Consider the following 54,927-nt stretch of genomic DNA (forward strand, 5'->3'; position numbering starts at 1 on the left):
GCCCTCGCCCGCCCGGACCAAAGGACGGCCCGGATCGTCGCGGTCCCCCGCCGCCGTCCCCGGGCTTCGGTCCGCCGCCCCCGCCGCCGCGCGGCTGATCCACTCTTCACATCAACAGCAAGAGCTACATCATGCATTGGATCGATCCCGATAGCCTGCCGGAGACCGCAGGCACCTTTGAGCGCTTCGTGCTCAATCCCCACGGCGAAGTCGACGGCTTCGTTTTGAGAGACAAGAAAACGGTCGTCCTCGTTCATACGCCGCCGCATATGGACAAGGAGCTGACCCGCCATCTCAAGCAAGGCGAGACGGTTCGCGTCCGCGGCGTGCGGCCACGCGGCGCGGCCCTGCTGGCCGCCGTCGCGGTGATCACCGCCGGCGGACGCGAGATCGTGGACAACGGCCCGGACCACGACCACGAGCATCCCAAGGTGAAGCACGCCCCGATGGCGGCGGAGGGCACGGTCGAGCTGTCGCTGTTCGGCCCCAAGGGCGAGCTGCGCGGCGCCCTCTTGTCTGATGGTACCGTCCTGCGGATCGGGCCAAAGGAAGCCGAGCACGTTGCCGCCCTGCTCGCTCCCGATGCGATGGTCGCGGCGCGCGGCGACGGCCTTCAGACCAAGCATGGGCGCGTGATCCATGTCGACGAGATCGGCCCGGATGAGGATCGGCTGAAGCGGATCAAGAAGCCGAAGCCGAAGGACAAGATGCCCAAGCACGGCCACCCGCACGCCCACGCTGCCTGACGAGACGCTCACAGGACGCTTGGCGAGGAAGGAGACATTGATGTCGGACACGCACGAGACGGCACGGGCAGGCCGCGCGCTCGATGCCGCCAACTTCTTCCTCGCCGACGTCCGCGACGGTCTCGGCCCCTACCTCGCCGTGTATCTGCTCACCGAGCAGCACTGGGACGAGGCGCGTATCGGCCTCGTGATGTCGGTCGCGACCATCGCCGGCATCCTCGCCCAGACGCCGGCCGGCGCGCTGGTCGATGCGACCCGCGCGAAGCGGACGGTGATGGCGGTGGCAGCGATCCTGGTGACACTCGCGTCGTTGTCGCTGCCCTTGTTTCCGAGCTTCCTGCCGGTCGCGATCTCGCAAGGGATCGCGCAGGCGGCCGGCGTCATTTTTCCGCCGGCGATCGCCGCCGTGTCGCTCGGCATCTTCGGACATCGCGCCTTCACCAGACGGATCGGCCGCAACGAGATGTTCAACCATGCCGGTAACGCCGTCGCGGCGGGCCTGGCCGGATTGTCGGCCTACTGGTTCGGACCGACGGTCGTGTTCTATTTGCTCGGCGGCATGGCCATCGCGAGTCTCGTCAGCATCCTCGCCATTCCCGAAAGGGCGATCGACCACGATCTCGCGCGCGGGCTGGACGGGGCGAACGATGCCGAGCACCACGAACAGCCTTCGGGGCTGAAGGTGCTGCTGACCTGCCGCCCGCTGCTCGTCTTCGCCATCTGCGCGCTCCTGTTTCACCTCTCCAACGCTGCGATGCTGCCGCTGGTCGGGCAGAAGTTGGCATTGCAGGACAAGAACCTGGGCACCAGCCTGATGTCCGCCTGCATCGTCGCCGCGCAGCTCGTGATGGTCCCGTTTGCAATGCTGGTTGGCGCCAAGGCCGACACATGGGGACACAAGCGCTTCTTCCTCGCCGCCCTGCTGATCCTGCCGATCCGCGGTGCGCTCTACACGCTCTCCGACAATCCGTTCTGGCTGGTCGGCGTGCAGCTTCTGGACGGCGTCGGCGCCGGCATTTTCGGGGCAATCTTTCCCGTCATCGTCGCCGACATCATGCGCAACACCGGCCGCTTCAACGTCGCACAGGGCGCCGTCATCACCGCCCAGAGCATCGGCGCCGCACTGTCGACGACCCTGGCGGGCCTCGTCGTCGTCGGCGCCGGCTACAATGCCGCGTTCATCTCGCTCGGCGCCGTAGCGGCGATCGGTGCGGTCATCTGCCTCCTTGCTCTGCCAGAGTCGCGGCAAAGCGGCGATGGCGATCCGCGCCCGCAGGGGAAGACAGCGGCGTCGGCTTCGGCTATCGCTGCCGAATGATCCCCTTGCATTCGAGGATTGACCGTGCCGTCTGATGCCGTTTGGGCCTGGAGCATCATCGCCGTCGCGACCGCAGGCGTCATCATCCGTCCGTTTCGCCTGCCCGAGGCGATCTGGGCCGTGATCGGCGCCGGCGCGCTGGTGCTGTTTGGCTTGCTGCCATGGCCGGACGCGCTGACGGGTATCGAGAAAGGCGTCGACGTCTATCTTTTCCTGGTCGGCATGATGCTGATCGCAGAGCTGGCGCGGCTCGAGGGCTTGTTCGATTATCTGGCCGCGCTCGCGGTGGAATATGCACGTGGCTCGCCGCAGCGGCTGTTCCTGCTGATCTACGTCGTCGGCACGCTCGTGACCGTGCTGCTCTCCAACGATGCCACCGCCATCGTGCTGACGCCGGCCGTCTATGCCGCGACGCGCGCGGCCGGCGCGAAGCCGCTGCCCTATCTGTTCGTCTGCGCCTTCATTGCGAACGCCGCGAGCTTCGTCCTGCCGATCTCCAATCCGGCCAATCTCGTCGTGTTCGGCGCGCGCATGCCCGAGCTCACCGAATGGCTGCGCCTGTTCGCCCTGCCGTCGGCGGCCTCGATCCTGCTTACTTACGTGGTGCTGCGCCTGACCCAGCACCGCGCACTGAAGGAAGAGACGATCGCGCGGAGCGTGCCGCACCCGAAGCTCGGCCGCGGCGGCAAGCTCACGGCAATTGGCATCGTGGCGATCGGCGTCGTGCTGGTCTCGGCGTCCGCATTGGACAAGCAACTGGGCCTGCCGACCTTCGTCTGCGGCGTGGTGACGGCTGCTCTCGTCCTGCTGATCGGCCGGCAATCGCCTTTGCCCGTGCTGCGGGGTGTGTCCTGGAGCGTGCTGCCGCTGGTCGGCGGTCTCTTCGTCATGGTGGAAGCGCTGGTGAAGACCGGCGTGATCGCGCAGCTCAGCGCGCTGCTGCAGGAGGCAATCGGACAATCGGTGACGAAGGCCGCCTGGAGTGTCGGTATCGCCACCGCGCTCGCCGACAACATCGCCAACAACCTTCCGGTCGGCCTCGTCGCCGGCTCGGTCGCCGCCAGCGATCATCTGCCCGCTCCGGTCGTCAGCGCCATCCTGATCGGCGTCGATCTCGGCCCCAATCTGTCGGTGACCGGTTCGCTCGCCACCATCCTCTGGCTGGTCGCGCTTCGGCGCGAGAAGATCGAGGTCGGCGCCTGGCCGTTCCTCAAGCTCGGTCTGCTGGTGACGCCGCCTGCCTTGATCGGTGCGCTGGCGGCTGCCATCAGGTAGCGGCAAAAGCGCCCCGGCCAAATAAGTGCAGCCGATTGCGGTGCATCAATGCCGGCGGCGCGGCGACGGATAGAGTTCACTTGCCGCGTGCTTCGGACCGGCCGCGGCAAGGAAGGTTGATCATGCAGATTCGATCAAAGTCGCCGGCGCAGGGCTTCTCGCTGCGTCGCGGAATTCAGAGCTTCATTGCGCCTGGCAAAGGCCGCGCGGAGGCCCATCCCCTGCTCGTCTTTTCCGTCGTGGTGCTGCTGGCCTTGCTCGCCATCCTGGAGATCGACCTGCACACGGCCCAGCTTCAGGCCATCGGCCTGCTCGGCCATGGCACCGGGATCGATCCCGTCTTCCTGAGCCCGTAGCGGGAGGAGCCCGATCGCGGCCACAAGGCCGCGACCGGGAGCGCGCATAGTCAGTCGTTCTCGTAGCCGTAGACTTCCGGCAGGATGAAGATCGCGGCAAGCAACCCGATCACCGGGAAGATCGCGACGAACAGCGTGGCGTTGGCCTGCCCGATCGCGGCGAACAGCGACGGGAACAGGAAGATCGCCAGGAACGACGGCAGCTTCACGAACATGTAGGCGAAGCCGCTGGCGGTGCCGCGATATTGCGGACGGGCGACCATCGTCGGGATCGTCATGCAGTTCGAGGCATCCCAATAATGGCCCCAGAGCATGCCGGCCGCTGCGAACGGCAACAGCATCTTGTTGTCGGTGTAGAGCGCGAACGCCGCGATCAGGAGCGACACCAGCACGATCGAGAAGCCCGCGATCGAGATGCCGCGATGGCCGATCTTCGGCGTCAGCAGGGGTCCGACCCAGCCCGACAGGGCCGCGAAGGAGAACAGCGCCATCGTCACCAAATTGTTGCCGAGGATCGACGAGACGCCGACCATGGCAAACATCACCGGCAGGTAGAATGCGAATGTGGAGAACTCGCTCGCCTGCGCGAAACAGGCGATCCAGCCGTAGACCGTCGCACGCCAGCGGATCGGATCCTTCTTGAGGTCGGCGAGGAAAGCACGCGTGCTGGTCTTCGGCACCTCGACGTCCCGGTCCGGCAGCATGTCGAGATTGTCGTTGAACATCTCGCGCGCGACCTGCTTGGCCTCGCGGTAACGCCCCTTCTGCACCAGCCACACCGCCGTCTCCGGCACGTCGTGGCGCATGATCAGGATGATCAGCGCCGGCAGCGCGCCGAGACCGAGCGTCACGCGCCACAGCATCTCGTGGTTCATGTCGATCAGGAGGAAGATCACGATGACGCCGATGGTCAGGACCTCGCCGACGGCGAACATGAACTGCCAGCGGTTGCCCATGACCTCGCGCTCGCCCTTGGCCATGGATTCCATGATGTAGGTGTAGCCGGTCGAGATGTCGGAACCGAGCGGAATGCCGAGCAGGAAGCGGATCACGACCAGCCACGCAACGTTCGGCACGAAGGCCTGCGCCAGTGCCAGCACGATGAACATCACCATCGTCACGAGGAACATGACGCGGCGGCCGATCTTGTCGGACAGCCAGCCGCCGAGCAGCGCGCCGATCAGGGCGCCGCCCTGCGTTCCGGCCGCGGCAAGGCCGAGCATCAGCGGATCGGGATTGTACTGCTCCTTGATGAAGATCAGCACGAAGGCGATCGAATAGAGGTCCCAGGCCTCGACCAGGATCGAGGCCATCATCAGCCAGCCGACCTTGTTGCCCTTGGGGCTGTAGTTCGTGATGAGGTAGCGGACCGCTGCCTCGCTCGCAGTCGGTTGTGGCATCGCCATCGTTGACATTTTCTTGGGTCCTCTCTTCGAAACTCTCTACGTGTCGAGCAGCGGCTCGATGCTGCAATCGAGCAGCCGCGGATCGATCCCCGCCTCCATGCCGGTGAACATCTGGTCCATGTAGTCGATCAGGGCATCGCTCGCCTTCACGGCGTCCTCGACATGGCGGCCGGCAACGGCACTGAGAATGGCGAGGTGACGATCGATCGTGCCTGACAGATCCGCCTGCCCCGGCATGAAGCGGTGGTGGATGTAGCCGATGCGACGGTACAACGTGTGCAGCGGCCGCAGCGTGTGCACCAGGAACGGCTCGCCGGCCGCCTCCAGCACCAGCGCGTCGATGCGGCGGTCGATACTGTTGAACTCGTCGAGGGTCAGGCTGGCGCGGCGTTCACGCAAGACACGCTCGATGTGCAGCGCCTGATTGCGATGCGAGAGGCTGGCGCGATCGGCCGCAAGGCGGACGACGAAGCGTTCCATGTCGCGGCGCAGGGCCAGCAGCATGCGTTCACGCGCGAGATCGATCGGCGCGATGTGCAGGCCGTGACGGGGCCGGATGATGATGAGGGTATCGGCGGACAGACGATTGACGGCGTGATGCACCGGTGTGCGCCCGAAGCCGGTGATGTGCTGCAATTCCAGCATCGTCATGAATTGTCCGGGCTTGAGCTCGCAGTGAACAAGGAGCTCTTCGATCTTCTGATAGGCCAGCTCGAAGAAATTGAGCCGGTTGTGCCGCGAGGGCTTGCCCTCGCCGTCGTCGTCGTTTCTCACCACCTCGAGCGCGCGCTTGCGCTTTGCCATGTCGTTCTCTCCCGTTGGCTCGCGCTCTCGTTGCTGGATGGCGCCCTGTTTGTTCGAGCCTTAAAACATGTTGTGATATATTACAAGCCAGCGTAAGACTCCCGCGCGACCTGCAACATGCTGCAGTGCAAAATGAGACGACGGACGCGCGACGTCTGTGATGGGAGGACAATTGCCGTGAAGATCACGTCGATCGAGACGCTGCGCACCGAGGAATTCTCCAACGTGATCTGGGTGCGCGTTCACACCGATGCGGGCACGATCGGTCTCGGCGAGACGTTCTACGGCGCGGGCGCGGTCGAGGCGCAAATCCACGACACGTTTGCCGGCCGCCTGCTCGGCCGCAATCCCCTGCACATCGAGGCCATCCATCGCGACATGCTGAACCTGCCGATGGCGCAGTCCTCAACCGGTGTCGAATATCGCGCCGCCTCGGCGATCGACATCGCGCTGTGGGACCTGTTCGGCAAGGTCTGCGGCCAGCCGGTGCACCAGATGCTCGGCGGCCTCTGCCGCGACAAGCAGCGCATCTACAACACCTGCGCCGGCACGCAATATGTCCGCTCCACCAATATCAGCCCGGTCGCGAACTGGAATCTCGGCGCCTCCAAGGGGCCTTACGAGGATCTCGACGGCTTCATGCATCGCGCCGATGCGCTCGCCGAGAGTCTTTTGGAAAGCGGCATCTCCGCCATGAAGATCTGGCCGTTCGATCCGGCCGCGCAGGAAAACAAGGGGCTCTACATCACCGCCGCGCAGATGAAGCAGGCGATCGAGCCGTTCGAGAAGATTCGCAAGGCGGTCGGCGACAGGATGGAGATCATGGTCGAGCTCCACTCGCTGTGGAACCTGCCGACGGCCAAGCAGATCGCACGCGCACTCGAGCCCTACAAGCCGACCTGGTACGAAGACCCGATCCGCATGAACTCGCCGCAGGCGCTGGCCGAGTATGCGCGCTCGACCGACGTCTGGGTCTGCGCCAGCGAGACGCTAGGCTCGCGCTTCCCCTACAAGGACATGCTCGACCGGGACGCCATGCACGTGGTGATGGCGGACCTGTGCTGGACCGGCGGCCTCACCGAGGGCCGCAAGATCGCGGCGATGGCCGAGACCTATCACCGTCCTTTCGCACCGCACGACTGCATCGGCCCCATCGGCTTCATCGCCGCCATCCACATGTCGTTCAGCCAGCCCAACACGCTGATCCAGGAATCGGTGCGCGCCTTCTACAAAGGCTGGTACAATGAGCTCGTCACCACGATGCCCGTGATCAAGGATGGTTTCGTCTATCCGATGGAAGGGCCCGGCCTCGGCGTCGACCTCCTGCCCGCCGTCTTCGAGCGCACCGATCTCATCGTGCGCCGCTCCAACGTTTGAGGATTTCTTGAGATGAGCACCGCCTTGTTCGACCTTTCCGGCCGCACCGCGCTCGTGACCGGCTCCTCCCGCGGCCTCGGCCGCGCCATTGCCGAGGGCATGGCGAAGGCCGGCGCGAAGATCATCATCAACGGCGTCGATCCCAAGCGAGTCGAGCAGGCCGTCACCGAGTTCCGTGCCGCCGGTCATCAGGCCGAGGGCGCAGCCTTCAACGTTACCGACGAGCCCGCCATCGTCGCCGCCTTCGAGCGCTTCGACCGCGAAGGGCTCGCCGTCGACATCCTCGTCAACAATGCCGGTATCCAGCACCGCAAGCCGCTGGTGGAATTCACGACCGACGAATGGCGCAAGGTGATCGAGACCAACCTCACCAGCGCCTTCGTGATCGGCCGCGAGGCGGCCAGGCGCATGATCCCGCGCAAGCACGGCAAGATCATCAATATCGGCTCGCTCGGCAGCGAGCTCGCCCGCCCGACCATCGCGCCCTACACCGCAGCCAAGGGCGGCATCAAGAACCTGACCCGCTCCATGGCGGTGGAATGGGCCCAGCACGGCATCCAGGCCAACGCGATCGGCCCCGGCTACATGCTGACCGACATGAACGAGGCGCTGGTCAACAACGCCGACTTCAACAATTGGCTGATGGGCCGCATCCCCTCGAAACGCTGGGGCAAGCCGGACGAGCTGGTGGGCGCGGCGATCTTCCTCGCCTCGGACGCCTCGACCTATGTTAACGGCCAGATCATCTATGTCGATGGCGGCATGATCGCCGCGATGTGACCGCGAAACCAGGAGCAGCCCATGCGCGCCGTCGTCATCCACGCACCGAAGGACCTGCGGATCGACCTCTATCCCGATCCGGCGCCGGGCCCTGGTGAGGTCCGCGTCAAGATCGCCCATGGCGGCATTTGCGGCTCGGACCTGCACTATTACCATCACGGCGGCTTCGGCGTCGTGCGCATCCAGCAGCCGATGGCGCTGGGACACGAGATCGCCGGCGTGGTCGCCTCCGTCGGCGACGGCGTCAGCAGCGTGAAGCCAGGCACGCGCGTTGCCGTCAATCCGAGCAAGCCGTGCGGGGTGTGCCTGCATTGCCAGGAAGGCATGCGCAACCAGTGCCTCGACATGCGCTTCCTCGGCAGCGCGATGCGCTTTCCCCACGTTCAGGGCGGCTTTCGCGAATTCATCACCGTCGATGCGACGCAGGCCGTGCCGATCGCGGACGAGCTCTCGCTCGCCGAAGCCGCAGTCGCCGAGCCGCTGGCGGTTTGCCTGCATGCCGGCAAGCAGGCCGGCCCCCTCCTCGGCAAGCGCGTCCTGATCACCGGCTGCGGCCCGATCGGCGCGCTGATGATCCTGGTCTCGCGCTTCGGCGGCGCGGCCGAGATCGTGGTGACCGATGTCGCGGACGCACCGCTCGCGGTCGCCAGAAAGCTCGGCGCTACCCACGCCATCAACGTCGCCACCGACGCCGCCGCACTCGATCCCTGGCGCGCCGGCAAGGGAGTGTTCGACACGTTGTTCGAAGCCTCGGGCAATCAGGCGGCGCTGCGCACCGCGCTCGACGTGCTCAGGCCGGGCGCGACGCTGGTGCAGCTCGGCCTCGGCGGCGAGATGACGCTGCCGATCAACTCCATCGTCGCCAAGGAATTGCAGCTCCGCGGCACCTTCCGCTTCGATCCCGAGTTCGAGCTTGCGGTGCGCCTGATGGGCGAAGGCCTGATCGACGTGAAGCCGCTGATCACGGCCGCAATGCCGTTCGAGAACGCGGTCGCCGCCTTCGAGCTTGCCAGCGACCGCTCGCAATCGATGAAGGTGCAGTTGACGTTCTGAACCGCGCTATCGGCTGTCGATCAGCCGGTCGCTGACCAGCCGCACGGCGCCGCGCTTCCAGGAATAGTCCGCGCCCATGCGCAGGCCGCTGTCACCACGCGTCAGCACTGCGCCGGTCCTGGCATCGCGCACCTGGAAGCCAAGCGTATATTCGGTGCGGCTCACCCGCCGCACCACGCCGATCAGCGACTGATCCGCGCCGAGCTCTTTCGCGATCGCCGCCTCGCAGCCGCCGCAGTCGCGCAAGGCGCGCCCCTTCCCCGCGTCACCGCCGACATCGACGATACGGTAGCGGCCGGATTGGCCCAGCGCCTCGCGCACGCTGCCGGTGACCTCGGCCATGTATGATTTGTCTGACGCCGCCGATGCGCCGGCCGAGGCGGCAGTCGTATCCTCCAGCTCGAAATCGAACACGGCGAGCGCGACCGGAGGGGGCGTTGCGAGCGCCGCGATGATCTCGCGGGAGACGAAGATCTCGGCGCGCTCCCATGATTCATCATTGTCGCCGCGGAAGCTGTAGAGCTTGTCCATCACGAGCTTCTTGGCGCCGACGTCGATCACGGCGACCTTGGCCCATTGCACCAGCGTGCTCGTCTTCTGGATGCCGCCGATGACCTTGAACGCCGCGCCGTCCTGGGCGGACGAAACCAGCCGATAGCGGTGGTCCGCGCCGATGTCCCTTCGAAGCGCGGCCATGAACGCCGCCAGCCGCCGCTCGTGGGCCACGGTCTGGTCGGCCGGCTCAGCCGAGGTGTCGGTATAGCTGAAATCGTCCATGGCAACGCCAATGGCAGCCTCGGCATCGGCCAACGAAAAAGAGAGGACGAAGAGGAGAAGGATAGCGAGAGGCAACCGGCAGCGGCGCATGAACGGACCTCGTGGATGGAACGGCTCCTCAATCTGGATGGGTCAACTCAGGCCGTGCAGCCGTATTCATCCCGACGAATACCGGGAAAATTTCACGGTTGCACTGCGGTAAGGCGGGAACGCTTCCCGCCGCTGGCGTTCTGCCGTTTAATGCGCATGCGACAAGCCCGCTCGCACCAGGTGCCCGCCGATGTGGAATCGCCCGAGGTTCGATCTCAAGGTCCGTCTGACGCTGCGAGTCGCCGCCATATCGGCCGTCTGCTTCGCCGCGATCTCCGCCTATTTCCTCATCGCGGCGGATCGCGCGGTGCATGCGCGTATCGACGGTATCGCCGCCATCGTGGCGAAGTCGCTGGAGCTGCAGCAGGGCAAGATCCAATGGGTGGCCGGCCCGCGCACCGACTTTCCAAACCTCGACCCCGTCGCGGCGTATGTGATGACGCCGGGCCTGTGTCTGGCATTTCGCGGCGCGAGCGGCGAGATGCAGCAACGCTTCTGTAGCGGCGCGCCGAACCCGGCGAGCCCTCCGCCGCAGGCGTTCGCGGCGTTCTATCGCAGCCTGTTCGATCCCGGCCGCGAGGCGGCACGGCCGGTGATCGCGCGCGGAGCGAAGCTTGGCGAAGCCGTGGTCTGGGTCGATCCCGCCGTCCAGACCGCCGAGGCCTGGCACGAGGCGGGCCGCCTGATGATCGCACTTGCGATCGCGTTGCCGCTGTTGTGTGCCCTGGTCTACGCCGCATTGGCGCGCGCACTGCGTCCCACCCGCATGATCGGAAACGGCCTGGAGCGGATTGCCGCCGGCGACCTCACCACGCGGCTGCCGCCCTTCGACCTCGCCGAGCTCTCCGCCATCCGCGACGTCTTCAACCACCTCGCCGAAAGCCTCGACACCGCGCTCGCCGAGCGCAGCGAACTGACGCGGAAGCTGATCGCGCTCCAGGACGAGGAGCGCCGCCATCTCGCGCGCGAGCTGCATGACGAGTTCGGCCAGTCGCTCGCCGCCATCCGGGCGCTCGCGGCATCCGCTCGTCAGACGGCGGCGCAGGACTGTCCCGGATTGCTGGGAGAGTGCGACGGCATTGCCCGGACCGCGACCGGCATGATGGAGACGCTGCGCGGCGCGCTGTTCCGGTTGCGGCCGCCCGATGTCGAGGAGCTTGGCCTCGTCGCGAGTCTCGAAGGACTGGTGTCTGGGTGGAACGGCCGCAGCCGCGGCCAGACCCGGTTCGAGATCCGGTTCGATGGCGCCTTCGAGCGCGTGCCCGCCTCCGTCAGCGCCAACCTCTATCGCATCGTGCAGGAGGCGCTCACCAACGCGACCAAGCATGCCGACGCAACGAAGGTCGGCGTGCATTTGACGATGGCCGAAAGCGAGATCGCGCTCGCGGTCGAGGACGACGGCCGGCCGAACGATGCCGCCGTCAAATCCGGCATGGGCCTGCTCGGCATGCGCGAACGCGTCGCCGCACTGCGCGGCCGGCTGAGCTTCGAGACCGGCCCTCACGGTTCCGCGCTGCGCGTGTTCATTCCGCTCGCGGCCGCCGACCGGCAGGCGCTGGAGCACGCCGCATGAGCGCGGCCGACGCCACCATCCTGCTGGTCGACGACCATTCCGTCGTCCGCGAGGGCTATCGCTCCGTGCTCCAGAAGCAGCCCGGCCTGCGCGTCGTCGCCGAAGCGGCCGACGGCGCGGAAGCCTACCGGCTGTACAAATCCGAGGCGCCCGACCTCGTCATCATGGACCTCAGCATGCCCGGCATCGGCGGCATCGAGGCCGTCAGGCGGATCAGGCAGTGGGACAAGGCGGCCCGAATCCTCGTCTTCACCATGCATGAGAATGCCGGCTTTGCCGTGCAGGCGATCCGCGCCGGCGCGCGGGGTTACGTCACCAAGACCAGTCCGCCCGAGACGCTGGTGCAGGCGGTGAAGGACGTGCTCGCCGGCAAGATCGCCATCAGCCCCGACATCGACCACGAGCTTGCGCTGAGCCGCATCAGCGGCGAAAACTCGGCCGCCGACGTGCTGACGCCGCGCGAATTCGAGGTGCTGCGGCTGCTGCTCGCCGAGAACACGACGGAAGAGATCGCCGAGACGCTGCATGTCAGCCCGAAGACGGTGGCGAACCTGCATTCCCTGATCAAGGACAAGCTCGGCGTCGGCTCCGACATCGAGCTGGTCCGGCTGGCGCTGCGTCAGGGGCTCCTGACCGAGGTCGATCTCGGCGAGGCCTGAGCTGCGTGGCCGCGGATCATTCGCGCGCGACCACCTGGTCCAGCCACGCGCAGTTGAGCGGCGGCACGCGCGGATCGGCGACGCGGACGCCGCGGGCGGCTGCATCGAGCCGCATATCGCGCAGGCGCTTGCGCTGCTCTTCCGGCATATGCAGCCGCTCGTGACCCCATAGCGAGGGTCCGTCGAAGGTCTCGTGTGGCTGCCAGGTCTCGGGATCGATGACGCGCCCGCCCCAGCCGTATTCGATGAAGAAGCCGGAGGGGGTATTCACATAGAACGAGGTCATGTGGTCGTTGGTGTGCCGGCCCAGCGTATAGGCGATGCGCCCCTCCTCCATCTGCGCGAGGTCATAGCCCTGTCCGACATCGTCGAGACTGCCGAGCTCGACCATGAAGTGATGCATCGCCTTCCGCCCAGAGCCGACCATCGCAAAGGAGTGGTGGCGGCCATTGACGTGGAAGAAATAGAGCCCGTACGGCTTCAGCCCGAAATCGGAGACGTGAAAGCCGAGCACGTCGCGATAGAACGGCAACAGAGGCTCGACATCTTCCACATTGAGCACGACGTGCCCCATGCCGAGCGCTCCGGTGCGGAAGCCCGAGATCGGCCGTCCCGGCTTGAAGGGCTCGCTCGCAAGCTCCGGCTTGCAAAAAGCCTCCAACCGGTTGCCGGCGGGATCCGCAAACGCGATCAGCTCGGCGACATGCCGCTCGTCAGCGAGCGCGCGCGAGCCTCGAACCACCTTGATGCCATGGCTTTCCAACCGTCCTGCCAACTGGTCCAGTTCGGCGGTCGAAGGAACCTCCCAGCCCATCACCGCAAGGCCGGCATCGCTGCCGCCATCGACGATCAGGCGCTGCTTGCGGTCGTCCATACGATAGGCGCGTATCTTGCCGCCGCGATCGACCTGCTGCATGCCGAGCAGCCCGGTCGCCATCCGGCCCCATTGGTCGAGCTGGGATGAATTGATCCCGATATAGCCGAGCGCTGTGATTTCCATCGACATCCTCCCGAGGGCATCGCGCCCGCCGCAGTGCGGCGAACTTGATACCGGCCGCGCACGATCCTACGGTGCCGTCCCGCAATCGCTTCGCGGTCGCAAGGACGATAATCGCGAGGCCGTCGGCTACAAGGGAGGAAATGCGAAGTGTCCAAGGAGCGGACGCGGAACGGCCAGCCGCGGCAGTCGGAGGGCGTCCGCGCCTTCAAGCGAGGGCTGGACGTGCTGCAGGAGGTCAACCGCTCCGGCGGCATCCGCGCCGGCGACGTTGCCCGTGCGCTCGACCTGCCCCGGCCGACGGTCTACCGCCTGCTCGAAACGCTGGAGGAACTCGGCTACATCGCGCGGAGCGCCAGCGACGACCGCTTTCGCGTGACCAGACGGGCGCTCAGCCTCGGAGACGGCTACGATCCTGGCGTGGTGATCTGCCAGGCGGCGGCGCCTTTTCTCGCCGAGCTCGGCAAGAGCCTGATCTGGCCGGTCGATCTCTCGACGTACGAGAATGCCGCCATGGTGGTGCAGGAAACCACGCATTCGCGCAGCCCCCTCTCGATCGATCGCGGCATGATCGGCAAGCGCCTGCCGATGCTGCGAACGTCCGCGGGCCGGGCCTATCTCGCCGCCTGCGCCGCGCGCGAGCGCGATCTCATCGTCGGCCATCTCCGCCGTATCGACGAGGCCGACGACCGCCCCTTCCTGGATCAAGACCGTCTCGACCGCATGATCGCGGACACGCAGGCACGCGGCTATGCGATCCGCAGCGAAGGCGAGTACAATCCCAAGACGGCTTCGATTGCCGTACCCATCGTGCGGAACGGCGCCGTATTCGGCTGCATATCCATCATCTGGATCCGCTCGGCTCTCACACTGGACGAGGCAATTGCAGCCTTCGTCGCGCCGTTGCACGAGGCGGCTGCGGCGATTCAGGTGGTCGACTAGAGCGCAGCCCAGGCCGTTCTGGTCCGGATATGCTTCAGCTCACCCGGACCGGCAAGGAGGCAAGGCCCCGCAGCACGTTGTTCAGCGCCAGTACGGGCGTGCCGATCTCGAAGCGCACAACCCGCTCCGCCAGCACTTCGAGCAACGCCGTCATCTCCAGACGCGCCAGATGCAGCCCGGCACACATATGGACGCCGTTGCCGAAGCCGAGGTGGTCGCTGGCGCGGCGGCGAACGTCGAAGCGTTCCGGATCATGCCATTTTCGCTCATCGCGGTTGGCCGAGGCATAGAGCAACAAGACGCGGCTGCCGGCTGGAATGGTTACATCACCTATCTTTGCCGCGGCCGTGAGATGGCGCGTGAAGCCCCGGATCGGCGACTCCACCCGCAGCGCCTCGTTGATGGCGCCGGGGATGAGTGCAGGATCTTCGCGAACGAGATCCCACTGCCCGGGATTGCGGCCGAACAGCATGATCAGATTCGCGGTGGCGAAGATCGTGGTGTCGAGGCTCGGCCCGAGATAATCGCGCATCAGCACCGGGCAACGCTCCGCTTCGACCTCCCCGCGATCGGCGGCTGCGAAGATGCGGTCGCCCCAGCTGCCGGGCCGCAACCGCTCGCGGATCGCGGGGCCGCCGAGATAGCTGCGCATTTCATGGACATCGGACAAGGCGGCACAGCCACGCGGGTTCATGGTACCGAGCACGTTGAAGGTGGCCGAAGCCCAGCGCAGCATGCTGCCGCGGCCGTAGTCTTCAAGTCCCACAAGCTTGGAGACGATGGTGAGCGGCAGGTGCTGCGCGAGGTCGGTGACGGCGTCGAATTCACGGCGATCCACGAGGTCATCGACCAATTGCCGCGCTTCGGCCCTGATCTGCGGTCCGATCTCCTCGAGCGCGCGCGGCAGCAGCGGAGCGGCGATGATCGCGCGAAGCCGGTCGTGCAATGGCGCGTCGCTCGCGAGCGTCGTGCCGCGCGACATCTCGTTGACATGGTCGTTGGCGGCTACGCCCTGCGCCGACGAGAACAGTCCCGGAGCACGCAAGGCCGCCCGCACGTCATCGAAACGGGCGAGCGCAAACAGCCCGTTCCGCGGCAGCCAAACCACGGCGCCGAGATCGCGCAACGCACGGTAATGCGGATAGGGATCGCTGAGGACGTCGTCATCATAGAGATCGACATCGTAGACTGGGCAGCCCGCTTCCGGTGAGATCATCTTCCGTTTCCCGATCAGCGCACAGCCACCCATTGGCCTTTTTCAAGCTTGCCGAGGATCAAGGCACTCTGGTCCAGCCCGGTGTGGTCATCGGGGCCGTAATTGTACACGCCGCGGGAGCCCGCGATGCCCCTCAGCCCTTCAATGGCGCTGCGCAGGCCCTCACGAAATTCGGCGGTCCCAGGCTCTGCCGTCTTCAGTGCCGTGGGCGCCGCGCGTTCGATCAGGAGAAGCGCGTCGTAGGCGGAGCCTGCAAAGATATTTCGGCTGTCGGGACCGAACCTCGTCTCGTAACGCTGGATGAATTCAAGCGCTGATTTCTTGGCGGAGTATTCGTCCGGGAAGGATGCGGCCCCCACCGCCGGGCTGAGCGGGACGAAGATGCCGTCCCCTTGCTTGCCCGTCAGCTTTCGGAAATCGCCGAAGGTTGCGCCGAGCGTCCCGTAGATTTGTCCGGCATAGCCCTTTTCGCGCAGTTGCAACAGCGGCAGCGCCGCCGGCGCACCCGAGGCGGCGATCAGCACCGCATCGGGACCTGCTGCGATGATTTTCAGGATCTGCCCGACGACCGTCGTATCCGTCCGCGCATATTTCTCGTCTGCGACGATCTCGATTCCGGATTTCGCGGACAGTTCGGCGCTGACCTTGCTCCATGCGTCGCCGTACGAGTCGCCAAATCCGATCAGCGCGAGCTTCTTGACACCGGTCTTCTTCATGTTCGCGAACAGAGGCACCGCCTCGTGGTCGTCATTTGTCGTGGTCTTGAAGATCCAGCGCCGCCGCGCGTCGACCGGTGCGACCAGCGCATTCACCGGCGCGAGCGTGATCACGGGCACCTTGTACTCGACGGCGGGGTCGATCACCGCGAAGGAGCCGGGCGTCGTGGTGGGGCCGACCAGAATGTCGATCCTGCTTTCCTGATAGAGCTTGCGCAAGGCTGCGACGGCCGCCGTGCTGTCGGAGGCCTCGTCGAGGAACAGATAATTGACTTTCCTGCCCATGATCTCGGCGGGACCAAAGGCCGCTCCGTTTCGCTCGGCAATGCCGATCGCAGCCGCAGGCCCCGTGGCCGAAAGGATGATCCCGACGTTCAGGTCGGCGGCAAGGAGTGGCGCCCCAAACAATTGCAGCGCCAGACACGCGCCCAGCAAAGATCGCAGCATCGCCGTCTCCTCCTTGGATCGCCTGCCGGCGACCTGAATCTTATTTCCTTTGACTCCTCCCTAAGCAACGGAAGCTCCGGCGCGTAGCGATATCGACGAGCTGTCCGGCTGGCGGACAGCTGAGTCTCATGACTGGCGGTCCGGTGCCGGGCTGCCCGCTCGCGCCCGGGCGTCCGCTGGGTGGACACTTGGCGCGGAAGCGTTGATGCGACGGCCTGTCTGGGGAAGAGAGAGACGATGCAAGATAAATCCGACCCTGACCATTTCGACGTCGTGATCGTCGGCCGCGGCCCGGTCGGCGCGACACTCGCGAACCTGCTCGGCCTGTGCGGCGTACGGACGCTGATGCTGGAGCGCGAGGCGCGGACTTATCATCTCCCGCGCGCGGTGCATTTCGACGACGAATGCATGCGCGTGTTCCAGACCATCGGCCTTGCCGACGCGATCCTGCCGCACGTCATTCTCAGTCCCGGCATGCTGTTTCTGGATGCCGACGGCGGCATGCTGCTGGACTGGTCGCGGCCGCAGACGCTGACGCCGATGGGCTGGAATCTCAGCTACCGCTTCCACCAGCCCGACCTCGAGGACGTTCTGATCGGAGGTCTCGCCCGCTGGCCGCACGTCACCCTGCGCAACCGCTGCGACGTGTTCGCGCTCGACCAGGACGAGCATGGCGTGCGCGTCCGTTACGAAGACCTGTCGAACGGAAAACTCACTGAAGTCCGCGCCGGCTATGTGATCGGCTGCGATGGCGCTCGCTCGCTGGTGCGCCGCTTCATCGGCTCAGGGATGGAGGATCTCGGCTTCCACGAGCGCTGGCTGGTGATCGACGTTCTGCTCAAGCGCGACCGCGACGATCTCGGCGACTACAGCCTTCAGCATTGCGACCCGCGCCGTCCGGCGACTTACGTGCGCGGCACCGGCACGCGGCGGCGCTGGGAGATCACGGTCCTCTCCGACGAGGATTCCCAGGAGGTCGCGCAGCCGGCGAAGGTGTGGGAGCTGTTGTCGCGCTGGATCACTCCCGACGATGCCGAGATCGAGCGCGCCGCGGTCTACACGTTTCATTCCGTCATCGCACAGCAATGGCGGAACGATCGACTGTTGCTCGCGGGCGATTCTGCGCACCAGACGCCGCCCTTTCTCGGCCAGGGCATGTGCGCCGGCATTCGCGATGCCGCCAATCTCGCCTGGAAGCTCGCCGCCGTCATCCGCGACAGCGCCCCGCCCCACCTGCTGGACACCTATCAGAGCGAACGCCAGCCGCATGTGCGCGAGTTCATCGAGCTCGCCATTCGCCTCGGCGGCGTCATCAACACCAAGGCGATCGAGGCGGGCCTTGCCGCCGGCCAAGCGCGCGAAAATGCGCCGGTCAAGCTGGAGGTGAAAAAGCCCCTGCTCGGCCCCGGGCTTGCGCTCGGCGATCTGCCTCTCGCCGGACATCTCGCGCCGCAGTTCGCCTTGCGAGACGGCAGCCGGGGCGACGACCGGATCGGCTACAGCCATGTGCTCGTCGTCGACAGCGCAGCCACGATTCCCTCGCGTCTCGTTCTTTCGCAAGCAGGAGTCAAAATCCTGACCAGCGACGATGCCGAGGGCGTCGGCGACTGGCTCCGTGAGCACGGCCTCACGGCCGCCCTCGTTCGCCCCGACCGCTATATCCGCGGCACCGCCCGTAACGATGCCGAGCTCGACCGGCTCGTCGCCGCCATCACGCCTCCGACCAACGTGCCGTCCGCGGCCTGACCGAACATCTCGAGGATATCTCATGAAGCTTCTCTCTTTCATCGCCGGCGGACGCACCTCCTTTGGAGCCCTCAAGGCCAATGGCGTCGTCGATCTCGGCGCGCGCCTGGCGCCCTGCACCACACTGCGGCAGTTGCTTGAAGCAGGTCGGGTTGCCGAGGCGGCCGAGCTGGTCGCATCCACCGCGCCCGACCATCCGCTCGACAGCATTACCTTCGCCCCCGTCATTCCAGATCCCGGCAAGATCATCTGCGTCGGTCTGAACTACCGCGACCATGTCGCAGAGACCGGCCGCACCGTCACCGAGAAACCGGCTCTGTTCGTTCGCTTCCCATGCAGCCAGGTCGGCCATCTCCAGCCCATCGTGAAGCCGAAGGTCAGCGACGATTTCGATTATGAAGGCGAGCTCGCCCTCGTCATCGGCAAGGAAGGCCGCCACATCCCCGCCAACCGCGCGCTCGGCTACATCGCCGGCTATTCCTGCTACAATGAAGGCAGCGTGCGCGACTGGCAGCGTCACACCAGCCAGTTCCTCTCGGGCAAGACTTTTGCGGAGAGCGGCAGTTTCGGTCCGTGGCTGGTGACGGCGGACGAGATCCCCGATCCGTCAAGGCTCACCTTGCAGACCCGCCTCAACGGCAAGGTGGTGCAGGACACCACCACCGATCTCCTGATCACCGCCGTTCCCGAGCTGATCGCCTACATCTCCACCATCTGCCCGCTCGCGCCCGGCGACGTCATTGTCACGGGCACGCCGGGCGGTGTCGGCGCCAAGCGCACGCCGCCGCTGTGGATGCGCCCCGGCGACACCGTCGAAGTCGAGATTTCCGGCATCGGCACCTTGCGCAACGCGGTGATCGCCGAACCGGCCTGACCGTCAAGACCGATCAATCAACGATAAACTCAGGAAACGCCAACGCCATGGGCACGACCCGCACCACCTCCGCCGCCACCCTGCTGATTGCACTCGCGCTCGCGGGCTCCGCTGCGCGGGCCGAAATCAAGGGCGACGCCATCCGCATCGGCGTGCTCACCGACATGAACGGCGTGTTCGCCACCGCGATGGGCCCGGGCTCGGTCGAAGCGGCGCGGATGGCGGCGGAGGAGTTCGGCGGCAGGATCAACGGCAAGCCGATCGAGATCCTGCAGGCCGATCACCAGAACAAGCCGGACCTTGCGGCTTCTCTTGCGCGAAAATGGTTTAGCGACGGGGTACAGGCGATCGCCGACGGCGGCAGCTCCGGCGCCGCGCTGGCGGTGCAGGAGCTCGTGCGCGGCAACGGCAGGATATTCCTCATCTCCGGCGCCGGCGCAAACCAGCTCACCGACGAAGCCTGTGCGCCAACCAGTGTGCAATGGACCCAGGACGCCTTCTCCACGGCGACTGCGGTGGTCTCCGGCATCATGCAGACCAGCAAGGAGCCGTGGTTCTTCATCACCGGCGATTACGCTTTTGGCCATTCGATCGAGGCGACTGCACGCGAGCGCATCGCCGCGCTCGGCGGCAAGGTCGCCGGCAGCGTCAAAGCGCAACTCGGCACGCCCGACTACAGCTCGTTCCTGCTCCAGGCGCAGTCGTCGGGCGCGAAGATCCTCGCGATCAACGTCGCCGGCGACAACGCCACCGCGATCAAGCAGGCCGAGGAATTCGGTCTGGCCGCGCAAGGCATGAAGATCGTGCCGATGTCGTTCCAGAACGTCGACATCGAATCGGTCGGGCTGAAGGCAACGCGTGGTGATCTCATCGTCACCTCGTTCTTCGAGGACGTCTCGCCCGCCGCCCGGAAATTCTCGGATGCATTCTATGCGCGCCGCAAGGCGATGCCCTCGCAGATCCAGGCCGGCGTCTACTCCGCCGTGCGCCATTATCTGCAAGCGATCAAGGATACCGATTCCGACGACAGCACGACCGTGATGGCGAAGATGAAGGCGACCCCGGTGTCGGATGCCTACACGCCCAATGGCCGCATTCGTGAGGACCAGCGCATGGTGCACGATCTCTATCTGGTTCAGGTCAAGACGCCGGAGGAATCGAAAGGCCCATGGGATTTCGTCAAGCTGGTCGCGACGATCCCGCCCGACCAGGCCTTTCGTCCGCTCGACCGCAGCAAGTGCAGCCTGGTCGGCAAATAATCGCTAGGCCAGATAGCGCGTGATGTAGCCTTCCATCGCGTAGAGCGCGCAGAGCGCCAGGCTCGACCACACCGCGGCGCTGAAGTACAGGAACATCCAGGTCAGCTCGCCCTTCCAATGCGCGATGTCGTGGGTCACGACCCAGCGCGTCGAGACGTCGTGCAGGCCTTCGAGGAAGCCCAAAAACCTCCCGCCCTCGGCGTGCCCTGCCCGCCACCGGCTGAGATACATGGGAACGTCGACGGTGACGAGGAAAGCGAGGAAGCAGGCGATGCCGACGATGCCTGACATCAGCGCCCAGCGCACCACGCCCTGGAATTCCGGCATCAGGCGGCATAGCGCGATGCCGGCGAGGAAGAAGGTGACCGCCCACAGCGAGTTCTCGATCGCGTTGTAGAGGAAATTCGTCGTCACCACCGCGTACCAGGAGAAGCACTCCGCGATGATGATGATGGGCACGATCACGAGCGCGATGTTCACCGCGGTCTCGGCGCCCGTCATCTTGCCGAGCTGATGCAGGATGATGGCCCATTGCGCGACGAAGCAGAGCTCGGCCACGGTCGCAACGGTTCGGCCGACCATGACGCTCGACAGCCAGGTGTCGAACAGGCAGATGCGCTGCACGTCGGCGCGCGGCAGAATCGAGCGGAACGCGCAGCCGAACACGTAGCCGGCGCACAGCAGCAGCATCAGCCCGATGTCCGAGCCGCCACTGAGGCTGCCCGCAGGCGTCGGGTAGAATTCGCGGTACAGCATGAACCACACCAGGATATTGGCGCCGCTCACGAACGTCAGGGATCCCCACCACCATGCGAGGGGATTTGACCGCGCCTGCCACCGCAACATGAACCGCTCCGCAAAATTATCGATCTGACATGTCGTCGTAATAATCCTGTCACAACAGGCCATGCAATCACGACAAAAATCCGTGTGTTCGGCCCGCCCCGGCGCGTCCTTCAACGAACATATCGACGCGACATATGCGTCCACATATCGGACAATTTCTCAAATATTGTCGAATCTATTGGACAGATGCGATTTCGCCGTCTGATATTCGGGAATGGCCCCGAGAGATTTATCCAGACCGCGACATCCGCCCTCCTCCGCCGCCGCAGTGCTGGCCGACAGCGTCGATGACGCCGCCTTCGCCACGACGCTGGCGAAGGGGCTGGTCGTGCTCGAGGCGTTCAAGGCGGGAAGCACGCTGCTCGGCAACATGGAGCTGTCGACATTGACGGGCATCCCGCGGCCGACGGTGGCGAGGCTGACCCATACGCTGGCCGAGCTCGGCTACCTCCGTTACGACGCCGAGCGGGCGAAGTACCGCGTCGGCGCGCGGGCGCTGCGGATGGCGCATCCTCTGCTCGCCGGAATGCAATTCCGCCAGGTGGCGCGGCCCATGATGCAGGAGCTGGCGCACAGCGTCCGCGGCACGGTCTCGATCGGCCTGCTCGACGCCACCTCGATGATCTATGTCGAGACCGCGCGCTCCGGCGATGTCGGCCCGCACGTGCCCGACATCGGCATGCCCATTCCCGTCGTGATGACCGCCATGGGCCGCGCCGCGGCGTCGACCTTGCCGCCGGCCGATGCAGACCGGCTGGAACGGAATATCGCTGCCGAAGACGCTGAGCTGTGGTCAGTGATGCGCGAGAAATACCGCGCCGGGATCGCGCAATGCAAGAACCGCGGCTTCTGCACCTGCTGGGGCGAGTACATGGCCTCGATCCATGCCGTCGCCGCGCCGCTGTTTCATGCAAGCGAATCGAAGCAGTCGTTCTCGATCAATTGCGGCATCCCCGCCTTCAGGCTCCAGCCAGGTCAGCTCGAGGCCGAGATCGGTCCGCGCATCGCGGCGCTCGCCGACAGCATCCGCGCCGTCGTCGGGCAGGTAGAACTCGCGACGCCGCCGCGCAAAACCAAGAAAATCACAAGCACCGGGACATGACATGGGCGGGCCGCTCGAAGGATTGAAGGTTCTCGACATCGCGACGATCATCGCGGCGCCGTTTGCTGCCACGCTGCTGGCCGACTACGGCGCGGACGTGCTCAAGATCGAGATGCCCGGGCCCGGCGACGGCGTGCGGTCGTTTCCGCCTTTCAAGGACGGCAAGCCGCTGTGGTGGAAGGCCGCCAACCGCAACAAGAAGTTTGCCACGCTCGATTTGCGCACGCCGGAAGGACTTGCGCTGTTCAAGCAGCTGCTTCCGCGCTTCGACGTGCTGATCGAGAATTTTCGTCCGGGAACGCTGGATCGCTGGGGCCTTCCTAAGGAGGTGCTGTGGTCGATCCAGCCCCGCCTCGTCATCCTGCGCGCCACCGCCTTCGGGCAGGACGGCCCCTATCGCGATCGCCCCGGCTTCGCCCGCATCTTCGAGGCCATGGGCGGACTGACCTACATCACCGGCGAGAGTGACGGCGAGCCGACCCATCCCGGCTACCCGATCGGGGATTCGATCGGCGGCCTGTTCGGTGCCGTCGGGATCCTCGCGGCGCTGTGGAAGCGGGCACGCGACCCGCACGCGCCGGGCGAGGAGATCGATCTCGCGCTGACCGAAGCGGTCTTTCGCCTGCTCGACGTCCTCGCCATCGAGCACGACCAGCTCGGCGCCGTTCGCAGCCGTATCGGCAACGCCAACGGCTATTCGGCGCCGGCCGCTGTGTTTCGTACCGGCGACGATCACTGGGTGACTCTCGCAGGTTCGACCAACGCCCTCTTTGCCGCGAATTGCCGGGCGATCGGCCGGCCCGACCTCATCGACGATCCGCGCTTTGCCACCAACGACCAGCGCGTCAGGCACGCCGCCGAGCTCAACGACCTTTTCGCGGCCTGGTGTGCCGCCCATCCGCTCGACGTGGTCCTCGCGCGATTCAATGCCGCGCAGGGAACGCTCGCCCCGATCTATTCGATCGATCAGATCGCCGACGACCCGCAAGTGCGAGCGCGCGAGGTGATCACCCGCGTTGCCGACCGGGATTTCGGCACGGTTGCCATGACCAATGCCGTTCCTCGCTTCACCGTCGACCCCGCGCGATTGCGCCACGCCGCGGGCGACGTCGGCCAGGACAATGACGAGGTCTTCCGGAACTGGCTCGGCCTTTCGGATCAGGAGATCGAACAGCTCACCCGACGAAAGGTGATCTGACGTCGCAAGAAGACCAACAACACAAGAAGACCAACAACAAGAGGGAGGACGAAAACGGTGGCATCATTCAAGGTCACACGCCGAACCCTGCTGGGCACGATCGCAGGCGGCCTTGCAGCAGGATCAGGCCTGGCGGCGCATGCCGAGGACGCCTGGCCCTCGCGCATGGTGCGGCTGATCTCGCCCTACGGGCCCGGCGGCTCCAACGACATCTCGCTGCGCCTGCTGGCCGAGGAGTTCAGCCGCAGCCTGCGTCAGCAGTTCATCGTCGAGAACAAGCCGGGCGCGGGCACGCGCATCGCCAACGATATGGTCGCCCATGCGCCGGGCGACGGCTACACGATCCTGTACGTCGCGGCGCCCTACGCGACCGCCGAGGCGCTGTTCGGCAAGCTGACCTATGACCGCAAGGATCTGCAGCCGGTCGCGATGGTGGTGATCGCGCCGCTGTTCCTCATCATCAGTGCCGACGCCCCTTTCAAGACGCTGCCCGAGTTGATCGCCTACGGCAAATCGAAGCCGGACGGGCTGACCTTCGCCTCTCCCGGCGCCGGCTCGCAGCCGCACCTCGCCGGAGAGCTCCTGTTCCGTGATGCCGGCGTCAAGGGGCTGAACATCCCGTTCCGGGGCGATGCGGCCTCCTACACCGAGCTGCTCGCCGGCCGCGTCGATGCGACGCTGACGGCGCTGCCGACCGCCCTGCCCTACATCCAGAGCGGCAAGTTCACCGTGCTCGGCGTCGCCTCGCCTGAGCGCAGCGCGCTCTACCCGCAGGCACCGACGCTGCGCGAGCAGGGCTTTCCCAACGTGGCCGCCGCGGGCTGGTACGGCTTCATGGCGCCATCCACGACGCCGCAGGCGATCGTCGACAAGCTCCAGGCCGAAGTTCTGCGCGCGCTCGCCGAACCCGCGATCAAGGACAAGCTGACCGCCCAGGGCCTCGAAGTTCGCGCCGGCACCGCGGCCGAGTTCGGCCGGTTCATCGACAACGAGACGCAGAAGTGGACCAGGCTGATCCGCGAAGCCGGCCTCAAGGGCGAATAACAAGCAGGAGGGACAGGAACATGAAAAGCATTCTTCTCAAACGCATCGCAGCTTCCGCGCTGCTTCTGGCGCTCTCGAGCGCGGCAGCGCAGGCCCAGAAGAAATACGACCCCGGCGCGTCCGATACCGCGATCAAGGTCGGCCAGACCGTTCCGCTCAGCGGTCCGGCCTCGGCCTATGCCGTGATCGGCAAGACGCAGGCCGCCTATATGAGGATGATCAACGACCAGGGCGGCGTGAACGGCCGCAAGGTCGAGCTGATCCAGTATGACGACGCCTACTCGCCGCCGAAAACGGTGGAGCAGACGCGCCGTTTGGTCGAAAGCGACGAGGTGCTGCTGACGTTCCAGATCATCGGCACGGCACCGAACGTCGCCGTGCAGAAATATCTCAACGCCAAGAAAATCCCGCAGCTCTTCGCCGCGACAGGCGCGGCGCGCTTCACCGACCCGAAGAACTTCCCCTGGACCATGGGCTTCAACCCGTCCTACCTCGTCGAGGGCCGCATCTATGCGCAGTACCTGCTGAAGAACCACCCCAACGCGAAGATCGGCGTGCTCTACCAGAACGACGACCTCGGCAAGGATTATCTCGCCGGCCTCAAGGCCGGCCTCGGCGACAAGGCCGCGAAGATGGTCGTGGCCGAGACGTCCTACGAGATCACCGAGCCGACGATCGACTCGCAGATCCTGCGCCTGAGGGACGCCGGCGCCGACGTCCTGTTCAGCGCGACGACCCCGAAGCAGGCGGCCCAGGCGATCAAGAAAGTCGCCGAGATCGGCTGGAATCCGCTGCACATCATCGACATCAACGCCTCCTCGGTCAGCGCCGTGCTGAAGCCGGCAGGCCTCGACAACTCCAAGGGCATCGTGAGCGTCGGTTACGTCAAGGACGCCGCCGACCCCGAATGGAAGGACGATGCCGGCATGAAGCGATATCTCGCCTTCATGGCGAAGTACTATCCGGAGGGTGACAAAGAGTCGAACCTGAACGTCTACGGCTACATCACCGCGCAACTGCTGGTGCAGGTGCTGAAGCAGTGCGGCGACGATCTCACCCGCGACAACGTCATGCGACAGGCGGCCAACCTCAAGAACGTCGAGCTCGACCTGACGCTCCCGGGAATCTCGGTCACGACCACGCCGACCGACTATCGGGTCAACAAGCAGTTCCAGATGGTGCAGTTCGACGGCCAGCGCTGGCAGAAGCTCGGCGACATCGTGACGGACGAGGCCAGGGAGTGAGCAGCGAGAGGCCGTTTTGCCCGGCGCTCAACGCCCTTCGGCGCGACGGCCTTCACCGCGGATGAAGCCGTCGCTCCTTCATCCCTTCATCCCCGCGACATACGCCGCCAGCTTGTCCAGCGTCTGGTAGCCGTATTCGACGGCGCCGAAGCCGATCATACCGTCGCGCTGCTCGGTGCTCGAGGCCAGCTGGCGCATCATCAGAACGGTCTTGCCGTTGCTCTGCTCGGCAAAGGTGACGGTGAAGCGGAACATGCCGGGATCATCGTCCTGGTCGAGGCCGTGATCCATCTCCATCAGAGAAGGCCGCTCGATGCGGCGGAATCTCATGCGGTTCGGGTAGACCGTGCCGTCGGGCCCGATCATGTTGAAGCGCCAGACGCCGCCGACCCGCACGTCGATCTCGAAGGTCTCGATCTTGAATCCCTTCGGCCCGAACCATTGCGGCAGATGCTTCGGGTCGGACCATGCCTCGAACACCAGTTCGCGCGGCGCGTCGATCACGCGTGACATCACGATTTCGCGGTCGAGAGACCATTGCGACAGAGCGGGATTGCCAGAACTCGTCATCGTCAGGAACCTTTCCGTTTGGTTGATCGGGACGGCCGCCTGGCGCCCGCCCTCTCCTTCTCTTTCTTGAGCTTCATCACGTAGGCCTCGAACCGGTCGAGCCGCGCCTCCCAGACCGCGCGCTGCTGCTGGAACCAATCCTCCGCGCCGAGCAGCGCATCCGGGCTGAGACGACAGGTGCGCACGCGGCCGGTTTTCTCCGACAGAACGAGCCCGCTCGTCTCCAGCACGTGGATGTGTTTCATGAAGCTCGGCAGCGCCATGTCGAAGGGATCGGCGAGCTCGCCGACCGACGCCTCGCCCGCGCAGAGCCGCATCACGATCGCCCGCCGTGTGGGATCGGCGAGCGCTGCGAAAACATGGTCGAGTCGGGACGATTGGTTAGCCATGAAGCTAACTATACACGCTGGATGACGGGCGTCAACAATTGTTAGCCGACAAGCTAAGTAATTTTAGAGGTGCGGTCGCCGCCTCAGACCGAGCGCGTCAGCCCGCCATCGACGCGGATGTTCTGGCCGGTGATGTAGGCCGCCCCGTCGGAAGCCAGGAACGAAATCGTCGCCGCGATCTCCTCGACCTTGCCGTAGCGCTTCATCGGCACGCTGTCGCGGCGCGCGTCCAGCTGCGGCAGGCTGTCGATCCAGCCCGGCAGGACGTTGTTCATGCGAATGTTGTCCGCCGCATGGGTGTCTGTGAAGATCTTGGTGAAGGCAGCAAGGCCGGCGCGGAACACCGCCGAGGTCGGGAACATCGCGCTCGGCTCGAATGCCCAGGCCGTCGAGATGTTGATGATGACGCCGCCCTTCTGCGCCTGCATCAGCGGCGTCACCAGCCGCGTCGGACGGATCACGTTCAGCAGATATGTGTCGAGGCCGGTATGCCACTGCTCGTCGGTGATCTCGGTGATGGGCGCACGCGGTCCGTGCCCGGCGCTGTTGACGAGCACGTCGACCCGTTCCCACTTCGCCATCGCGGCGTCGACGAGGCGCTTCAGATCGTCGTTCGACTGGTTCGAGCCGGTGACGCCGAGCCCGCCGAGCTCGGCCGCGAGCGCCTCGCCCTTGCCGGAGGACGACAGGATCGCGACGCGAAACCCGTCCGCTGCCAGCCGCCGCGCAGCCCCTGCTCCCATGCCGCTGCCGCCGGCGGTAACGAGCGCGACCTTCTCTGCTGCCATGACCGATCATCCCCGTGTTGAGGCGAGCTGCAGGCTCGGCCTATCATGAGGCCTTCTACAGCCAGACCTGTCGGCAGGTCCATGGTCAGAGGACGTCCATGATGAGCAATGCGAGATGAGTGATTTTCAGATCCGCAATTTGCGCCCCGAGGAGATCGCCCTCGCCATCGACTGGGCCGCGGCCGAGGGCTGGAATCCGGGCCTGGCGGACGCCGCCTGCTTCGCGACCCCCGACGCGCAAGGCTTCTTCGTCGGCGAGATCGACGGCGAGCCGGTCGCGACCGTCTCCTGCGTCAATTACGACGACCGCTTCGCCTTCCTCGGCTTCTACATCGTGCGCGAGCGCTTTCGCGGCGCGGGCCACGGCCTGCGCATCTGGAACGCGGCGATCGCGCATGCGGGCGCGCGCGTGATCGGGCTCGACGGCGTCGTGGCGCAGCAGGACAATTACAAGAAGTCCGGCTTCAAGCTCGCTTACGCCAATGTCCGCTACGGCGGCGTCGTGACCGCGCCACCGAGGCCGTCTGGCGACGTCATCGGCCTCCAAGAGATCCCGTTTGCAGCTATTGAAGCCGATGACGCCGCCGTCTTCCCGGCCCGGCGCAGTGCCTTCCTGCGCACCTGGATCAACACGTCAGGCCATACCGGCCGCGCACTCGTCCGCAACGGCAAGCTCGCCGCATGGGGCGTGATCCGTCCGTGCCGCACGGGACACAAGATCGGCCCGCTCGTCGCCGACGATCGCGGGGCCGCGGATGCGGTCGCGCGGGCCCTGTTCGAAAGCGTGGGCGGCGGCGAAATTTTCCTCGATGTCCCCGCCATCAATCGCGAGGCACTTGCGCTCGCGGTCTCGTTCGGCCTCAAGCCGGTGTTCGAGACGGCGCGAATGTACACGGGGCCGATCCCGCAGCTGCGGCTCGACCGCGTCTTCGGCGTGACCAGCTACGAGCTGGGTTAGAGCGCGCTCCGAGAAAGTGTGAAGCGGTTTTCCGAGCAGATCGTACGAGCCGATTGCGCCGCTCAGTAGCAGCGCATGATGTTGACGGTATGGTCGCTGCCGCCGCGACCGGGCACCGTTACCTGCTCCGTCGGACAACTCGGCACATAGGGCCGGTTCGACGGCACGACGTTGGGCGGATAGCGATGGGTCCAGTCCCAGGGAACATCATAGGTGTAGGTGAAACGCACGTCGCTCGGGAGCTGCTGGCCGGCATCGACGAAGGGCTGGCTGTAGCCTGCGCCGTCGTAGAAGAATCCGCCGCCGCCCGGCCAATAGACCCACGGAGCGCCACGGCGGTGGAACCGGGCGCCTGGACCGATCGGCGGACGTGCCGTTGCCGGCGGCGCGCCGACAGAAACGACGCCGGGCGCTGCGGCGCCAGCGGGTCTGGCAGGGCTTTCACTGGCAGCGAGGAGCAGCGCGGCTGCGCTGAGCGAGGCGAACAACGCCCCAGATGATCTGGACATCATGATACGCACCAACTCGTTTGGCTTCGCGAATAGCGGCTCCCCACCGCACGCTAGGCCGGGCTGTCGCCCGCCCGCAAACGTAATATTAATTGTTGGTTAAGGCACGGGATTAACCGGAAAAATAGGTGCGGCAGAACGCCCGGAAGTCCCCTCTTTCCAACCGTTCCGTTCCGCGACAACGGCTCATATCCAGTTGATCGGATTTGATCGCCTTCGGCGAATGGGTTCCGGAACGCTCCCGCACTGCAACCGTTGGCTCCCGACAAAAGACAAAAGAAGGAGCATCTCCAATGCAGAACAAGTCGAAACTCATCTGCCTGATTGCAGCATCGCTCGTGGCCGGCACCGCGGCCGCCTCCGCGCAGGGCTACGGCTGGAACGGAACGTACGCGGGTTGGGACGACCGCACCGCGCCCGCCTATGAACCGGTTCAGCCGCGCGCATACTATCCGGACGTTGCCGGGCCTTATGGCGCACTCAACGGCACCAACCATCCAACGCCGAGTTCGACGCAGGGCGATGTCGGCCCTGGCGGCAACAACAACGGCACGTTGACGGGCAGATATCGCTGGTAAGGCTGCCGACGAGAGGCCAGCCGTCCGTAACGGGCGGCGGGCTTTCGTGCGTCAACCGTCCTGCCAGTCGAGCATGTCCTGCGGATTCCCGCTGCCATGTGTTGCCGCTCCGCGTGACGATCCACGCCCCCTTCTCGTACCGGACCTTGTGTTGCCGTCGGGCAAAACACCCGAGGCGTCGGTCAAGACGCGCCGGCAGAAATATTCCACTTTACCGAAATTCGGAAACGGCGCATGTGTCGCCGCAACCCGGCCCATGGAAGAGGGGCGTATCGCGATCGTCACGACACGCGGGCCGGACTGCGGTGGACGCTGATTGCATCGGCGCGAAGCGCTTCGCAGGGCGGGCAACCGTGAGCGAAGCCGTCGCGCACACGACCGGTGGCATCGGCGTACGGCAAAATCGTGTGGTCCTGGCGCCCGGGGTCTGTGCGCCAAGTCTTGCGGTGATGTGTGCTGTCCAACCGGATACGCGCATCAACCATCCGCAAGGCGACGGGGGCAATAGTGCATCGCTCCCCGGGGAGAGCACGACATAAGCCGTTCCAACCACTGCGCAGGGAAGGCCGGGATGTCTCCGGTTGCCCTGTTACCCGCTGTGCATCGAAGCGCACGCAGTTTGCGTCTGGCATGGCGGTCGATGGGAGCCAACCGGCTCCCGGCTTTCCCTGCGCCCTTTTTCATTGGGGGCAAGGCACCGATGCAAAGCTCGGGCGAGGCAAGCCGCGAGAATGCGTTCGCGTGTCTTCAATAAAGATGCAAATCGAAAAAGACGTCGTTACCCCAGACCCCCGTCATTGCGAGGAGCGAAGCGACGAAGCAATCCAGAGTCTCCCCGCAGAGAGACTCTGGATTGCTTCGCTTCGCTCGCAATGACGATTGAGGCAGTTGCATTCCAACATCGATCTCGTGTCCCGGATCTGCGCAACGAGAGTGACCACAGCGCCCCTCCCCCAGCCCTGCAGCGGCAACAGGCCTTGCAACAAAAGTGTCATCCAGCGAAACTAAACGAAGCTTCGGGAGTCGCGGCCACGCCGCCTCACCGCAAGGAGAGACTCTTATGCGCCGTTCACTGGTGTTGCTGTCCGCCGGACTGACAGCGCTGTCCACCGGACTTGCCTCCGCCCAGAACAATACGCCCTACAACCTGATCCTGTTCATTCCGGACGGACTGCGGGCGCTCAAGGTCACACCGGAAACCGCGCCGGCGATGGCCGAGATCCGGGACAAGGGCGTCAACTTCAAGAACCCGCATTCGCTCTTCCCGACCTTCACCATGGCCAACGGCTCGGCGATGTCGACCGGCCACTATCTTGGCGACACCGGCGTATTCTCTAACACGATCTGGACCAATTACACCTCCGCACCTGCGGGTAACACCGTCGTCCCCTTCATCGAGAACGACGCCGTGCTCGGCGACATCGACGAGCATTTCAAGGGCGACTACCTCAACGAAGAGACCATCCTGAAGATGGCCCGCGACAAGGGGCTGAGCACCGCGGCGATCGGCAAGGTTGGCCCGACCTACCAGTTCGACCACACCGACAAGCCTGAAAAGCCCGGCCGGCATTCGATCGTGTTCGACGATTCCACCGGCGGCAAGAACGGTGTCGCATTGTCCGACGAGGTGAAGGACGCCTTGACCAAGGCCGGCCTGCCCCTCGCCACGCCGCCGCGCGGCGACAATTCCAAGGCGGGCGATGCCAAGACACCTGGCACGACGTCTGCCAACGTCGCTCAGCAGGCCTATTTCGCCGACGTCGCCACCAAGGTGGTGCTGCCGATGTTCAAGGCGCGCAACAAGCCGTTCGTGCTGGTGTTCTGGTCGCGCGATCCTGATGGCAGCCAGCACAATACCGGCGACAGCCTCAACCAGATCATGCCCGGGATCAACGGGCCGACCTCGATGGCGGGCATCAAGAACGCCGACACCAACCTCGCCCAGCTCCGCAAGGCGCTCGACGAGCTCGGGCTCACGGCCTCGACCAACATCATTGTCTCCGCAGACCACGGCTTCTCGACCATCTCCAAGGAGAGCAAAACCAGTCCCTCGGCCAAGGTCAGCTATGACGACACGCCGAAGGATTTCCTGCCGATGGGATTCCTGGCGCTCGACCTCGCGAAGGCGCTCGACCTGCCGCTGTTCGACCCCAACGACAAGAACGCGAAGGTCGAAGGCAACAAGCATCCCAGGGCGGGCAACGGCGTGCTCGGCAAGGATCCGGAGAAGCCCGATCTCGTTGTCGCCACCAATGGCGGCTCCGACCTGATCTATCTGCCGAACAAGGACAGGAAGCTAGCGGCGAAGACGATCAAGGCACTGCTCGAACAGGATTACGTCTCCGGCCTGTTCGTCGAGGACTCGCTCGGCCGCTTTCCCGGCACGCTTCCGCTGTCGAGCATCAACCTGCGCGGCAAGGCGGCGACGCCGACGCCGTCGATCGTCGTCAACTTCCGCTCCTATGCCAGCGATTGCGGCGAGGCGCCGACCAACTGCTCGGTGCAGGTCGCCGATACCGTGCTGCGCCAGGGCCAGGGCATGCATGGCAGCTTCAGCCGCGGCGACACCATGAATTTCATGGCCGCGATCGGACCGGACTTCAAAGCCGGCTTCGTCGACGAGATTCCGGTCAGCAATGCCGACGTCGGCATGACGGCCGCCCGGCTGATGGGCCTGCGCGGCTCGCAGAACGGCGGCCTGATCGGCCGCGTGATGTCGGAAGCCATGCCCAACGGCATTGTGCCGAAGGCTTTTGTCGGCACGCTGAAGTCGAAGCCCGCCGAGGGCGGCCTGATGACGGTGCTGAACTTCCAGCGCGTCGGCAGCCAGCGCTATTTCGACGCCGCCGGCTTCCCCGGCCGCACGCTTGGGCTCGAGCCCGACGGAGCCAAACAAAAAACGGCGGGGAAATGACCCCGCCGCTTCAGCGCGTCCTCATCAGAGGCGCGTCAATCTTACATGCCGATGTCGAAGACGTTCGGCAGCTGGCCCGCCAGAGGCAGTGCGGTCGCGCCCAGGAAGGTCGCCACCATCGCCATCAGGCGACGGTTGCTCTGGCGCTTGCCGCGCATCTGGCCGGCAATCCACTCCAGCATCTCGCTGTTGACCTTGGAGGCATAGGACGGCGCCCAGCCTTCGATCTCGGTGTCGGCCGAAAGCGCCACGCTGCGCGGCGGCACCTTCAAGCCCGAGGCGCTGGCGGCATAATGGGCCACCGCCTTGGCGAGCAGGTCGTCGAACCGGCCGCCGTCGGTGCGCTCGGTCGCGGCCTCGTTGATCTCGAACAGGACTTCGGCCTCGGCGCGGCTGACCGGCTGCTCGTTGACGGCAGTGGCGGTGAGGATGCGCATGCACCAGGCGGTGTCATCGGCATCGAGCGAGCGGGAGAAGTGAACCCGCCCCTTGGTGGTCGGGCCCTCGCCCGTGATCACGCCGTCGCGCACGATGGAGAGTGCGTGAGCCGCAGTATCGCGGCAGGACGGTTCCAGAGACGGCGACTCAACAGACTTGGGAGCAGCGGCAGACATAGTTCACTTCCAGATTTCTTCTGACCGGCCAGCATTTTCATGCCGGCGTAAAGAGGTGGTTAACGATTCGATACGGGGATCGCGACTTTTCGAGATGGTTGCCAATTGGTCGCTGTAAGCACCAACTTGGTTCCACGACGCTTTCGGCGAGCGTGATGGAAGTCATAAAAGGCAATATCGGGGCAATCGAGCCCGTGCGGCCCCGGTGGAGATGTTTCGTCGCAGGCGCGGCTGTAACAAAAAAGTGCTAGCAGATCGGCTCTTCCGAGAAGGAATTCATATTTTACTTCAAGCGGTTCAGTCGCCGTTCACATGGCCTCGCCAAGCCGGTATACTGGCAGAGACGGGCCAGAGACAGATTCACAAGCAAATTCAATGCGATGAGGTAGAACCATGACACTTCCGATCGGCGCCACCGCCCCTGACTTCGAAGCCGAGACCACCGAAGGGAAGATCAAATTCCACGACTGGATCGGCAACAGCTGGGCGCTGCTGTTCTCGCACCCCAAGGACTTCACGCCGGTTTGCACGACCGAGCTCGGTGCGCTCGCCAGGCTGAAGCCGGAATTCGACAAGCGCGGCGTCAAGCTGATGGGGCTTTCTGTCGATCCCGTCGACAACCATGCCAAATGGTCGGAGGACATCAAGGAGACCCAAGGCGCCGCGCCGAACTATCCGATGATCGGCGACACCGATTTCAACGTCTCCAAGCTCTACGGCATGCTGCCGGCCTCGACCTCGGGCGATCCCCTCACCCGTACGCCGGCCGACAACCAGACCGTCCGCAACGTCTTCATCATCGGGCCGGACAAGAAGATCAAGCTGGTGCTGGTCTATCCGATGACCACGGGGCGGAACTTCCAGGAGATCCTGCGCGTCATCGACTCGCTCCAGCTCACCGCCAAGCATCGCGTCGCGACGCCGGCCGACTGGACCCAGGGCGACGACGTCATCATCGCCGGCTCGGTCTCCAACGACGAGGCCAAGACGATCTATCCGCAGGGCTGGAAGGAGCCGAAGCCCTACCTGCGCATCGTGCCGCAGCCGAAGTGACTTCGGCAATTGGGCGAGCGTCGTCCCGCGGCTCATATTCCTCGGGATGATCTGCCGAAACTCTGCGCGTGTGTCTCGTATACTGAGGATCAGCTCAGCGAGATACACGCCCGATCATGCCAAGCCCGCCGCCGGTCATCGTCTGGTTTCGCGATGACCTTCGCCTGTCCGACCATCCTGCTCTTCACGAAGCCGCCAAGGCAGGCGCCCCAGTGGTCTGCCTTTACGTCCTCGACGATGCAGTCGCGCGGGCGCCGGGTGGCGCGGCGCGCTGGTGGCTGGCGCAGTCGCTGCGGGCGCTCGGGGCCGAGATCGCCGAGCGCGGCGGATCGCTGGTCCTGCGCAGGGGGCCGGCCGCCAGGGTGGTCCCCGAGGTGGCGCGCGAGGCCGGCGCCCGCGCCGTCTACTGGAACGGGATCGCCCAGGCGCCACATCAGTCGGTCGAGCGGGCGCTCGAATTAGCGCTGGCAAAGCTCGGAACGGACTCGCAAATCTTTCCCGGCGATTTGCTCGTCCCACCCTCTGCGATCCGCAACAAGGACGGCCGGGGCCTGCGCGTGTTCACACCATTCTGGCGACGCGTGCTGTCGCTCGGCGATCCCCCAAAGCCGCTGCTCGCGCCAAAGGCGCTGGGCCCTGCACCAAGGATCGCCAGCGATCGGCTGGAGAGCTGGAAGCTCGAGCCGACCAAGCCTGATTGGGCGGGTGGCCTGCGCGAGGCATGGATTCCCGGCGAAGCCTCCGCACGAGGGCGCCTTCGCGACTTTCTCAGGCACACCGTGCGGACCTATGCCGGCGACCGCGACCGTCCGGACCGGGACGGCACCTCACGGCTGTCGCCACATTTGAGGTTCGGCGAGATCAGCCCGCGCCAAGTCTGGCACGCCGCCCGGTTCGCGGCGGCCGAAGATCCCGCACGCGGGCCCGGCGTCGAGAAATTCCTGAGCGAGCTCGGCTGGCGCGAATTCTGCCGCCACCTCCTCCACGATCACCCCAACCTCGCCAGCGAAAACCTGCAGACGAACTTCGATGGCTTCCCGTGGACGCGCGATCGCAAGGCGCTCGCCGCCTGGCAGCGCGGACGCACCGGCTATCCGATCGTCGATGCCGGCCTGCGCGAGCTCTGGCACACAGGCGTGATGCACAACCGCGTCCGGATGGTGGTGGCCTCCTTCCTGGTCAAGCACCTCTTGGTCGACTGGCGCGAGGGGGAAGCCTGGTTCTGGGACACGCTGGTCGATGCGGACGCCGGCAGCAATCCCGCCAACTGGCAATGGGTCGCCGGCTGCGGCGCCGACGCCGCGCCCTATTTCCGCGTGTTCAATCCGCAACTCCAGGGCGAGAAGTTCGATCCGGATGGAACCTACGTTCGGCGCTGGGTGCCGGAGCTGAAAGACTTGCCGGCGAAGCTGATCCACCAGCCGTGGCAGGCGACGCCGATCGAGCTTGCGAGTGCGGGCATCACGATCGGCAAGACCTACCCGCAGCCGATCGTCGATCATGCCAAGGGGCGCGAGCGCGCGCTCGCCGCGTACGCAAAGATCCGCAAAGGTTGAGCGTTGCTTTGACACAATTTCGAAACCGGCTATCGTCATCGCTCCGTTCAAACAATGGGGGACGACATGGACGACGAGAAGCCGATCACCGAGCAGGCGATGGACACGATCACCAATGCGGTGGAAGCGACCAAGGACGCCGCTGTCACCGCCGTCAAGCAGGTGAAGAAAGCCGCCAAGAAGGTCGCGAAGAAAGTAGCGCCGAAGAAAGCTGCCAAGAAGAAAGCCGGGAAGGCTGCGAAGAAGTCCCCGAAGAAAGCGGCAAAGAAGTCGTCCAAGAAAAAAGCGAAAAAGGCTACGAAGAAGGTCGCCAAGAAAGCCACCAAGAAAGCCACCAAGTCGAAGAAGAAGGCCAAAAAGGCCAAGCGCTGAGCGCAATGCTTAGAGACGTCGCCGGGTGCAGACGCACCCGGAGACGTCGGCAGCCTACACTTGCCGCCTGGCCGCACGCCAGCCGGGGTGGTGCTTGTCGTTGGGATCGCGGAATTCACTGCGATGACCGCGCCGGTCCTCGGCCTTGAAGCGCTGCCGCTTTTCGGGTGAGCCGAACTGCTTGATCACCCGCCTTCCGTTGACTTTCTTGATCACGTAGCCGCCCGCGGTCATCGAGAACGGCGCCTTCAGCGACCCCATGTGGTCGAACTTCGTGCCGCGGGGATGTTCGAATGGCTCGAACCAGGACGGATAGACGAAGTTCGACATCGGGAAACCGTCGACGACGAACGCGTCTTCCTCCACCGCATCGCAGACCTCGTAAGCATATTGGGTGTGCCTGGTCTTCTCGGCCCACAAATTGGCCATGGGATCGAGCGCCATCTCGAACAGCTCGTGCGACGCCGCGAGGCTGACCGGATCGTCCTCGCCGAGTGTCTTCAGGAATATCTTCGAGATCGGCTGCCCCCGATGCGTCAGCTCATGTCGCCCAAGGAAGTTCTCGTGGGTGGCGTCGTCGAAATAGACAAGCTGCCAATCCGTCGGTTTCGGCTTGCGGGTCACGTCGAGATCGACGGGGTATCCCCACACGGGGAAGAAGTGCTCGTCGTAGCATTTCTGAAGCGCGGCCGTAAGTTTCTGCATCAGCCGCTCGCTCATCATCTCCTCGGCGTAGTTGATGCAGGCAATCCGGACCGGCCTCAAGGTTCTGCCGAGCAGTGCGCGCCTCGCCTTCTTCATGAACATCACCGTGCTGAAAAAAAGTGGGTTGAAAGCTCCACTCTAGCACGAAACGGCCGACACACGTCAGGGCTGTGCACGCTGCCAGGAACGCTGATTGACGACGAAGACCGCTGCGGCACAGAGCGCCATGCCGGCAATGGCAACTGCGTCCAGCTTTTCTCCGAACAGCAGATAGGCCATCAGCGCCGTCACGGCCGGCACCAGATAGAACAGGCTCGCGACCGAGGTCGCTGCGGCGTTGCGGATCAGCCAGTACAACAGCCCGATCGATCCGATCGAGAGGGCTACGGCAAGCCAGGCGAGCGCGAGCACGAATTCCCGCGTCCAGTGCACCACGCGGTCCTCGAACAGGAAGGCGCCGATCGCGAAGAAGACCGTGACGGCGACATATTGCACGAGATTGCCGGCACGCCAGTCGATGTGATTGCAGTAGCGGCGCTGATAGAGCGTGCCGAGCGTGATGCTGATCAGCGAGACCACCGAGGCCAGCCAGCCGAGCCCGGCGTCGCCCGTCATGGGACGGTTGTGCAGGATCAGCACCACCCCGCCGAGGCCGAGGACGAGGCCGGCCCATTGCACCGGCGTCACCCGTTCGCCGAGCCAGCGATTGGCAATGGTCGAGGTCAGGATCGGCTGAAGGCCCGGAATCAACGCGGAAAGGCCGGCAGGAATCGAATGCGCGATCGCGATCGCGGTGCCGCCGAGATAGAAGCCGTGGACGAGGATGCCGGCGACCGCACTGTGCGCGATGCCCGCGCGATCCGGCCATTTGGGCCGCGCGATCCCCACGATGATCGCCATCAGCCCGACCACGATCGCCATGCGGATGGCGAGATAGGTCAAGGGATCGGCGTTGTTCACGACGTATTTGGTGCCGATGAAGCCGGTGCTCCAGAGCAGGACGAACAGGACCGGCGCGGCACGGGCAGCCAAGGCTTCTTGATTATGATTCATTGCCGCCCCTCATGCCTGATGAGGGGCTTATGCGGCAATGCGAATTTCCGGTTGAGCGATGCTGCGCTGCGACGGCTGGCAGCTCAGCCGCTCACCATTCTTCCGGACAGGGATCGACGATCTTCCAGAGCTCGACCCCGTTCTTGATCTTCTTCATGTCGGTCGTGAGCCCGCCATTGCGGCGAATCCAGTCCTTCACCTTGTCGGGGTAGTAGGACATGAGATCGGAGGTACCTTCGGCGCTGGTGACCTTGATGCCGAAGGTGAACGCCTTGTCGTAATAGGCCTGGTGGAAACCGAGGCTGGCGCGCGGCGTGACGCAGATCTTGTTCATCGGCACGATGCCGAGCACGAGCGTGCAGGCCGAGTTGCAGATGCCGTCGATGATGACGCGCTCGCCTTTCTCGCGGACGCGCTTGTACTTGGCCTTGTATTCCTCGACGTAGCCGCCATGGTCGCGGGTGATGTGAAGCTCGGCGCGCGCCGGCGTGGCGGCGGCGACGGACAACAACAGCAGACTGAGAAGCGTGATGCGCATGGCGAGGTGACGTCGATGGCCTTCAGGAATGCACCGGCCTCGAAGGACCTGCAAGTGATCCCTGGGGACGGCGGCAGGATTCTTAAGCGAATACTCTTTGGTCATACTTGTGTGGGGAATTCGTTAAGCATCCCGAAAAGGCCAAAAATGGGCAGCTTTTGACCCCATGTCCGGCAATTCTGTCACACCGCCCGGAAATCCACGGGATTGGGCGTGATTTCGGGCCTCCGGACCGATGCCGGGCCGGCCGAAATTGCTATAAGTGGCTGACCTATTCGAGCGGGTTCCGGAGAATCGAGATGAGCAAGTTGACGCTTGTAGCCGCGGTTGCAGCCCTGACGGCTGCAATTCTAGCCCCTGGCCTCGCGGAGGCGCGCGGACATCACCGGTATCACCGCGCCTACGCCAACCCGCTGCCCTACCCGATCAGCTATCTGCACAATTACGGACCCGGCATCACCCCCGGCACCTTCGCCTATTACGATGGCCCCGCGACCAACCACTGCTACCGCAGCGCGGCCGCTTATATCGGCCAGGACGGCCGGCGGCACCCCTGCTACTGAGGCGCCGCGGCCCGGCGGGGGCCTATTTCGCGGCACCCGACAGCAGCAATTGCTTCTCGATCTCATAGACCGGGAGCTTCACGAGGTCCTTGCCGACTTCCCCCTGAAGCGCCTTGCGCACCGCATCCGAATAGTCGGCGCGGATCATGCCGAGCGCGCGCGGTGAGGCCACCATGGTCAGGGCCTTGGTCTCGCCGGAGCTGACGGCAGCATCGAGCCGGCCGGCCAATCCACGCAGGAAGGCACGCTCTGCCTCATCGTGCCAATCGGTCTGCTCGACCGAGCTGCGCGCTCCGCCGGCCGCCGGCTGCATTCGCCCCGGGGCATCGCTGCCTTGCGCGCTGGTCGATGGATTGGACTGCTCGTGCACTTCCCGGGTGTGGAGGTTCGGGAACATATGGTCGCCGAGGTTCTCTAGAATGAGCGCCTTGCGCCCGTCGCACACGACCAGCCAGTCACCCTTGTCGATTCTTATCTTGTCCATTGCAGACTTCTCCTTGAAACTCATCGATGCCGCGTCCGCATCAGAGATGTTCTTCGAATTCCTCGAATGACTTGCCGAACTGCGCCATTGCCTCCTCCAGATAGTCGGCAAGCATCGGCGTGCCGATCAGGTAGGAGGCCGTGCGCTGGTTGTGCGCCTGCGCGGCCTGGGCGTGCAGTTCGCGCCAATTGGAGAGATCACCGTCGCCTCGACCGAGCCAGGTCAGCGCCACGAGATCAATCTGCTCGTCGACATTGAGAGAGCGGATAAAGCCCGCGAGTTCCGCACGGTCGGTGGTTTCACCGCGCCCGCCCCGGCCATAGCTCAGGTCGTCGTCGCCGGACTCCAGGATGACGCCACTTCCGGCTGCCTCGCTGTCGGACCGGCGCGATTTCGAGACGACGAAGAAAACCTTCTCCGGCGAGATCGACAGATTTGGAATGACTCGCATCCAGCTCACCTTGCCCCGCAGCAGGCACTACGCCGCTGTCATGTCGGCAACAGTAGGAGCCAAGGCAAACTTGCGAATTGCGCAGGATCAAGGTCCAAGGGGCAGCATCGACCCGTGGCCTGAGCCAGCTGGCGGGTGGGACTCAGGGCCGGCCGGCTCGCTGAAGGTTTGTTCATCACCATTACATTTTGGTTCCGCCACAATTTGACGGAACAGCTTCGATATCTTGCATCGCATAAGCGGAGGAAGACATCATGAATATCAAGACTGGCCTCGTCGCCGCGTCCCTGTTCGGCGCCCTCGCGGCATCGTCGGCGGCGTCCGCCATGCCCATCGCGCCCGCGCCTGCGACACCGCAGGTCTCCGGCGTCGAGCAGGTCCGCATGGTCTGCAACGCGTGGGGGCAGTGCTGGTGGCGCCCGAACTACTACGGCTATTACCGACCGCGGCCATATTACGGCCCACGGTACTATGGACCGCCGCGCTATTACGGCCCGCGCTATTATGGTTACCACGGTTATCGCCGCTGGTGACGTTTGAAGGGGCCCTCAGGGCCCCTTCGCTTTTGCGAGATCATGTCTCGCGCAGCTCCCGGCCCGGATCTGATCCGGATCAAAGTTGAAATGAGCCGGTAACGTCATTCTGCATAGACGAAGCGACGGAGTTCGTCCTTCGCCCGTCACGCTGATCCGTCGGACTTCATGGCATGATGTCCGCAATACTACGGCCCGGAAACCGGTTTACTGAAACGCGATGTTTCGCCATTGATGGCGCATCGACGTTCATTTGATTGTCTTATTTCAGCAGCCGGCCAGAACCATGTTGTTCGACGACCTCGCTCCATCCTCCGCGCTTCAACTGATCGGCTTTTCCGACATCGATGCGTTTCGGCCTATCGAGACGATGGAGGATGCGAGAAGCATTCCGCTCGACATCCCGAACTTCGCGGCGGCCCGCGCCGTCGTCTCCCTGCCGGCGTGCCGCATCATCATGATGAGATCGTTCGCGCGCATCCTCGACACCGCCTATCGTATGCCGGGCGGGATGGTGATCCTGTCCATGACCGACGACCTTCAGGTCAATTTCAAGGGAGTGGACCTCGACGCCGGCTTCTTCGTTGCGCTCCGCGGCAACGATGGGTGCCATTTCGTCGAGCCGCGCACCAATCACCATGCCATGATCATCTTCTCCCCCGAGCTGGGGGACCGGGGCTGGTTCGACCGCGCCGACCATTTGCGGGCCCATGTCGCGAACCGGCCCGCCCTGCTCCACGCCCGACAACTCCTGGTCGATATCCTGCGCACCGCGTCAGTGCAGCCGTGCCTGTTCGAAACCGAGGTTGCGGCCCATCTCCAGGAAGGCCTGCTGCTCGCGCTCGACGATTTATTTCGGATCGATCAGATGTCGGATCGGAGCGCCTCGATCCAGAGCGAGCGAGCGATCAAGCTCGTGCGGCGCATCGACGACTACGTCGCGACCTATCCGACCGCTCCGATCTATACGGCCGATCTCGCCGGCGAGTTTGGCGTCTCGATCCGGACGCTCGGCGGCGCCGTCAGCAAGGTGCGTGGCATGAGCCTTCACCAGTACATTCGCCTGAAAAGGCTGTGGGCGACTCGCGCCCGCCTCCTCAAGGGCGGCGGTGCCACCGTCGCCACTTGCGCACGCGCCCAGGGCTTCCATCACATGGGCGAGTTTGCCGCGGCTTACCGCGCGACCTTCCACGAGGCGCCGTCGGATACGCTGGCGCGCGGCCGGCAGACCGGCTTCCTGACAGGCTGAGGCCGCCAACCGTTACGCTGCCCCGCCTCAGGTCGTCCTGGCACATAGCTGGGAACAGCAGCCATTGCCGGCGCCGCGCCGGGCGATCATGAGAACTACCTCTACGCTATTGCTCTCCCTTAAGCGGAGTCAGATTGGAGAGTGATTTGAGTGACTCTTGCGCCTTTCGACCGCAGGTCTCGCGCACGATGCCGCGCAGCCAGCGATGCGCGGGATCGGCGTCGAAGCGCGGGTGCCAGGCGAGCGAGATGGCGAGCGCATCGGTCTTCACCGGCAATTCGAAGCTATGAAGATTGACGCGCGCTGGTTCGGTAAGATGGGCAGGCACGGCCGCCACGTGGTCGGCTGTCCTGACGATCGCCAGCGCATCCGCGAAATTGGCGACTGCGATCGCAACGAAGCGTTGGAGTCCGAGGGCCGACAATGCCTCGTCGATCGGTCCCGCGAAGCGTCCGCGCCGCGAGACCGAGACATGCGGGAAGGATACGAAGCTTTCGGGGGTCATTGCTTCCGCCAGCGGATGACCGTGGCGCACCACACCGACGAAACGGTCGTGGAACAGCGCCTGCAAGCGGATCTCCGGTCCCATTGCACCGATAGCACCGACATCGGCGTCAATTCTGCCTTCACGCAGCGCCTCGACATCCTCCTCGTCCTCGTGGGCGAAACGCAGCCGGACATGCGGGGCCTGATGCGCGGCAATTGACGACAGCGTCGCCCCGAAGGTCCCGACGAACCCGTCATTGGCACGGATGACGAAGGTGCGCTCCAGGCGGGAGAGATCGAGATCGTCCTCGCCGCGCACCAGCGCCTCGGCCTCCGTCACGAGAGCGCGCAGCCGCTCGCGCAAACCTTCCGCGCGCGGCGTCGGCACCAGTCCGCGCCCGGCTCGTACGAGGACCGGATCGCCGAGCAGGTGTCGGATACGGGCGAGCTGACGGCTCATCGCCGGCGACGACAGGTTCAGCCGCTGTGCTGCACCGACAACGCTGCCCTCCGCGAGCAACGCATCGAGCGTCACAAGCAGGTTCATGTCGAGGGGTGGGACATGCCGTTTGGGAGCCTGTTTGGCGGGCATGGGCCGCCTCCTTCGCATAAGTGCTTCTTATGCAATTATATAATAGATACATTGCACTGTATGCAAATGACGTCGAGGGCTATCGAAAGACGGAACCGCAATGATCCCGAAAGGGACGCTTCCGATAGGACACCCGATGACCAAACCGCCCGATTTCTCCGCTTTTCACCCAGATCCCACCGCACAGGGGATTACCCATGCCCCCGCGTCCCACCACCGCCCCGTTCGCTCCGGAATGGTGCTGACCGGTCTGTCGCTCGCCATCCTCCTCTCCCAGCTCGGCACCAACATCATCAATGTCGCCTTGCCGACGCTGGTGAAGGACCTCGGAGTCGACTTCGGTGCTGTTCAGTGGGTGGTGGTAAGTTACCTGCTCGTCGTCACCGCGTTGATCGTCGGTGTCGGCCGCTTCGGCGATCAGCTCGGCAAGAAGCGGCTCTATCTTTGGGGGCTCGCTATCTTCATGGCGGCCTCGGTGCTTTGCGCGCTCTCTGCCAACCTGCCGCTGCTGATCGCCGGCCGCGCCGGCCAGGGCCTCGGCGGCGCAATCCTGATGGCACTCTCCTTTGCCTTCGTCGGCGAAGTGTTCCCGAAGGAGCGCACGGGCTTTGCCATGGGCGTGCTCTCCACCATGGTGTCCTTCGGCATCGCGCTTGGACCCTCGCTCGGCTCGCTGGCGCTGGCCGCCTTCGGTTGGCAGACGGTGTTCTGGGTGAACCTGCCCTTCGGTCTTCTCGCCTTCCTGCTGGTCAGTCGCCATCTACCGAATGCCGTCGACGCGCCGAAGCATCCGGTCTCGGCGGCGCGCTTCGACTGGCTCGGCACGATCCTGCTCGCCCTGACGCTTGGCGCCTACTCGCTCGCCATGACCTTGTCAGGCAAGCAGGGGTTCGCGTCGCCGCTCGTGCTTCAGCTCGGACTGGGCGCGCTCATCGGGCTCGCCCTGTTCCTCGCGGTACAGGTCAAGGCGCGCGCGCCGCTTCTGAAGCTGTCCATGTTCCGCAACGCGCTTCTCTCCACCAGCATGGTGATGAGCGTGCTCGTCTATGCGGTGATGATGGCGACGCTCGTACTCGGACCGTTCTTCCTGTCGAAGGCGCTGGGCCTCGACACCCGCATGGTCGGCCTCGTGATGACCGTCGGCCCGCTCGCCGCAGCCATCATGGGCGTGCCGGCCGGCACCGTCGCAGACCGCATCGGCGCCAAGCTCGCCATGGTCATCGGGCTGGCGCTGTTCACCATTGGTGCGTTCGCTATGTCGTGGGTGTCGCTCAGTGTTGGAGTTGCCACCTATATTGTCGCGATCCTGTTCATCAGCGTCGGTCTCGCCTTCTTCCAGACGCCGAACAACACCGCCGTCATGGCTGATGCGCGGCCCGAACAGCGCGGCCTCATCTCCGGTCTGCTGGCGCTCGCCCGCAATCTCGGTCTCATCACCGGCGCCTCGCTGATGGGTGCGCTGTTCGCCCATTCCGTCGGCGATGCGGCCTCGGCCACGCCCGACACCCTGGCGCAGGGCATGCGCTTCGCCTTCCGAATCGCGGCGGCCATGGCGGCGGCGGCGTTCCTTCTTTCCCTCACCACGCTTCGCCCGCGGCGGCGTCACACCTGACCCGGCAGCAAAGGATGATCCCCATGCAACGGCAGAATTCACCATCATCGGGCGCCGAGCGCCCGGTCCCGCCCGAACGGCGCCTCAGAGTCTCGGAAGTGCGCGAGACCATAGAGATGAGCCCGCACATGCGGCGCATCACGCTTGCGTCGACGGCGCTGACGGACTTTCCCGTCCGCCGACCTGCGCAATGGGTCAAGGTCTTCGTGCCGACACCGGGGATCGAGAAGCCGAGCGGACGCGCCTACACCATCCGTCATTTCCGGGAGGACTTGTGCGAGATGGACATCGACTTCGTACTCCACGGCGACGGCCCGTGCTCGATCTGGGCGCAGGCGGCAAGGCCGGGTGACGTCGTCCAGATCGCCGGACCGCGCGCCGGCTTCCGGCTTGACCCGGACCTCACGCACCTCTTGATCGGCGGTGACGAGACGGCGCTTCCCGCAATAGGCTCAATCCTTGAGTCTCTGCCGGCCGGTCTCTCCGTCGATGTTTTCCTAGAGATTCCCGAAGATGCCGACGTCCAGATCATCCATTCGAAAGCTGACGTCGAGGTTACTTGGCTCCCCCGCAACGGTCGGGAGGCAGGCGCAGCCACGGCGCTCGCCGAGGCGATGATCGCGGCAGAGTTGCCGGAACCCAAGAGCGAGGTCTGGTTTGCCGCAGAAGCTTCCGTCGTCCGCACCGTCCGCCGCCACTTCCAGCTCGACCGCGCCATCCCACGCACGAGGCTCACGATGTCCGGCTACTGGAAGAAGGGCGAGACTGATTTCCGTGATAGCGAGGGGGACCAGTGATAGTTCGCGTGTCCAGAGAAGTCTCTTCTGGTCCATCCGAGCCTCGAGTTCGCCTGCAACTCGCCGAAGAGAGAGTGTGTGTGCCGCACTCGCTGCCGGACACAGCGCTTAGTGAAGCGACCGTCGGGGACCGCGCCCGGGTCGACGGCGCGATGCTCGATGTGATCACGATCGTTGACGGCTTGCTGCCGGGCCCCGGCCTCGGGGGCAACGGCGGTATTTGGTGCGCTGCGCCAGGTGATGATGAGAACTATGTCTACGCTATAGCCCTCTAAATCCGCCTAAATGCACCCGCCCCGACGATCGGACAAAATTCCACCAAGCAAGGACTATCGCGATGCATACATCATCTGAAGGATACAAGGCCGGTGCCACGGCCTATGTCAGCGGGCGACCTGGCTATCCGCCCGAGGCGCTGGACTGGTTGCGCGACATCGTGAGTGTCGGACCCGGCCGGAAGGTCTTGGAACTGGGTGCCGGCACCGGAAAGTTCATGTCCGTGCTGCGGCAATGCGGAGGAACGCTCGTTGCCGTTGAGCCCATCGATGCCATGCGCGCGCAACTTACGGCCGACTTTCCGGAGGTCGAGGCTCTGGCAGGTTCGGCGGAAGCCATCCCTTTGCCTGACGCGTCCGTTCATGCCGTCGTCTGCGCACAGGCCTTCCACTGGTTCGCAAACGCAGCCGCCTTGCAGGAGATCAGGCGGGTTCTCGCGCCGGGTGGCGTGCTGGGACTCATCTGGAACGGGCGGGATGAGACTGTGCCATGGGTCGCCGAACTGTCCACCATCACGGACAAGTGGGAAGGAAATACGCCCCGCTACGTGACGGGCGAATGGCGTCGCGTATTTCCCGCACCGGGGTTTGAGTTTATCGATGAGCGCCATGCCCGCAATGCGCATGTCCGAACGGCAGAACAGGTCATTGTCAAAAGGACATTGTCCGTCAGTTTCATCGCGGCCCTGCCGCAGCAGAAACAGGCGGAAGTCGAAGAGCAGGTGCGGGCGCTGTTCGTGCGAACCCCTGAACTCTCAAAGGGCGGCGAAATTTCCTTCCCTTATAAGACGAGCATGTTTGCCTATCGTAAGGTGTAGCCAGGCCTGCCGTCAGGCAGGCTGGACTTGCTGCCTTGGACGACCCATAAGCTATTGTCCCAATAATCTATGGATCATCCACATGGATCCACTCAGCGATGTGATTGCCCTGCTTCGGCCGAACACGGCCATCTCGAAGCCCATCTCCGGTCGAGGTGCATGGGCCGTGCGCTACGCCGCCCACGACGCCCCGGGCTTCACGATCATTCTGAAAGGCGAATGCTGGATTGCATTTGAGGGTGAGGAGCCCTTGAAGCTGGAGACGGGGGCATTTCTGCTGCTGCCCTCGACCCCAGCCTTTACCTTGAGCAATGACCCCGGCATGGCCGGAACGCCGACAGACCCGATGGATGTGCCCGTCCGCCATGGCGAGCAGGAGGGCGAAGCAGACTTCGAGTCGTTGGGCGGCACGTTTCGCATCGAGGCGGCGAACGCGCCGCTGCTGCTGGCCCTGTTGCCGCGCATGATCCATGTTCCTCCGTCCGAAGGGCGATCGGCACGGCTTGGTCGGCTGATCGATATCATCGCGGAGGAGTGCCATGGCGCCGCGCCGGGCAAGGACATGATGCTCCAGCGCATGCTCGAAGTTCTTCTCATCGAGGCCCTTCGCTCGCAGGAAACGACGATGGGTGAAGGCCGCGCCGGTCTGCTGCATGGCATGCGCGATCCGGCTTTGGCGCGCGTGCTTGCTGCCATGCATGCGGATGTGCGCGCGGACTGGACCGTGGCAAGCCTTGCCCGCATTGCCGGCCAATCGCGTTCCGCCTTTGCCGCGCGCTTCGGGGCGATACTTGGCTGCGGCCCGATCGAATATCTCGTCCGCTGGCGCATGGCGCTGGCCAAAGATGCATTGCTGCGCGGGGCAAAGACACTCGACCGGATCGCCGACGACATCGGCTACGAGTCCGCCAGCGCCTTCAGCACGGCGTTCCGCAAGCGGCTTGGCTGCCCGCCGGGACAATTTGCCCGGATAAATGGCAGCGCCAACCACGCCTGAGACCGATGCGCGAGCGACTTCCGTTGTCGATATAGACGATTGAAAACAAAAAATGGATTTTTGATTATATATCGTCTAGGTGATCGGGGCTATCAAGGGAGCATCCGAAACAAATGGAGGTTCCCATGCAAACGATCCTGATCACCGGCACATCCTCTGGCTACGGCCTGGAGACGGCGCGCCATTTCCTCGACAAGGGCTGGACTGTCGTCGCAACGATGCGCCGCCCGGACCCCGGCCTTTTCCCTGCCTCACCCCGGCTGCGTCTTCTGCCGCTCGACGTGACGAATGACGAGAATATCGCCGCCACCGTAGCAGCGGCGGGGCCGATCGACGTGTTGGTCAACAATGCCGGCATCGGCGTTGTCGGCGCGTTCGAGGCGACGCCCATGGCTCATGTCCGGAAGATCTTCGCCACCAACACGTTCGGTGTCATGGCCATGTGCCAGGCCATCATACCGCAGATGCGTGAACGCCGGTCCGGCGTGATCGTCAACGTGACCTCGAGCGTGACGCTGGCCGCCATGCCGCTGGCGGCGGCCTACACCGCCAGCAAGCAGGCGATCGAGGGCTTTACCGGCTCGCTCGCGCATGAGCTTGAGTATTTCAATGTGCGCGCGAAGCTGATCGCGCCCGGCTATGCCCCCACGACGCGCTTCGCGCAGAATACGGACCTGAGGATCGAAGACCTGATCCCCCCTGCCTATGCCGGCTTCGCGACGCCCATCTTCGCGGAATTTGCCCACCCCGCCATGACAACGAAGGAAACGGAGGTCGCCGAGGCTATCTGGACCGCCGTTCACGACTCGTCAGACCGGGTTCATTTTCCAGGTGGTGCCGACGCTGTCGCACTCTATGAAGCCCGTTATCGGTGAGCGCAAAAGCCTCCTGATCATCACAGGACAATCACATCGTGGCATCGGCCTCCCTGCCGGTGCCGCCTGTTCCTCTATGGCAGACACCGTCTGGGAACCCCAACTTTTCTCCGCCGAATGCCGCCGTCTTCTCTCCTTGTTGGAAGGATGGCGGTTCCGCGCGCGCTGCCCAGCGCACAGTCGGCAGCTATCGCGCATTCCAGCGTGCAATAAGGGGTTTGGCGCGCTCGGAAGGATTCGAACCTCCGACCCTCGGAATCGAAATCCGATGCTCTATCCAGCTGAGCTACGAGCGCCCGGCCCGGGGATTGGACCGCAACCGACATCGCCGGACCGTGGCTGGCGAGCCAGCACCGGGTGGCGTTCGGACGCGTTCGAATTAGCAGAGAGGCTGGCGAATAAAAAGCCCTTCCCGCCTCGATCGAGGCGGGACGCGGCCGGCTCTCACCAGGTCGTGTTGAAGAGACCGAAATGCGGCTGCTGCGCTACCCGCATCATCGGCCGGCCAGGCGGCGGCGACGGCTGCGTCCTGGCGACCTTGCGCTTGGGCTGAGCCTGGGTGGTCTGAGCCTGGGCCGGAGAAGCCTGCGGGACCTGGGCTGGGGCTTGGACTTGCTGAGCCTGAGCTTGCTGGGCCTGAGCCTGCAGCCTCGCGTCGGCCCTCCTGACTGCGGCGGTCTCGGCCTTCGGGGCCGGCGTGAACTGCGCGAACGTCTCGCGCACCCGCGTCTTGGCCGACATCTCGGCGAAAGCCGGCGACACGCCCTCCTGTACCGGCGGCTGTGGAGCCTCAACTGCGGCGGTCTTCACCGCGGGTGCGGCGATCGTCGGCTGGTTGGTGTCGAGCACGACTCTCTCAGGCAGGTGACGATCGGACCGGATTCGGATCAGGGGCTGGTCGTTGCTTGCGGTCGCGACGGCTTGCTCTACGGGCGCCGTCGGGAAAACGAAATCCGCCGCGAACAGCAGTGCGAGCAAAGCTCCACCGACGAAAATGAAATACCGAAAAATGGGCATTGGCCGCGCTCCGCCCCCCGCATCCCCGCGTGGGCTATCCGCCTCAACAGGCGATCTCTCAATTGGTTCCTTGGCCAGCCTTCCGGTTCAAATGGCGATGCATGGTTTTTTGCCAAGGACCGAAAAGAGTAACTTTTCCGCTACCGGAACACGCCGCATTTAGGCGCGGCGTGCTGCAACCAGCGAACATCTTGCCTGATCGGCATTCACGTTAACGAAGCCGACGGGAACACGCACAAAAGTCTTGCGGCTCTTCATGCTGACGGGGTCCGCCAGCACGCGGCTGCGGTTGGTGAGATGGCTGCCGTCGCGCCGCGTGAAGGCGCAGACGATCTCGACATCCTTTACGGCATAGTCATTGTCGTTACGCAGCGTGAGCGTCACCAGGGCTTTGGAGCCGAGGCCGCCGCGGCGCCAGGTCTGCGATGAAATCCTGAGACGATCGAGTTCTGCCGTCGCCGGTGCTCGAGCTTCGGACGCCGGCGACGCGACCGCGGACGAATCGCCCGAGGGAGCTGCTTCCACAGCGGCCAGTTCCGGCCTCACCGGCTCAGCACTATTGCCTGGGGCAAGAGGCAACAGCATCCAGATGCCACAGCCGACAATGATTGCCGCCATCAACCAAAGAACGCTCCGGCCAAACGAGACGCTCGCAATCGTCACGGCCCGGGCCAATCGTTCGCCGGTGCCGGCGAAGCGCCTCAATCCGATCCGGTCGAGCGTGGCATTCATGGCTGCACCGTTCGCGACCGACGCACCATCAAGGACGGACTCGGCCACTGCTTACCTTAATCCTGCAGAGGAACTAAGGTTCCCGCACGTGATGCGAGTCGGCAAGGACGGTGGCGACCACTGGCCGAGGCCGCTAACATCCGCCGCAAAATCGAAAGACCCGTTGGAGAACATGAAATGCCGATCGCCGTCACCTGGGATCACGTCCATCTGCGCAGCCCCGATCCGGAGGCTACGGCGGCCTGGCTGCGGGACATCCTTGGTGGCGAGATCGTGCGCGCGCCCGGACGGATCGACGTGAACCTCGGCGGGGCCAGGATCTTCATCGCACCGCTCGAGGGCGACGGCGCCGTCAACCCGCCGCCCCCGCATCCGCATCAGGGGCTCGACCATTTTGGTCTGACGGTGAAGGACATCGATGCCGTCGCCGCCGAGATCAAGGCCAAGGGAGTCACCTTCACGCGCGAGCCGACGACCATCCGGCCCGGCGTGCGCATCTGTTTCATCCGCGGTCCAGAAGGCATCTCCATCGAGCTGCTCGAGCGCGACAGTAAATACACCTGACGCGGCGCCGGCAGTCTCGGGCTGCGACGGGGACGACTGACGCCTACCGGGCATAAAGCAGCGGATACTGACGCCCATGTAGCCGTAGATCGGCCAGACCATGGTGCGGCCCACCCGGTTCGGCTCCGAGATCACGGCCTCCTCGGGCACGTCGACCCAGACGAGTTCCTGCTGCTGGCCGTCGAGCGCGTAGCCATAGCGCGGGACGCGGACTCGATAGTGCCCATCCTTGCTGTCCCAGTCGGAATCGGAGAGCGCCGAACCGTCGGCATCGGAGCAGCAAGGCCCCTTGCCGCTGCGCAGACTGTCGAACCATGCCTTCAATTCGGCATTGGTGTTGACGAACTGGCCGCGGTCGCGCGCGTGCCCCAAAGGGGCCAGGAGCGCAATCAAGGCAAAGGCAAATGCCAGCCTTGTCGGATTTCCCCGGCGTATCGCACGGCCGATCCGCCGTTGTTCGCTTCTGCAATTCGTGGGACGCGCACCGTACAGACGCGGCTCATCGCCGCCGGAATCGATCCAGTTGCTCACGTTCGTTTTGCTCCAGCACCCCGCGGCCAGTGCAACAATGATCATGCATTTCGCGGGCCAACTCTGATTAGCAACGGCGGGCCTCGCCTCATCATCAGGCCGTCGTGACGGCCTCACGCGCAAGCCGGGACAACGACGGCTCGCCGCTCCAGGCTCCGCGACCGGCCGGCAAACTGCCGCGTTGCGCGAGGTGATGACCTTTGGCATAAAAGCCGGACCGGTTGCGCCATTGGGCGATGGCGGCCGACCTGCGGGACGTTATGAAGAACGGCCTCTATTCAATTCACGTGACCCTGCTCGATGGTCGAGTCGGCAAGGGCAGCGGCGTGATTCTTTTCCGCGACGGCAAGATTCTCGGCGGCGATGCCTACCTCTATTACACCGGCAGCTACACGGTGAAGGACAACAACACCTTCAAGGGCGAGGTGCTGGTGCAACGGCACACCTCGCCTCGGGGCAACGACAATCCGCTGTTCGGCGGCCCCGCCCCGGTCGGCATCGGCGTCAGCGGCACTTTCACGGAGACGCGCGGGGAGATGACGGGGACCGCGCTGGTCGGCAAGGCCAGCCAGATCTTTGGCGCGACGCTGCACAAGCTAGCCGACGTCGATTAGCTATTCGGCCGCCTGCTCGAGCGGCGCTACGCGCGGCAGGATGATCTGGATCCGCGTGCCGCCGCCCGGCTCGGAATCGAGGTCGAGCCGTCCGCCGAGCCGATTGGTCACGATGCTGTAGACGATGTGCAGGCCGAGACCGGTGCCGCCCTGGTCGCGCCGCGTCGTGAAGAACGGATCAAAGGCACGGCGACGGACGTCCAGCGACATGCCGCAGCCATTGTCGGAGAAGATGATCTCGACATTGTCCTTGCCGGACTCACGCACCTGGATCTCGATGGTCCCCGGCCGGCCGTCCGGGAAGGCGTGCGCCACCGAATTGAGAAACAGGTTGGTCAGCACCTGGCCGTACGGACCGGGATAGCTGTTCATGGTCAGATCAGGCTGGCACTCGACGTTGAGCGTCAGATTGTGCTTGCGCAGGCCCGGTCGCAGGCTCATCACCACCTGCTCGGTGAGGTCGCCCAGGTCGAAAGTGCGCTGGTCCGAATAGTTGCGGTCGGCGGCGACCTGCTTGAACGACTGGATCAACTCGGCGGCGCGGTTGAGGTTGGAGACGAGCTGCGAGGACGCGTCGCGACTGGTGCTGAGGAAGTCGTTGAGCGTGGAGCGGCGCAACTCGCCGCGCTCGACTTCCGCGGTGAACATCGCGGTCTTGCGCTCCAGCGCGGAGGCGACCGTAAGGCTGATGCCGACGGGATTGTTGACCTCGTGGGCGACACCGGCGACCAGACGCCCGAGCGCGGCGAGCTTCTCCGCCTCGATCAACGAGGCCTGGGTCTCACGCAGGTTGCGCAGCGCGGTCTCGGCGGCTTCCTTGGCCTTGCGCATTTCCTGCTCGCCGCGCTTGCGCTCGCCGATGTCGAGCGCGACGGTCACGATCCGCTCGATCTCGCCCTCGGCATCGAGCAGCGGCAGCTTGTTGACCAGCCACTGCCGCATGTTGCCTGCCGCGTCCTTGTACTCCTCCTCGTAGAAGCCGAGCCCTTTGCGGAGCTTGAGCACCTTCTTGTCGTTCTCGTCGGACTTGGCCGCGCCGTAGCGCGACATCAGGTCCGCGGTGGTGCGGCCGATCGCGTCCCCGGGTTCGATGTTGAAGATGCCGGCCATGTAGCGGTTCATCAGCACGTAGTGCAGGTTGCGATCCTTGACGTTGATCACCGCGGGCACGGTGTCGATGACCTGCTGGAGCAGGCGCCGGCCTTCGGCGATGGCGTCTTCCGCGCGCTTCTGGTCGGTGATGTCGCGCAGCGTGCCCTCGTAGCGGACGATGTTGCCCTGCTCGTCCCGCACGCCCGTGGCGCTGTCGGAGAGCCACAGGATGTTGCCGTCGCGCTGGCGCACCTGGTACTCGAACTCCCTCACCATGCCGTCGCGCGCCATCAGTCGCTGATATTCGGCGCGGGCTTCGGGATGGACGTAGATCGTGTGGGCAATGTCGTTGATGCTGTCGATCAGATGCTGGGGGGTGTCATAGCCCATCATCCGCGCCAGGGCCGGATTGGCGTTGAGGAGGTCACCGGCCGGCGTCGTCACATAGATGCCGTCGACCGAGCCCTCGAACAGCTTCCGGTAACTCTCTTCGGCGAGGCGCTGTTCGGTGAGGGCGTGTACCGCCGCCTCGCGCGCCATGTCGGCCTCCTCCAGCGCGCGGCGGAACACCTCGGCCGCCCGCGCGATGTCGCCGATCTCGTTGTCGAGCTCGGCGGACGGGATCGATGTGTCTTTCCGGCCGGCCGCCAGGGCGCGGATGGACCGCGCGATCTGGGCGAGCGGACGGACCGTCCTGCGCACCACGAACAGCGCGGCGGCGATGCCGATCAGCACGCCGACCGTACCGAGCACGATGCTCTGCCACCGCGCCTCGGTCAGGGTGCGGGCGAAATCGCGCGAGAGCACGTGGCCGCGCCGGGAGCTGACCTCACGCAGCAATTCCGTGACGCGGCCGATCAATCGGCCTTCGGTTCCCAACACCTCGCGATCGATGTCGGCGATCTGCCTCTCACGGACGGCCACTGCCATGATGGCCTCGGCATAATCGTTCACCGCCGACTTCAGCCTGGCATCGCCAATGTCGAGCGCCCGCATCCCCTGCGCCGCTTGCTCGGCCGCGGACGGGTTGCGCGCGAGCAGCCCGAGCGCGATTCGGCTCTGCGCCTCGGACAGGCGGGACGCCAGCTCGCGATCCGCGGTGCCTGCGACGACTGAGTCGAACTGTTCGCGCAGCGGCGGCAGGCCGGCGAGCAGTTGGGCGCGGCGATCGATAAGGGCGGATATCCGCTCGAGGCCGGTGCGGTAGGTCGCAAGCCGCTCGGTGACCCCGTCGATCATGTCCTGCTGCTCGGGCGCGAGCTCGATGCGGGTCTTCTTCAGGATGTCGCTGAGCGTCGAGGCCGCCTCGCCGACCTGCTGGAACTGGATGCCGGCGCCGGGGTCGGTGACGAAGTCGCGGGCGGCAAGCCGCAGCTCGTTCATGCGGCGGTCGATATCCTCGGCGAGGTCCCCGACGCTCTGGAGCCGCTGCAGCTCGGCGAAGGTGGTATCGATGTGCCGGATCGCGATCACGCTCGCGGTCGACGTGACGATGATCACCGCCAGCACCAACAGGAAGCTGCCGAAGGTGAGCTGGCCGATGGAGAGCGAGAATGTTCGCCTTTTCTCAGGGGGCGGCGTCAATTCGGCGGACATTGGTGGTTTGAGGACCGGGCTGCTGGAGCCCCAATATACGACGTATTGCCGCCCGGGGGGAACATGCCTCGGGACGCGGAACATCCTTAATATTTGGGCCGGACGCCCTTTTAAGCTTCGGCCTTACGATGGTTTTCTGCTGGGTGCCCTGCGGGCCGGGATCGTCATGGCAGCGACGCCAAGGACGACGCAGGCAAGTCCGATCCAGGCGGTCCGGCCCAGGGTCTCGCCCAGGAAGACGATGCTGATGGCGACCCCGATGGGGACGCGCAGGTAAGCCTGCGCGGTGGTGCCGACCGAACCCAGAGTCTGGATCAGGCGGAAATAGATCGCGAACGCTGCTGCGGTCGAGAACACTGCGAGCGCCAGCAGAGCCAATGTCGAAGACAGCGAGGGCGACAGCGTCCAGGGTTGCTCGAGCACCAGCGAAGCCGGGATCAGGACCGCGGCACCCGCCAGCAGCGAGCCGGCCGCCGGCGCCATGGGATCGAGGTCCTTGAAGCTGCGACCGAAGATCGCGGCGCAGGCATAGCATATGGTGGCAGCGACGATCGCGGCCTCGGCGACGAGGCCGCTGCCGATGTCACGGAAGGCATCGACGCCGACG

At 64.9% G+C, this 54,927-nt stretch carries 55 protein-coding genes, 1 tRNA gene and 1 pseudogene (1 of these 57 only partly in view); 33 read left to right on the forward strand and 24 right to left on the reverse strand.

Features of this window, described 5'->3' with window-relative positions; translation table 11 throughout:
- Window positions 1-131 precede the first annotated feature (131 nt).
- The 4 genes from AX729_RS26130 to AX729_RS26145 all read left to right on the forward strand — a co-directional run bounded on the left by AX729_RS26130 (window position 132) and on the right by AX729_RS26145 (window position 3,695).
- Window positions 132-746 carry a hypothetical protein gene (locus AX729_RS26130; RefSeq protein ID WP_061027075.1) on the forward strand — a complete coding sequence of 205 codons (615 nt, stop codon included), beginning with the start codon at window positions 132-134 and terminating at the stop codon, window positions 744-746.
- A 40-nt stretch (window positions 747-786) separates the two neighbouring features.
- Entirely contained in the window at window positions 787-2,064 is a 1,278-nt protein-coding gene (locus tag AX729_RS26135; protein ID WP_061027077.1) for an MFS transporter, read from the forward strand.
- Window positions 2,065-2,088: 24 nt separating this feature from the next.
- On the forward strand, window positions 2,089-3,339 hold the full coding sequence (locus AX729_RS26140) for an arsenic transporter (protein WP_061027168.1): 1,251 nt from the start codon (window positions 2,089-2,091) through the stop codon (window positions 3,337-3,339).
- Window positions 3,340-3,461: 122 nt separating this feature from the next.
- The gene (locus tag AX729_RS26145; RefSeq protein WP_061027079.1) at window positions 3,462-3,695 is read left to right on the forward strand and encodes a hypothetical protein; all 234 of its coding nucleotides are present in this window, start codon (window positions 3,462-3,464) and stop codon (window positions 3,693-3,695) included.
- Between the two features lie 50 nt (window positions 3,696-3,745).
- Here AX729_RS26145 and AX729_RS26150 read toward each other — a convergent pair whose 3' ends face one another.
- A complete protein-coding gene (locus AX729_RS26150; RefSeq protein WP_061027081.1) occupies window positions 3,746-5,110 on the reverse strand; it encodes an MFS transporter in 1,365 nt (454 codons plus the stop codon).
- Window positions 5,111-5,137: 27 nt separating this feature from the next.
- A complete protein-coding gene (locus AX729_RS26155) occupies window positions 5,138-5,905 on the reverse strand; it encodes a GntR family transcriptional regulator (protein ID WP_061027083.1) in 768 nt (255 codons plus the stop codon).
- A gap of 177 nt (window positions 5,906-6,082) precedes the next feature.
- On the opposite strand from AX729_RS26155, the gene AX729_RS26160 reads away from it, so the two are divergent.
- From AX729_RS26160 to AX729_RS26170, 3 genes are read left to right on the forward strand one after another with little or no spacing between them, the layout of a single operon-like run.
- Complete coding sequence (locus AX729_RS26160; protein ID WP_061027085.1) at window positions 6,083-7,282, forward strand: mandelate racemase/muconate lactonizing enzyme family protein; 1,200 nt, start codon at window positions 6,083-6,085, stop codon at window positions 7,280-7,282.
- A gap of 12 nt (window positions 7,283-7,294) precedes the next feature.
- Entirely contained in the window at window positions 7,295-8,062 is a 768-nt protein-coding gene (locus AX729_RS26165; protein ID WP_061027087.1) for a glucose 1-dehydrogenase, read from the forward strand.
- A 21-nt stretch (window positions 8,063-8,083) separates the two neighbouring features.
- Window positions 8,084-9,115 (forward strand): L-idonate 5-dehydrogenase, encoded by a 1,032-nt coding sequence (locus AX729_RS26170; protein ID WP_061027089.1) that lies wholly within the window; start codon window positions 8,084-8,086, stop codon window positions 9,113-9,115.
- A 6-nt stretch (window positions 9,116-9,121) separates the two neighbouring features.
- Here AX729_RS26170 and AX729_RS26175 read toward each other — a convergent pair whose 3' ends face one another.
- A complete protein-coding gene (locus AX729_RS26175) occupies window positions 9,122-9,982 on the reverse strand; it encodes a DUF3280 domain-containing protein (RefSeq protein ID WP_061027091.1) in 861 nt (286 codons plus the stop codon).
- 190 nt (window positions 9,983-10,172) lie between these two features.
- Between AX729_RS26175 and AX729_RS26180 the strand changes: the two genes are divergently transcribed.
- Window positions 10,173-11,555: a sensor histidine kinase gene (locus tag AX729_RS26180; protein ID WP_061027093.1), complete on the forward strand. Its 1,383-nt coding sequence runs from the start codon at window positions 10,173-10,175 to the stop codon at window positions 11,553-11,555.
- A complete protein-coding gene (locus AX729_RS26185) occupies window positions 11,552-12,214 on the forward strand; it encodes a response regulator (protein WP_061027095.1) in 663 nt (220 codons plus the stop codon). Before AX729_RS26180 ends, AX729_RS26185 begins: the two co-directional genes overlap by 4 nt.
- A 16-nt stretch (window positions 12,215-12,230) precedes the next feature.
- Here the strand turns inward: AX729_RS26185 and AX729_RS26190 are convergent, their stop codons facing one another.
- Complete coding sequence (locus AX729_RS26190) at window positions 12,231-13,214, reverse strand: VOC family protein (RefSeq protein ID WP_061027169.1); 984 nt, start codon at window positions 13,212-13,214, stop codon at window positions 12,231-12,233.
- Between the two features lie 147 nt (window positions 13,215-13,361).
- On the opposite strand from AX729_RS26190, the gene AX729_RS26195 reads away from it, so the two are divergent.
- Window positions 13,362-14,153 (forward strand): DNA-binding transcriptional regulator, encoded by a 792-nt coding sequence (locus AX729_RS26195; RefSeq protein WP_061027096.1) that lies wholly within the window; start codon window positions 13,362-13,364, stop codon window positions 14,151-14,153.
- 34 nt (window positions 14,154-14,187) lie between these two features.
- Here AX729_RS26195 and AX729_RS26200 read toward each other — a convergent pair whose 3' ends face one another.
- Together AX729_RS26200 and AX729_RS26205 are read right to left on the reverse strand one after the other, a co-directional pair.
- Window positions 14,188-15,369, reverse strand: coding sequence for a cytochrome P450 (locus AX729_RS26200; RefSeq protein ID WP_061027170.1), 1,182 nt, complete (start codon window positions 15,367-15,369; stop codon window positions 14,188-14,190).
- Window positions 15,370-15,383: 14 nt separating this feature from the next.
- Window positions 15,384-16,532 (reverse strand): ABC transporter substrate-binding protein, encoded by a 1,149-nt coding sequence (locus tag AX729_RS26205; RefSeq protein WP_061027098.1) that lies wholly within the window; start codon window positions 16,530-16,532, stop codon window positions 15,384-15,386.
- A 237-nt stretch (window positions 16,533-16,769) separates the two neighbouring features.
- On the opposite strand from AX729_RS26205, the gene mhpA reads away from it, so the two are divergent.
- From mhpA to AX729_RS26220, 3 genes are read left to right on the forward strand one after another with little or no spacing between them, the layout of a single operon-like run.
- Complete coding sequence (gene mhpA / locus AX729_RS26210; protein ID WP_061027100.1) at window positions 16,770-18,278, forward strand: bifunctional 3-(3-hydroxy-phenyl)propionate/3-hydroxycinnamic acid hydroxylase MhpA; 1,509 nt, start codon at window positions 16,770-16,772, stop codon at window positions 18,276-18,278.
- 22 nt (window positions 18,279-18,300) lie between these two features.
- The gene (locus tag AX729_RS26215) at window positions 18,301-19,152 is read left to right on the forward strand and encodes a fumarylacetoacetate hydrolase family protein (RefSeq protein ID WP_061027102.1); all 852 of its coding nucleotides are present in this window, start codon (window positions 18,301-18,303) and stop codon (window positions 19,150-19,152) included.
- Window positions 19,153-19,199: 47 nt separating this feature from the next.
- The gene (locus tag AX729_RS26220) at window positions 19,200-20,411 is read left to right on the forward strand and encodes an ABC transporter substrate-binding protein (protein WP_061027105.1); all 1,212 of its coding nucleotides are present in this window, start codon (window positions 19,200-19,202) and stop codon (window positions 20,409-20,411) included.
- Between the two features lie 3 nt (window positions 20,412-20,414).
- On the opposite strand, the gene AX729_RS26225 is transcribed toward AX729_RS26220, so the two are convergent.
- Complete coding sequence (locus AX729_RS26225; RefSeq protein WP_061027106.1) at window positions 20,415-21,257, reverse strand: hypothetical protein; 843 nt, start codon at window positions 21,255-21,257, stop codon at window positions 20,415-20,417.
- 214 nt (window positions 21,258-21,471) lie between these two features.
- Here AX729_RS26225 and AX729_RS26230 point away from each other — a divergent pair, with 214 nt between their 5' ends.
- Genes AX729_RS26230 through AX729_RS26245 form a run of 4 tightly spaced genes read left to right on the forward strand, consistent with a single transcriptional unit; the run spans window position 21,472 to window position 25,845 of the window.
- Entirely contained in the window at window positions 21,472-22,359 is an 888-nt protein-coding gene (locus AX729_RS26230) for an IclR family transcriptional regulator (RefSeq protein ID WP_061027110.1), read from the forward strand.
- 1 nt (window position 22,360) lies between these two features.
- Window positions 22,361-23,557: a CaiB/BaiF CoA transferase family protein gene (locus tag AX729_RS26235; RefSeq protein ID WP_061027112.1), complete on the forward strand. Its 1,197-nt coding sequence runs from the start codon at window positions 22,361-22,363 to the stop codon at window positions 23,555-23,557.
- Window positions 23,558-23,614: 57 nt separating this feature from the next.
- Window positions 23,615-24,601, forward strand: a complete 987-nt coding sequence (locus AX729_RS26240; protein WP_061027113.1) for a Bug family tripartite tricarboxylate transporter substrate binding protein — start codon at window positions 23,615-23,617, stop codon at window positions 24,599-24,601.
- Window positions 24,602-24,621: 20 nt separating this feature from the next.
- Window positions 24,622-25,845, forward strand: a complete 1,224-nt coding sequence (locus AX729_RS26245; RefSeq protein WP_061027115.1) for an ABC transporter substrate-binding protein — start codon at window positions 24,622-24,624, stop codon at window positions 25,843-25,845.
- Window positions 25,846-25,923: 78 nt separating this feature from the next.
- Here the strand turns inward: AX729_RS26245 and AX729_RS26250 are convergent, their stop codons facing one another.
- From AX729_RS26250 to AX729_RS26260, 3 genes are all read right to left on the reverse strand, one after another.
- A complete protein-coding gene (locus AX729_RS26250; RefSeq protein ID WP_061027117.1) occupies window positions 25,924-26,415 on the reverse strand; it encodes an SRPBCC family protein in 492 nt (163 codons plus the stop codon).
- 2 nt (window positions 26,416-26,417) lie between these two features.
- Window positions 26,418-26,804, reverse strand: a complete 387-nt coding sequence (locus AX729_RS26255; protein WP_061027119.1) for an ArsR/SmtB family transcription factor — start codon at window positions 26,802-26,804, stop codon at window positions 26,418-26,420.
- Between the two features lie 83 nt (window positions 26,805-26,887).
- Window positions 26,888-27,592, reverse strand: a complete 705-nt coding sequence (locus tag AX729_RS26260; RefSeq protein WP_061027121.1) for an SDR family oxidoreductase — start codon at window positions 27,590-27,592, stop codon at window positions 26,888-26,890.
- A 115-nt stretch (window positions 27,593-27,707) separates the two neighbouring features.
- Between AX729_RS26260 and AX729_RS26265 the strand changes: the two genes are divergently transcribed.
- Window positions 27,708-28,550: a GNAT family N-acetyltransferase gene (locus AX729_RS26265; RefSeq protein ID WP_061027123.1), complete on the forward strand. Its 843-nt coding sequence runs from the start codon at window positions 27,708-27,710 to the stop codon at window positions 28,548-28,550.
- Between the two features lie 62 nt (window positions 28,551-28,612).
- On the opposite strand, the gene AX729_RS26270 is transcribed toward AX729_RS26265, so the two are convergent.
- On the reverse strand, window positions 28,613-29,062 hold the full coding sequence (locus tag AX729_RS26270) for a hypothetical protein (RefSeq protein WP_061027125.1): 450 nt from the start codon (window positions 29,060-29,062) through the stop codon (window positions 28,613-28,615).
- A 290-nt stretch (window positions 29,063-29,352) separates the two neighbouring features.
- Between AX729_RS26270 and AX729_RS26275 the strand changes: the two genes are divergently transcribed.
- Both AX729_RS26275 and AX729_RS26280 read left to right on the forward strand, forming a co-directional pair.
- Window positions 29,353-29,637 (forward strand): hypothetical protein, encoded by a 285-nt coding sequence (locus AX729_RS26275; protein WP_061027127.1) that lies wholly within the window; start codon window positions 29,353-29,355, stop codon window positions 29,635-29,637.
- A 1,060-nt stretch (window positions 29,638-30,697) separates the two neighbouring features.
- Window positions 30,698-32,551, forward strand: coding sequence for an alkaline phosphatase family protein (locus AX729_RS26280; RefSeq protein ID WP_061027129.1), 1,854 nt, complete (start codon window positions 30,698-30,700; stop codon window positions 32,549-32,551).
- 41 nt (window positions 32,552-32,592) lie between these two features.
- Here the strand turns inward: AX729_RS26280 and AX729_RS26285 are convergent, their stop codons facing one another.
- A complete protein-coding gene (locus AX729_RS26285) occupies window positions 32,593-33,165 on the reverse strand; it encodes a hypothetical protein (protein ID WP_061027131.1) in 573 nt (190 codons plus the stop codon).
- Window positions 33,166-33,558: 393 nt separating this feature from the next.
- Here AX729_RS26285 and AX729_RS26290 point away from each other — a divergent pair, with 393 nt between their 5' ends.
- The 3 genes from AX729_RS26290 to AX729_RS26300 all read left to right on the forward strand — a co-directional run bounded on the left by AX729_RS26290 (window position 33,559) and on the right by AX729_RS26300 (window position 36,146).
- The gene (locus AX729_RS26290; protein ID WP_061027133.1) at window positions 33,559-34,218 is read left to right on the forward strand and encodes a peroxiredoxin; all 660 of its coding nucleotides are present in this window, start codon (window positions 33,559-33,561) and stop codon (window positions 34,216-34,218) included.
- A 116-nt stretch (window positions 34,219-34,334) separates the two neighbouring features.
- On the forward strand, window positions 34,335-35,774 hold the full coding sequence (locus AX729_RS26295; protein WP_082770540.1) for a cryptochrome/photolyase family protein: 1,440 nt from the start codon (window positions 34,335-34,337) through the stop codon (window positions 35,772-35,774).
- Window positions 35,775-35,840: 66 nt separating this feature from the next.
- Window positions 35,841-36,146, forward strand: a complete 306-nt coding sequence (locus tag AX729_RS26300; RefSeq protein WP_061027135.1) for a hypothetical protein — start codon at window positions 35,841-35,843, stop codon at window positions 36,144-36,146.
- 54 nt (window positions 36,147-36,200) lie between these two features.
- Here the strand turns inward: AX729_RS26300 and AX729_RS26305 are convergent, their stop codons facing one another.
- From AX729_RS26305 to AX729_RS26315, 3 genes are all read right to left on the reverse strand, one after another.
- On the reverse strand, window positions 36,201-36,947 hold the full coding sequence (locus AX729_RS26305; protein ID WP_061027172.1) for a hypothetical protein: 747 nt from the start codon (window positions 36,945-36,947) through the stop codon (window positions 36,201-36,203).
- Window positions 36,948-37,013: 66 nt separating this feature from the next.
- Window positions 37,014-37,904, reverse strand: a complete 891-nt coding sequence (locus AX729_RS26310) for a DMT family transporter (RefSeq protein WP_061027136.1) — start codon at window positions 37,902-37,904, stop codon at window positions 37,014-37,016.
- A gap of 91 nt (window positions 37,905-37,995) precedes the next feature.
- The gene (locus AX729_RS26315; RefSeq protein ID WP_061027138.1) at window positions 37,996-38,442 is read right to left on the reverse strand and encodes a hypothetical protein; all 447 of its coding nucleotides are present in this window, start codon (window positions 38,440-38,442) and stop codon (window positions 37,996-37,998) included.
- Between the two features lie 299 nt (window positions 38,443-38,741).
- Between AX729_RS26315 and AX729_RS26320 the strand changes: the two genes are divergently transcribed.
- The gene (locus AX729_RS26320; RefSeq protein ID WP_061027140.1) at window positions 38,742-39,005 is read left to right on the forward strand and encodes a hypothetical protein; all 264 of its coding nucleotides are present in this window, start codon (window positions 38,742-38,744) and stop codon (window positions 39,003-39,005) included.
- A 22-nt stretch (window positions 39,006-39,027) separates the two neighbouring features.
- Here AX729_RS26320 and AX729_RS26325 read toward each other — a convergent pair whose 3' ends face one another.
- Both AX729_RS26325 and AX729_RS26330 read right to left on the reverse strand, forming a co-directional pair.
- Window positions 39,028-39,489 carry a host attachment protein gene (locus tag AX729_RS26325; RefSeq protein WP_061027173.1) on the reverse strand — a complete coding sequence of 154 codons (462 nt, stop codon included), beginning with the start codon at window positions 39,487-39,489 and terminating at the stop codon, window positions 39,028-39,030.
- Between the two features lie 40 nt (window positions 39,490-39,529).
- Entirely contained in the window at window positions 39,530-39,940 is a 411-nt protein-coding gene (locus AX729_RS26330; RefSeq protein WP_061027174.1) for a DUF3775 domain-containing protein, read from the reverse strand.
- A gap of 254 nt (window positions 39,941-40,194) precedes the next feature.
- Here AX729_RS26330 and AX729_RS26335 point away from each other — a divergent pair, with 254 nt between their 5' ends.
- Together AX729_RS26335 and AX729_RS26340 are read left to right on the forward strand one after the other, a co-directional pair.
- Window positions 40,195-40,473, forward strand: a complete 279-nt coding sequence (locus AX729_RS26335; protein WP_061027142.1) for a hypothetical protein — start codon at window positions 40,195-40,197, stop codon at window positions 40,471-40,473.
- 286 nt (window positions 40,474-40,759) lie between these two features.
- Window positions 40,760-41,722, forward strand: a complete 963-nt coding sequence (locus AX729_RS26340; RefSeq protein WP_061027145.1) for an AraC family transcriptional regulator — start codon at window positions 40,760-40,762, stop codon at window positions 41,720-41,722.
- Between the two features lie 106 nt (window positions 41,723-41,828).
- Here AX729_RS26340 and AX729_RS26345 read toward each other — a convergent pair whose 3' ends face one another.
- Window positions 41,829-42,800, reverse strand: coding sequence for a LysR family transcriptional regulator (locus AX729_RS26345; RefSeq protein WP_061027147.1), 972 nt, complete (start codon window positions 42,798-42,800; stop codon window positions 41,829-41,831).
- A gap of 136 nt (window positions 42,801-42,936) precedes the next feature.
- On the opposite strand from AX729_RS26345, the gene AX729_RS26350 reads away from it, so the two are divergent.
- From AX729_RS26350 to AX729_RS26375, 5 genes are all read left to right on the forward strand, one after another.
- Window positions 42,937-44,412 carry an MFS transporter gene (locus AX729_RS26350; RefSeq protein WP_061027149.1) on the forward strand — a complete coding sequence of 492 codons (1,476 nt, stop codon included), beginning with the start codon at window positions 42,937-42,939 and terminating at the stop codon, window positions 44,410-44,412.
- 23 nt (window positions 44,413-44,435) lie between these two features.
- On the forward strand, window positions 44,436-45,209 hold the full coding sequence (locus tag AX729_RS26355; RefSeq protein WP_063817292.1) for a siderophore-interacting protein: 774 nt from the start codon (window positions 44,436-44,438) through the stop codon (window positions 45,207-45,209).
- Window positions 45,210-45,546: 337 nt separating this feature from the next.
- Window positions 45,547-46,302, forward strand: coding sequence for a class I SAM-dependent methyltransferase (locus tag AX729_RS26365; RefSeq protein ID WP_061027156.1), 756 nt, complete (start codon window positions 45,547-45,549; stop codon window positions 46,300-46,302).
- 82 nt (window positions 46,303-46,384) lie between these two features.
- Window positions 46,385-47,299: an AraC family transcriptional regulator gene (locus AX729_RS26370; RefSeq protein WP_061027158.1), complete on the forward strand. Its 915-nt coding sequence runs from the start codon at window positions 46,385-46,387 to the stop codon at window positions 47,297-47,299.
- A gap of 125 nt (window positions 47,300-47,424) precedes the next feature.
- Window positions 47,425-48,174: an SDR family oxidoreductase gene (locus AX729_RS26375; protein ID WP_061027175.1), complete on the forward strand. Its 750-nt coding sequence runs from the start codon at window positions 47,425-47,427 to the stop codon at window positions 48,172-48,174.
- A 219-nt stretch (window positions 48,175-48,393) separates the two neighbouring features.
- On the opposite strand, the gene AX729_RS26380 is transcribed toward AX729_RS26375, so the two are convergent.
- From AX729_RS26380 to AX729_RS26390, 3 genes are all read right to left on the reverse strand, one after another.
- Window positions 48,394-48,470 (reverse strand) — tRNA-Arg (locus AX729_RS26380).
- 148 nt (window positions 48,471-48,618) lie between these two features.
- On the reverse strand, window positions 48,619-49,191 hold the full coding sequence (locus tag AX729_RS26385) for a hypothetical protein (protein ID WP_061027159.1): 573 nt from the start codon (window positions 49,189-49,191) through the stop codon (window positions 48,619-48,621).
- Between the two features lie 159 nt (window positions 49,192-49,350).
- The gene (locus tag AX729_RS26390) at window positions 49,351-49,923 is read right to left on the reverse strand and encodes a hypothetical protein (protein WP_061027176.1); all 573 of its coding nucleotides are present in this window, start codon (window positions 49,921-49,923) and stop codon (window positions 49,351-49,353) included.
- Between the two features lie 177 nt (window positions 49,924-50,100).
- Between AX729_RS26390 and AX729_RS26395 the strand changes: the two genes are divergently transcribed.
- Window positions 50,101-50,487, forward strand: coding sequence for a VOC family protein (locus AX729_RS26395; protein WP_061027160.1), 387 nt, complete (start codon window positions 50,101-50,103; stop codon window positions 50,485-50,487).
- 45 nt (window positions 50,488-50,532) lie between these two features.
- Here the strand turns inward: AX729_RS26395 and AX729_RS26400 are convergent.
- Window positions 50,533-51,018, reverse strand: a pseudogene (locus AX729_RS26400) (hypothetical protein); the annotation flags it as partial.
- A 260-nt stretch (window positions 51,019-51,278) separates the two neighbouring features.
- Between AX729_RS26400 and AX729_RS26405 the strand changes: the two are divergent.
- A complete protein-coding gene (locus tag AX729_RS26405; protein ID WP_061027177.1) occupies window positions 51,279-51,632 on the forward strand; it encodes a GrlR family regulatory protein in 354 nt (117 codons plus the stop codon).
- Here AX729_RS26405 and AX729_RS26410 read toward each other — a convergent pair whose 3' ends face one another.
- Window positions 51,633-54,320: a PAS domain S-box protein gene (locus AX729_RS26410; protein ID WP_061027161.1), complete on the reverse strand. Its 2,688-nt coding sequence runs from the start codon at window positions 54,318-54,320 to the stop codon at window positions 51,633-51,635.
- Between the two features lie 123 nt (window positions 54,321-54,443).
- Window positions 54,444-54,927, reverse strand: the 3' portion of a protein-coding gene (locus AX729_RS26415; RefSeq protein ID WP_061027162.1) for a DMT family transporter. It continues 431 nt past the right edge of the window; 484 of the gene's 915 nt are visible here — the last part of the coding sequence; its start codon lies beyond the right edge, outside the window; its stop codon occupies window positions 54,444-54,446.

The sequence above is a fragment of the Bradyrhizobium sp. CCH5-F6 genome, from assembly GCF_001556045.1.
In the GTDB taxonomy this organism is placed as follows: Bacteria; Pseudomonadota; Alphaproteobacteria; order Rhizobiales; family Xanthobacteraceae; genus Bradyrhizobium.

What these genes read in the sequence shown, in the direction of transcription:
- AX729_RS26135 (WP_061027077.1), top strand. Translation starts at nt 787, where the DNA reads ATGTCGGACACGCACGAGACGGCACGGGCAGGCCGCGCGCTCGATGCC.
- AX729_RS26385 (WP_061027159.1), bottom strand. Translation starts at nt 49,191, where the DNA reads ATGCCCATTTTTCGGTATTTCATTTTCGTCGGTGGAGCTTTGCTCGCA.
- AX729_RS26155 (WP_061027083.1), bottom strand. Translation starts at nt 5,905, where the DNA reads ATGGCAAAGCGCAAGCGCGCGCTCGAGGTGGTGAGAAACGACGACGAC.
- AX729_RS26275 (WP_061027127.1), top strand. Translation starts at nt 29,353, where the DNA reads ATGCAGAACAAGTCGAAACTCATCTGCCTGATTGCAGCATCGCTCGTG.
- AX729_RS26320 (WP_061027140.1), top strand. Translation starts at nt 38,742, where the DNA reads ATGAGCAAGTTGACGCTTGTAGCCGCGGTTGCAGCCCTGACGGCTGCA.
- AX729_RS26285 (WP_061027131.1), bottom strand. Translation starts at nt 33,165, where the DNA reads ATGTCTGCCGCTGCTCCCAAGTCTGTTGAGTCGCCGTCTCTGGAACCG.
- AX729_RS26170 (WP_061027089.1), top strand. Translation starts at nt 8,084, where the DNA reads ATGCGCGCCGTCGTCATCCACGCACCGAAGGACCTGCGGATCGACCTC.
- AX729_RS26370 (WP_061027158.1), top strand. Translation starts at nt 46,385, where the DNA reads ATGGATCCACTCAGCGATGTGATTGCCCTGCTTCGGCCGAACACGGCC.
- AX729_RS26205 (WP_061027098.1), bottom strand. Translation starts at nt 16,532, where the DNA reads ATGCTGCGATCTTTGCTGGGCGCGTGTCTGGCGCTGCAATTGTTTGGG.
- AX729_RS26350 (WP_061027149.1), top strand. Translation starts at nt 42,937, where the DNA reads ATGACCAAACCGCCCGATTTCTCCGCTTTTCACCCAGATCCCACCGCA.
- AX729_RS26230 (WP_061027110.1), top strand. Translation starts at nt 21,472, where the DNA reads ATGGCCCCGAGAGATTTATCCAGACCGCGACATCCGCCCTCCTCCGCC.
- AX729_RS26290 (WP_061027133.1), top strand. Translation starts at nt 33,559, where the DNA reads ATGACACTTCCGATCGGCGCCACCGCCCCTGACTTCGAAGCCGAGACC.
- AX729_RS26180 (WP_061027093.1), top strand. Translation starts at nt 10,173, where the DNA reads ATGTGGAATCGCCCGAGGTTCGATCTCAAGGTCCGTCTGACGCTGCGA.
- AX729_RS26130 (WP_061027075.1), top strand. Translation starts at nt 132, where the DNA reads ATGCATTGGATCGATCCCGATAGCCTGCCGGAGACCGCAGGCACCTTT.
- AX729_RS26185 (WP_061027095.1), top strand. Translation starts at nt 11,552, where the DNA reads ATGAGCGCGGCCGACGCCACCATCCTGCTGGTCGACGACCATTCCGTC.
- AX729_RS26165 (WP_061027087.1), top strand. Translation starts at nt 7,295, where the DNA reads ATGAGCACCGCCTTGTTCGACCTTTCCGGCCGCACCGCGCTCGTGACC.
- AX729_RS26390 (WP_061027176.1), bottom strand. Translation starts at nt 49,923, where the DNA reads ATGAATGCCACGCTCGACCGGATCGGATTGAGGCGCTTCGCCGGCACC.
- AX729_RS26260 (WP_061027121.1), bottom strand. Translation starts at nt 27,592, where the DNA reads ATGGCAGCAGAGAAGGTCGCGCTCGTTACCGCCGGCGGCAGCGGCATG.
- AX729_RS26175 (WP_061027091.1), bottom strand. Translation starts at nt 9,982, where the DNA reads ATGCGCCGCTGCCGGTTGCCTCTCGCTATCCTTCTCCTCTTCGTCCTC.
- AX729_RS26235 (WP_061027112.1), top strand. Translation starts at nt 22,361, where the DNA reads ATGGGCGGGCCGCTCGAAGGATTGAAGGTTCTCGACATCGCGACGATC.
- AX729_RS26255 (WP_061027119.1), bottom strand. Translation starts at nt 26,804, where the DNA reads ATGGCTAACCAATCGTCCCGACTCGACCATGTTTTCGCAGCGCTCGCC.
- mhpA (WP_061027100.1), top strand. Translation starts at nt 16,770, where the DNA reads ATGCAAGATAAATCCGACCCTGACCATTTCGACGTCGTGATCGTCGGC.
- AX729_RS26345 (WP_061027147.1), bottom strand. Translation starts at nt 42,800, where the DNA reads ATGCCCGCCAAACAGGCTCCCAAACGGCATGTCCCACCCCTCGACATG.
- AX729_RS26340 (WP_061027145.1), top strand. Translation starts at nt 40,760, where the DNA reads ATGTTGTTCGACGACCTCGCTCCATCCTCCGCGCTTCAACTGATCGGC.
- AX729_RS26265 (WP_061027123.1), top strand. Translation starts at nt 27,708, where the DNA reads ATGAGTGATTTTCAGATCCGCAATTTGCGCCCCGAGGAGATCGCCCTC.
- AX729_RS26190 (WP_061027169.1), bottom strand. Translation starts at nt 13,214, where the DNA reads ATGGAAATCACAGCGCTCGGCTATATCGGGATCAATTCATCCCAGCTC.
- AX729_RS26215 (WP_061027102.1), top strand. Translation starts at nt 18,301, where the DNA reads ATGAAGCTTCTCTCTTTCATCGCCGGCGGACGCACCTCCTTTGGAGCC.
- AX729_RS26410 (WP_061027161.1), bottom strand. Translation starts at nt 54,320, where the DNA reads ATGTCCGCCGAATTGACGCCGCCCCCTGAGAAAAGGCGAACATTCTCG.
- AX729_RS26145 (WP_061027079.1), top strand. Translation starts at nt 3,462, where the DNA reads ATGCAGATTCGATCAAAGTCGCCGGCGCAGGGCTTCTCGCTGCGTCGC.
- AX729_RS26300 (WP_061027135.1), top strand. Translation starts at nt 35,841, where the DNA reads ATGGACGACGAGAAGCCGATCACCGAGCAGGCGATGGACACGATCACC.
- AX729_RS26270 (WP_061027125.1), bottom strand. Translation starts at nt 29,062, where the DNA reads ATGATGTCCAGATCATCTGGGGCGTTGTTCGCCTCGCTCAGCGCAGCC.
- AX729_RS26395 (WP_061027160.1), top strand. Translation starts at nt 50,101, where the DNA reads ATGCCGATCGCCGTCACCTGGGATCACGTCCATCTGCGCAGCCCCGAT.
- AX729_RS26305 (WP_061027172.1), bottom strand. Translation starts at nt 36,947, where the DNA reads ATGAAGAAGGCGAGGCGCGCACTGCTCGGCAGAACCTTGAGGCCGGTC.
- AX729_RS26200 (WP_061027170.1), bottom strand. Translation starts at nt 15,369, where the DNA reads ATGATCTCACCGGAAGCGGGCTGCCCAGTCTACGATGTCGATCTCTAT.
- AX729_RS26405 (WP_061027177.1), top strand. Translation starts at nt 51,279, where the DNA reads ATGAAGAACGGCCTCTATTCAATTCACGTGACCCTGCTCGATGGTCGA.
- AX729_RS26315 (WP_061027138.1), bottom strand. Translation starts at nt 38,442, where the DNA reads ATGCGCATCACGCTTCTCAGTCTGCTGTTGTTGTCCGTCGCCGCCGCC.
- AX729_RS26335 (WP_061027142.1), top strand. Translation starts at nt 40,195, where the DNA reads ATGAATATCAAGACTGGCCTCGTCGCCGCGTCCCTGTTCGGCGCCCTC.
- AX729_RS26325 (WP_061027173.1), bottom strand. Translation starts at nt 39,489, where the DNA reads ATGGACAAGATAAGAATCGACAAGGGTGACTGGCTGGTCGTGTGCGAC.
- AX729_RS26150 (WP_061027081.1), bottom strand. Translation starts at nt 5,110, where the DNA reads ATGTCAACGATGGCGATGCCACAACCGACTGCGAGCGAGGCAGCGGTC.
- AX729_RS26250 (WP_061027117.1), bottom strand. Translation starts at nt 26,415, where the DNA reads ATGACGAGTTCTGGCAATCCCGCTCTGTCGCAATGGTCTCTCGACCGC.
- AX729_RS26225 (WP_061027106.1), bottom strand. Translation starts at nt 21,257, where the DNA reads ATGTTGCGGTGGCAGGCGCGGTCAAATCCCCTCGCATGGTGGTGGGGA.
- AX729_RS26355 (WP_063817292.1), top strand. Translation starts at nt 44,436, where the DNA reads ATGCAACGGCAGAATTCACCATCATCGGGCGCCGAGCGCCCGGTCCCG.
- AX729_RS26280 (WP_061027129.1), top strand. Translation starts at nt 30,698, where the DNA reads ATGCGCCGTTCACTGGTGTTGCTGTCCGCCGGACTGACAGCGCTGTCC.
- AX729_RS26245 (WP_061027115.1), top strand. Translation starts at nt 24,622, where the DNA reads ATGAAAAGCATTCTTCTCAAACGCATCGCAGCTTCCGCGCTGCTTCTG.
- AX729_RS26295 (WP_082770540.1), top strand. Translation starts at nt 34,335, where the DNA reads ATGCCAAGCCCGCCGCCGGTCATCGTCTGGTTTCGCGATGACCTTCGC.
- AX729_RS26220 (WP_061027105.1), top strand. Translation starts at nt 19,200, where the DNA reads ATGGGCACGACCCGCACCACCTCCGCCGCCACCCTGCTGATTGCACTC.
- AX729_RS26330 (WP_061027174.1), bottom strand. Translation starts at nt 39,940, where the DNA reads ATGCGAGTCATTCCAAATCTGTCGATCTCGCCGGAGAAGGTTTTCTTC.
- AX729_RS26375 (WP_061027175.1), top strand. Translation starts at nt 47,425, where the DNA reads ATGCAAACGATCCTGATCACCGGCACATCCTCTGGCTACGGCCTGGAG.
- AX729_RS26310 (WP_061027136.1), bottom strand. Translation starts at nt 37,904, where the DNA reads ATGAATCATAATCAAGAAGCCTTGGCTGCCCGTGCCGCGCCGGTCCTG.
- AX729_RS26365 (WP_061027156.1), top strand. Translation starts at nt 45,547, where the DNA reads ATGCATACATCATCTGAAGGATACAAGGCCGGTGCCACGGCCTATGTC.